Origin of the sequence: Blastococcus sp. VKM Ac-2987 (assembly GCF_026967805.1) — a bacterium.
Lineage (GTDB): Bacteria > Actinomycetota > Actinomycetes > Mycobacteriales > Geodermatophilaceae > Blastococcus.
In genome coordinates this window covers 555306-611863 of sequence record NZ_JAPVBG010000001.1, presented here as the reverse complement: position 1 = coordinate 611863, position 56558 = coordinate 555306, and the positions used below count along the sequence as shown (strand labels likewise).

Annotated in this window: 54 protein-coding genes and 1 tRNA gene (2 of these 55 cut by a window edge); 30 read left to right on the top strand and 25 right to left on the bottom strand. The window is 71.3% G+C overall.

Translation table 11 applies throughout. The features are described 5' to 3' along the window. Window positions 1-1641, bottom strand: partial view of a heavy metal translocating P-type ATPase gene (locus tag O2W17_RS02960; protein WP_269190901.1) — the 5' portion only. Its footprint begins 693 nt before the window's first position; only the first 1641 of its 2334 coding nucleotides appear in the window; its start codon is at window positions 1639-1641; its stop codon lies off the left edge, out of view. Window positions 1642-1809: 168 nt separating this feature from the next. Further along, window positions 1810-2139: an MFS transporter gene (locus tag O2W17_RS02955; RefSeq protein WP_269190900.1), complete on the bottom strand. Its 330-nt coding sequence runs from the start codon at window positions 2137-2139 to the stop codon at window positions 1810-1812. A 202-nt stretch (window positions 2140-2341) separates the two neighbouring features. On the opposite strand from O2W17_RS02955, the gene O2W17_RS02950 reads away from it, so the two are divergent. Continuing rightward, a complete protein-coding gene (locus tag O2W17_RS02950) occupies window positions 2342-3706 on the top strand; it encodes an MBL fold metallo-hydrolase (RefSeq protein ID WP_269190899.1) in 1365 nt (454 codons plus the stop codon). 12 nt (window positions 3707-3718) lie between these two features. Here the strand turns inward: O2W17_RS02950 and O2W17_RS02945 are convergent, their stop codons facing one another. The 6 genes from O2W17_RS02945 to O2W17_RS02920 form a co-directional block, all read right to left on the bottom strand. Next, window positions 3719-3985 carry a metal-sensitive transcriptional regulator gene (locus O2W17_RS02945; RefSeq protein WP_269190898.1) on the bottom strand — a complete coding sequence of 89 codons (267 nt, stop codon included), beginning with the start codon at window positions 3983-3985 and terminating at the stop codon, window positions 3719-3721. Between the two features lie 104 nt (window positions 3986-4089). Beyond that, the gene (locus O2W17_RS02940; protein ID WP_269190897.1) at window positions 4090-4971 is read right to left on the bottom strand and encodes a sulfite exporter TauE/SafE family protein; all 882 of its coding nucleotides are present in this window, start codon (window positions 4969-4971) and stop codon (window positions 4090-4092) included. 4 nt (window positions 4972-4975) lie between these two features. Continuing rightward, entirely contained in the window at window positions 4976-5554 is a 579-nt protein-coding gene (locus O2W17_RS02935; protein WP_269190896.1) for a rhodanese-like domain-containing protein, read from the bottom strand. Continuing rightward, entirely contained in the window at window positions 5551-6936 is a 1386-nt protein-coding gene (locus O2W17_RS02930; protein WP_269190895.1) for an MBL fold metallo-hydrolase, read from the bottom strand. The genes O2W17_RS02935 and O2W17_RS02930 overlap by 4 nt, the downstream gene beginning before the upstream one ends. 32 nt (window positions 6937-6968) lie before the next feature. Then, on the bottom strand, window positions 6969-7283 hold the full coding sequence (locus O2W17_RS02925; RefSeq protein WP_269190894.1) for a rhodanese-like domain-containing protein: 315 nt from the start codon (window positions 7281-7283) through the stop codon (window positions 6969-6971). Between the two features lie 631 nt (window positions 7284-7914). After that, complete coding sequence (locus O2W17_RS02920) at window positions 7915-8049, bottom strand: hypothetical protein (protein WP_269190893.1); 135 nt, start codon at window positions 8047-8049, stop codon at window positions 7915-7917. 236 nt (window positions 8050-8285) lie between these two features. Here O2W17_RS02920 and O2W17_RS02915 point away from each other — a divergent pair, with 236 nt between their 5' ends. The 5 genes from O2W17_RS02915 to O2W17_RS02895 all read left to right on the top strand — a co-directional run bounded on the left by O2W17_RS02915 (window position 8286) and on the right by O2W17_RS02895 (window position 12790). Further along, window positions 8286-8639, top strand: a complete 354-nt coding sequence (locus O2W17_RS02915; RefSeq protein WP_269190892.1) for an SHOCT domain-containing protein — start codon at window positions 8286-8288, stop codon at window positions 8637-8639. A 65-nt stretch (window positions 8640-8704) separates the two neighbouring features. Next, a complete protein-coding gene (locus tag O2W17_RS02910; protein WP_269190891.1) occupies window positions 8705-9994 on the top strand; it encodes a multicopper oxidase family protein in 1290 nt (429 codons plus the stop codon). A 63-nt stretch (window positions 9995-10057) separates the two neighbouring features. Beyond that, window positions 10058-10936 carry an alpha/beta fold hydrolase gene (locus tag O2W17_RS02905; protein ID WP_269190890.1) on the top strand — a complete coding sequence of 293 codons (879 nt, stop codon included), beginning with the start codon at window positions 10058-10060 and terminating at the stop codon, window positions 10934-10936. A 386-nt stretch (window positions 10937-11322) separates the two neighbouring features. Beyond that, on the top strand, window positions 11323-11652 hold the full coding sequence (locus tag O2W17_RS02900; protein ID WP_269190889.1) for a hypothetical protein: 330 nt from the start codon (window positions 11323-11325) through the stop codon (window positions 11650-11652). A gap of 133 nt (window positions 11653-11785) precedes the next feature. Further along, window positions 11786-12790: an MBL fold metallo-hydrolase gene (locus O2W17_RS02895; protein WP_269190888.1), complete on the top strand. Its 1005-nt coding sequence runs from the start codon at window positions 11786-11788 to the stop codon at window positions 12788-12790. Window positions 12791-12971: 181 nt separating this feature from the next. On the opposite strand, the gene O2W17_RS02890 is transcribed toward O2W17_RS02895, so the two are convergent. Next, window positions 12972-13895 (bottom strand): alpha/beta fold hydrolase, encoded by a 924-nt coding sequence (locus O2W17_RS02890; RefSeq protein ID WP_269190887.1) that lies wholly within the window; start codon window positions 13893-13895, stop codon window positions 12972-12974. Between the two features lie 366 nt (window positions 13896-14261). Between O2W17_RS02890 and O2W17_RS02885 the strand changes: the two genes are divergently transcribed. Next, a complete protein-coding gene (locus tag O2W17_RS02885; RefSeq protein ID WP_269190886.1) occupies window positions 14262-15161 on the top strand; it encodes an alpha/beta hydrolase in 900 nt (299 codons plus the stop codon). Between the two features lie 418 nt (window positions 15162-15579). Here O2W17_RS02885 and O2W17_RS02880 read toward each other — a convergent pair whose 3' ends face one another. Further along, on the bottom strand, window positions 15580-15711 hold the full coding sequence (locus O2W17_RS02880; protein WP_269190885.1) for a hypothetical protein: 132 nt from the start codon (window positions 15709-15711) through the stop codon (window positions 15580-15582). A 1386-nt stretch (window positions 15712-17097) separates the two neighbouring features. Here O2W17_RS02880 and O2W17_RS02875 point away from each other — a divergent pair. Continuing rightward, window positions 17098-19647, top strand: a complete 2550-nt coding sequence (locus O2W17_RS02875) for a LuxR C-terminal-related transcriptional regulator (protein ID WP_269190884.1) — start codon at window positions 17098-17100, stop codon at window positions 19645-19647. Window positions 19648-19712: 65 nt separating this feature from the next. After that, window positions 19713-20159 (top strand): cupin domain-containing protein, encoded by a 447-nt coding sequence (locus tag O2W17_RS02870; protein ID WP_269190883.1) that lies wholly within the window; start codon window positions 19713-19715, stop codon window positions 20157-20159. 835 nt (window positions 20160-20994) lie between these two features. On the opposite strand, the gene O2W17_RS02865 is transcribed toward O2W17_RS02870, so the two are convergent. Next, window positions 20995-24363 carry an AfsR/SARP family transcriptional regulator gene (locus tag O2W17_RS02865; RefSeq protein WP_269190882.1) on the bottom strand — a complete coding sequence of 1123 codons (3369 nt, stop codon included), beginning with the start codon at window positions 24361-24363 and terminating at the stop codon, window positions 20995-20997. Window positions 24364-24500: 137 nt separating this feature from the next. On the opposite strand from O2W17_RS02865, the gene O2W17_RS02860 reads away from it, so the two are divergent. The 4 genes from O2W17_RS02860 (at window position 24501) to O2W17_RS02845 (ending at window position 28292) form a co-directional block, all read left to right on the top strand. Then, on the top strand, window positions 24501-25526 hold the full coding sequence (locus tag O2W17_RS02860) for an NAD(P)-dependent alcohol dehydrogenase (RefSeq protein WP_269190881.1): 1026 nt from the start codon (window positions 24501-24503) through the stop codon (window positions 25524-25526). A 39-nt stretch (window positions 25527-25565) separates the two neighbouring features. Next, complete coding sequence (locus O2W17_RS02855) at window positions 25566-26276, top strand: DUF4386 domain-containing protein (protein WP_269190880.1); 711 nt, start codon at window positions 25566-25568, stop codon at window positions 26274-26276. 110 nt (window positions 26277-26386) lie between these two features. Then, window positions 26387-27043: a DUF4386 domain-containing protein gene (locus tag O2W17_RS02850; protein WP_269190879.1), complete on the top strand. Its 657-nt coding sequence runs from the start codon at window positions 26387-26389 to the stop codon at window positions 27041-27043. A 469-nt stretch (window positions 27044-27512) separates the two neighbouring features. Continuing rightward, the gene (locus tag O2W17_RS02845; protein ID WP_269190878.1) at window positions 27513-28292 is read left to right on the top strand and encodes a hypothetical protein; all 780 of its coding nucleotides are present in this window, start codon (window positions 27513-27515) and stop codon (window positions 28290-28292) included. 327 nt (window positions 28293-28619) lie between these two features. Here O2W17_RS02845 and O2W17_RS02840 read toward each other — a convergent pair whose 3' ends face one another. From O2W17_RS02840 to O2W17_RS02810, 7 genes are all read right to left on the bottom strand, one after another. Continuing rightward, complete coding sequence (locus O2W17_RS02840) at window positions 28620-29435, bottom strand: ABC transporter permease (RefSeq protein ID WP_269190877.1); 816 nt, start codon at window positions 29433-29435, stop codon at window positions 28620-28622. Beyond that, complete coding sequence (locus tag O2W17_RS02835; protein ID WP_269190876.1) at window positions 29432-30331, bottom strand: ABC transporter ATP-binding protein; 900 nt, start codon at window positions 30329-30331, stop codon at window positions 29432-29434. The genes O2W17_RS02840 and O2W17_RS02835 overlap by 4 nt, the downstream gene beginning before the upstream one ends. Before the next feature lie 343 nt (window positions 30332-30674). After that, entirely contained in the window at window positions 30675-31010 is a 336-nt protein-coding gene (locus O2W17_RS02830; protein WP_269190875.1) for a hypothetical protein, read from the bottom strand. A gap of 135 nt (window positions 31011-31145) precedes the next feature. After that, complete coding sequence (locus tag O2W17_RS02825; RefSeq protein WP_269190874.1) at window positions 31146-31328, bottom strand: hypothetical protein; 183 nt, start codon at window positions 31326-31328, stop codon at window positions 31146-31148. Window positions 31329-31371: 43 nt separating this feature from the next. Then, window positions 31372-31521: a hypothetical protein gene (locus tag O2W17_RS02820; RefSeq protein WP_269190873.1), complete on the bottom strand. Its 150-nt coding sequence runs from the start codon at window positions 31519-31521 to the stop codon at window positions 31372-31374. Further along, on the bottom strand, window positions 31514-31744 hold the full coding sequence (locus tag O2W17_RS02815; RefSeq protein WP_269190872.1) for a hypothetical protein: 231 nt from the start codon (window positions 31742-31744) through the stop codon (window positions 31514-31516). The genes O2W17_RS02820 and O2W17_RS02815 overlap by 8 nt, the downstream gene beginning before the upstream one ends. A 168-nt stretch (window positions 31745-31912) precedes the next feature. Continuing rightward, window positions 31913-32389: a DUF6326 family protein gene (locus O2W17_RS02810; RefSeq protein WP_269190871.1), complete on the bottom strand. Its 477-nt coding sequence runs from the start codon at window positions 32387-32389 to the stop codon at window positions 31913-31915. Window positions 32390-32589: 200 nt separating this feature from the next. On the opposite strand from O2W17_RS02810, the gene O2W17_RS02805 reads away from it, so the two are divergent. From O2W17_RS02805 to O2W17_RS02740, 14 genes are all read left to right on the top strand, one after another. Beyond that, window positions 32590-33711, top strand: a complete 1122-nt coding sequence (locus O2W17_RS02805; RefSeq protein WP_269190870.1) for a sensor histidine kinase — start codon at window positions 32590-32592, stop codon at window positions 33709-33711. Further along, window positions 33708-34364 (top strand): response regulator, encoded by a 657-nt coding sequence (locus tag O2W17_RS02800; protein ID WP_269190869.1) that lies wholly within the window; start codon window positions 33708-33710, stop codon window positions 34362-34364. The genes O2W17_RS02805 and O2W17_RS02800 overlap by 4 nt, the downstream gene beginning before the upstream one ends. A 192-nt stretch (window positions 34365-34556) precedes the next feature. Then, on the top strand, window positions 34557-35753 hold the full coding sequence (locus tag O2W17_RS02795; protein WP_269190868.1) for a sensor histidine kinase: 1197 nt from the start codon (window positions 34557-34559) through the stop codon (window positions 35751-35753). Beyond that, window positions 35750-36442, top strand: coding sequence for a response regulator (locus O2W17_RS02790; RefSeq protein ID WP_269190867.1), 693 nt, complete (start codon window positions 35750-35752; stop codon window positions 36440-36442). The genes O2W17_RS02795 and O2W17_RS02790 overlap by 4 nt, the downstream gene beginning before the upstream one ends. Window positions 36443-36526: 84 nt before the next feature. After that, window positions 36527-37291, top strand: a complete 765-nt coding sequence (locus O2W17_RS02785; protein WP_269190866.1) for an ABC transporter ATP-binding protein — start codon at window positions 36527-36529, stop codon at window positions 37289-37291. After that, entirely contained in the window at window positions 37288-39642 is a 2355-nt protein-coding gene (locus O2W17_RS02780) for an FtsX-like permease family protein (RefSeq protein WP_269190865.1), read from the top strand. The genes O2W17_RS02785 and O2W17_RS02780 overlap by 4 nt, the downstream gene beginning before the upstream one ends. Window positions 39643-39800: 158 nt before the next feature. After that, complete coding sequence (locus O2W17_RS02775) at window positions 39801-40772, top strand: ABC transporter ATP-binding protein (protein WP_269190864.1); 972 nt, start codon at window positions 39801-39803, stop codon at window positions 40770-40772. Further along, window positions 40769-41620 (top strand): hypothetical protein, encoded by an 852-nt coding sequence (locus O2W17_RS02770; RefSeq protein ID WP_269190863.1) that lies wholly within the window; start codon window positions 40769-40771, stop codon window positions 41618-41620. The genes O2W17_RS02775 and O2W17_RS02770 overlap by 4 nt, the downstream gene beginning before the upstream one ends. Before the next feature lie 90 nt (window positions 41621-41710). Then, window positions 41711-42535 carry a hypothetical protein gene (locus O2W17_RS02765; RefSeq protein WP_269190862.1) on the top strand — a complete coding sequence of 275 codons (825 nt, stop codon included), beginning with the start codon at window positions 41711-41713 and terminating at the stop codon, window positions 42533-42535. Between the two features lie 46 nt (window positions 42536-42581). Further along, window positions 42582-43559 carry a CPBP family intramembrane glutamic endopeptidase gene (locus O2W17_RS02760; protein WP_269190861.1) on the top strand — a complete coding sequence of 326 codons (978 nt, stop codon included), beginning with the start codon at window positions 42582-42584 and terminating at the stop codon, window positions 43557-43559. A gap of 335 nt (window positions 43560-43894) precedes the next feature. Further along, entirely contained in the window at window positions 43895-44467 is a 573-nt protein-coding gene (locus O2W17_RS02755) for a CPBP family intramembrane glutamic endopeptidase (protein ID WP_269190860.1), read from the top strand. Window positions 44468-44710: 243 nt separating this feature from the next. Beyond that, window positions 44711-45679: a CPBP family intramembrane glutamic endopeptidase gene (locus O2W17_RS02750; protein ID WP_269190859.1), complete on the top strand. Its 969-nt coding sequence runs from the start codon at window positions 44711-44713 to the stop codon at window positions 45677-45679. A 107-nt stretch (window positions 45680-45786) separates the two neighbouring features. Beyond that, window positions 45787-46023 carry a hypothetical protein gene (locus O2W17_RS02745; RefSeq protein ID WP_269190858.1) on the top strand — a complete coding sequence of 79 codons (237 nt, stop codon included), beginning with the start codon at window positions 45787-45789 and terminating at the stop codon, window positions 46021-46023. Between the two features lie 341 nt (window positions 46024-46364). Further along, entirely contained in the window at window positions 46365-46622 is a 258-nt protein-coding gene (locus O2W17_RS02740) for a nickel-binding protein (RefSeq protein WP_269190857.1), read from the top strand. Window positions 46623-46655: 33 nt separating this feature from the next. On the opposite strand, the gene O2W17_RS02735 is transcribed toward O2W17_RS02740, so the two are convergent. Then, entirely contained in the window at window positions 46656-49547 is a 2892-nt protein-coding gene (locus O2W17_RS02735; RefSeq protein WP_269190856.1) for an AAA family ATPase, read from the bottom strand. A 162-nt stretch (window positions 49548-49709) separates the two neighbouring features. On the opposite strand from O2W17_RS02735, the gene O2W17_RS02730 reads away from it, so the two are divergent. The 3 genes from O2W17_RS02730 to O2W17_RS02720 all read left to right on the top strand — a co-directional run bounded on the left by O2W17_RS02730 (window position 49710) and on the right by O2W17_RS02720 (window position 52514). Continuing rightward, window positions 49710-51080, top strand: coding sequence for an FAD-binding oxidoreductase (locus O2W17_RS02730; protein ID WP_269190855.1), 1371 nt, complete (start codon window positions 49710-49712; stop codon window positions 51078-51080). Between the two features lie 37 nt (window positions 51081-51117). Continuing rightward, window positions 51118-51480 carry a hypothetical protein gene (locus O2W17_RS02725; RefSeq protein WP_269190854.1) on the top strand — a complete coding sequence of 121 codons (363 nt, stop codon included), beginning with the start codon at window positions 51118-51120 and terminating at the stop codon, window positions 51478-51480. Window positions 51481-51686: 206 nt separating this feature from the next. Further along, a complete protein-coding gene (locus O2W17_RS02720; RefSeq protein ID WP_269190853.1) occupies window positions 51687-52514 on the top strand; it encodes an alpha/beta fold hydrolase in 828 nt (275 codons plus the stop codon). Window positions 52515-53028: 514 nt separating this feature from the next. Here the strand turns inward: O2W17_RS02720 and O2W17_RS02715 are convergent. The 6 genes from O2W17_RS02715 to O2W17_RS02690 form a co-directional block, all read right to left on the bottom strand. Then, a tRNA-Gly gene (locus O2W17_RS02715) sits at window positions 53029-53102 on the bottom strand. A gap of 36 nt (window positions 53103-53138) precedes the next feature. After that, on the bottom strand, window positions 53139-54227 hold the full coding sequence (locus O2W17_RS02710; protein ID WP_269190852.1) for a site-specific integrase: 1089 nt from the start codon (window positions 54225-54227) through the stop codon (window positions 53139-53141). Further along, complete coding sequence (locus tag O2W17_RS02705; RefSeq protein WP_269190851.1) at window positions 54227-54475, bottom strand: helix-turn-helix domain-containing protein; 249 nt, start codon at window positions 54473-54475, stop codon at window positions 54227-54229. Before O2W17_RS02705 ends, O2W17_RS02710 begins: the two co-directional genes overlap by 1 nt. After that, window positions 54405-54683: a hypothetical protein gene (locus O2W17_RS02700; protein WP_269192059.1), complete on the bottom strand. Its 279-nt coding sequence runs from the start codon at window positions 54681-54683 to the stop codon at window positions 54405-54407. The genes O2W17_RS02705 and O2W17_RS02700 overlap by 71 nt, the downstream gene beginning before the upstream one ends. A 32-nt stretch (window positions 54684-54715) precedes the next feature. Continuing rightward, window positions 54716-55399, bottom strand: a complete 684-nt coding sequence (locus O2W17_RS02695; RefSeq protein ID WP_269190850.1) for an RDD family protein — start codon at window positions 55397-55399, stop codon at window positions 54716-54718. Further along, a protein-coding gene (locus tag O2W17_RS02690; RefSeq protein ID WP_269190849.1) for a type IV secretory system conjugative DNA transfer family protein crosses the window boundary here: on the bottom strand, window positions 55396-56558 show its 3' portion. Its footprint extends 535 nt past the window's final position; 1163 of the gene's 1698 nt are visible here — the last part of the coding sequence; its start codon lies beyond the right edge, outside the window — the gene reads right to left on this strand; the stop codon is at window positions 55396-55398. The genes O2W17_RS02695 and O2W17_RS02690 overlap by 4 nt, the downstream gene beginning before the upstream one ends.

Here is a 56558-nt window from a genome sequence, read left to right as displayed (position 1 = left end):
CTCGGAGGAGGCGGTCGCCCCGCGGGCACCCATCGCGACACCGACGGTCGCGGCGGCCAGCGCGGGGGCGTCGTTCAGCCCGTCGCCGACCATCACGGTCACCGCCCGTTGCTGCTCGGCGCGAACCGCGGCGACCTTGCTCGCCGGCGTCTGCTGCGCCCGCACCTCGTCGAGGCCGAGCACCGCGCCGACCTCCCGCGCCGGCTCCGGCCGGTCACCGGTCAGCATCACCAGCCGCTGGATGCCTGCGGCGCGCAACCGCTGCAGCGTTCGGCTGGCGTCGGGCCGCAGCGGGTCCTTCAGCAGCACCGCGCCGACCGGCGTGTCGTCCACCTCCACCCACACCAGCGCGCAGTTGTCGAGCCGGGCGCGGGCGAGCGCCGCCAGGCCCCAGGCGGTGTCCGGCTCCACCTCTCGCTTGCCGATCCGAACGCGTCGTCCGTCGACGGTCGCTACGACACCGCGACCCGCCTCCTCGTCGACGTCCTCGGGCAGGGACAGCGTCAGGCCGCGGGCCCGGGCCTCGGCCACCACCGCCTCGGCGAGCACGTGCGGGGACAGCTGGTCGGCCGACGCCGCCAGTCGCAGCGCTTCCGTCGGCGGCCATCCCGGCGCGGTCAGCACCTCGGTCACCGCCGGGCGGCCGGCGCTGAGCGTGCCGGTCTTGTCGAGCAGCATCGTCTGCGCCCGCCCCAGGCTCTCCAACGCCCCGCCACTGCGGACCACGACACCGAGCCGGGAGGTCCGGGACAGGCCGGAGACGATGGCGACCGGTGCGGCCAGCAGCAGCGGACAGGGCGTCGCCACGACCAGTACCGCCACGGCGCGCTCCATCGAGGCGCTCACCAGCCAAGCCACCCCGGCCACGGCGAGCGACAGCGGCAGGAACCAGGCCGCGAAACGGTCGGCCAGCCGCACGACCGGGGCGTTCTCCGCACCGGCCTGCTGGACCAGGGCGACGATGCCGGCGTAGGTGCTCTGCGCCGCCGGCACCGTGCAGCGGATCTCGAATGCGCCGCCGCCGTTGAGCGTGCCGCTGCGCACGGTGTCGCCGGCGGCCCGTTCCACCAGCTCGGGTTCCCCGGTCAGCGCCGACTCGTCCAGCACCGCCAGGCCGCCCTCCACCAACCCGTCGACGGGGAGCACCTCCCCGGGCCCGACCACGACCAGGTCGCCGACGGCGACGTCGTCGACCGGTACCTCGGCGACGGTGTCACCGACCCGGCGGCGCGCGGTTCGCGGCGCCCGCTCCAGCAGCGCCCGCAGGTCTCGGGTCGCCCGCCGCTGCGCGGCCGCGTCCAGCGCCCGCCCGGTGGCCAGCATCACCCCGATCAGCGCGCCCGCCAGGTACTCGCCGACCAGCAGGGTGCCGAGCAGCGCGAGCAGCGCGATCAGGTCGACCCCCAGCCTCCGCCGCAGCAGCGCAGCCAGCATCCAGCCGGCCGCCGGGACCACCGCGATGATCGTGGCGGCCGCCCACAGGACGTCGTCCCACCGGTCGGCCCCGACGACCCAGGCCAGCCCGCCGGCCGCCAGCAGCCCCAGCGTGACCACCAGCAGCGCAGGCTCCAGCCACCGTCGCAGCCCGGGCTCCGGCCCGGACGAGTCAGGGTGACGTGGCGGTGACTCGACGACGGACACGCGCGTCTCCTCCCGATGACGGTCGTCCCACGCCGACCGACATCCGACCCTCCCTGTCCCAGGATGGGAGCACCATCGACGCCGGACCCGGACCACGAGGGTCGAACGGCTCTGACTGAGCCGCACTGCGGTTCGGTCCCGACAGGGGCTGTGGCTTCGCACACCGGCTCAGCGGCGTGCGTCGGCTTCCGGGCGGCCGATCGAGCCCGTGTTGGACGGCTTCATCAACGGCTGCCGGTGCGTCTCGTACATGCGGACGGCGGCCAGCAGACCGGAGGCGGCGGTGAGCCCGGCGACGACCCAGACGGCTGTGCGGATGCCGAACAGGTCGGCGAGAACGCCGGAGAGCAGCGCGCCGACGGCGAAGCCGCCGTCCCGCCACAGCCGGTTGATGCCCACGGACCGCGCTCGCCAGGCCGGGTGCGCCACGTCGCCGATCGCGGCCAGCAGGGTGGGGTGGACCATCGCGGTCCCGGCGCCGAGCAGGATCGCGGCCACGGTCCACACGGGGCGAGGGGCAGGGCAACGCCGCAGGTCAGACCGGGGTCGTCGCCCCGCGTCGCGTACAGCCGTGATCGGCGGTACGAACGACACGGCGGGGTGCCGGCCGGAGGCCCGCCGGGATGCGGCGCCGGCGTCGCTCAGGAGCCGTGCGGCACAGTGGCGCTGGTACCCCACCGGGTAGGGGAAGGGGACCGGCATGTTCGACGTGCAGACGATCGAGACCGCCAGCCTCGGGGACCGGAGCTACCTCATCGACGACGGCGAGGTGGCCGTGGTCGTCGACCCGCAGCGGGACATCGACCGGGTGCTGGACCTGGTCGAGCGGCGGCGCGTGCGGATCACCCACGTCGTCGAGACGCACGTCCACAACGACTACGTCACCGGCGGCCCGGAGCTCGCTCGGCATGCGGGGGCGGCCTACGTCCTCCCGAGCGGGAGCGACGCGGAGGTCGACCACGTGGCGGTGTCCGACGGCGATGTCCTCGACGCCGGCCGGATGCGTCTCGCAGTGCTGCACACCCCCGGGCACACCCATCACCACGTCTGCCACGCCCTGGCGGCCGATGGCGGCGAGGTCCAGGCCGTGTTCACCGGCGGCTCCATGCTGTACGGCGCCACGGGCCGCACCGACCTGGTGAGCCCGGCAGCCACCGACGAGCTGACCCACGCCCAGTACCACTCGGTGCGGCGGCTGGCCCGGGAGCTGCCGGCCGAGGCGCAGGTGTTCCCGACCCACGGCTTCGGCAGCTTCTGCTCGGCCACCCCGACCAGCGGGACGTCGTCGACCATCGGCGAGCAGCAGCGGGTCAACCCCGCCCTGACGCAGGCCGAGCAGGAGTACGTCGACACCCTGCTCGCCGGGCTGGACGCCTACCCGGCCTACTACTCGCGCATGGCCCCGATCAACCGGCGGGGGCCGGCGCCGGTCGATCTCTCCGTCCCGGAACGCGTCGACCCGGCCGAGTTGCGCCGGCGGATCGAGGCGGGGGAGTGGGTGGTCGACCTGCGCGAGCGCACGGCATTCGCGGCGGGCCACCTCGCCGACTCGATGAACGTCGAGCTCGGCACGAACTTCGTGACCTATCTCGGGTGGCTGTACCGCTACGGAGCGCCGCTGACGCTCATCGGCGAGAGCGAGGAGCAGGTGGCCGAGGCCCGCCGCGAGCTGGTGCGGATCGGCGTCGACGAGCTGGCCGGGGCCGCGATCGGGGACGTCGGGTCCCTCGCCGACGGGCGGCCGTTGCGGTCCTACCCGGTCAGCGACTTCGCCGGCCTGGCCGAGGCGATGGAGTGCGGGCCGGTGCAGGTCCTCGACGCCCGGCGCAACGACGAGCGGGCCGACGGCTTCGTCCGGGGCTCGCAGCACATCCCGCTGCACGAGCTCGCGGACCGGCTCGACGACGTCCCGCAGGGCGAGGTGTGGGTCTACTGCGGTTCCGGCTACCGGGCGTCGATCGCCGCCTCGGTGCTGGACCGGCCCGGTCGCTCCGTGGTGCTCGTGAACGACGACTACGGAGCGGCCGGGGAGGCCGGGCTGGAGGTGCGGCCGGCCGGGGCCTGAGTTCCGTCCGGCTCAGGCCAGGGAGAGGAACAGCTTCTCGAGCCGGGCGCGGTCGAGGGCGTCGCCGTCCTCGCCGGCGGTGATGCACTGCTCGAGGCCGGTGGCGATGATGGCGAACCCGGCCTTGTCCAGCGCCCGGGAGACGGCGGCCAGCTGGGTGACGACGTCCTCGCAGTCGCGGCCGGCCTCCAGCATGCGGATGACGCCCGCGAGCTGGCCCTCAGCGCGCCGAAGCCGCTTGACGACGTCACCGACGACCTGGGTGTTTTCGAGCTGCATGTCCTTCATCCTCTCCCGCCCGCCGGGCGTGATACCCGGGCGGGTACTGCTGGGTGGAGCGCCGCGCGGCAGGGAGGCATTCCCGGTGCCCTCCCGCTGCGGCGTCAGGCCGAGGCCGCGGCGTGAGGGCCGCCTACCCCGGCGTGCCGCAGGGGGCAGCGAGGTACGAACGCCGAGCAGGTCCCCATCGCCGTGGCCACACCGAGGAGCGCGATGAGCGCGGGGATGCGCGCCCCGTCCGGCGCCTCCTGGACGAGCACGAAGGCGCCCATGGCCAGGACGAACCAGCCGAAGGCCCGGCGCAGCGCGTCGGCCGGGATCCGGTCGACGAGCCGGGCGCCGACGAGGCTGCCGGCGACCGCGGCGACGGTGATCGCGGCCACGAGCGCCCAGTCGAGGGAGACGGTGGTGAGGTAGCCGCTCAGCCCGGCGAAGGACTTCATGGCGATGACGAGCAGCGACGTGCCCACGGCCACGCCCATGGGCAGCCCGCCGAGCAGGGCCAGCGCCGGCACGACCAGGAAGCCGCCACCGGCGCCGACCAGCCCGGTGACCAGGCCGACGACGACGCCGTCCAGCAGCACCCGGCCCACGGGCAGCTCGGTGTGCGCTTTCGCGGGGTCGACGTCCTTGCGGCCGCGGAGCATGGCCACCGCGGTGGCGACCATCATGAGGGCGAAGCCGACCATCAGCAGCTGCCCCGGGAGGTGACCACCGGCGAACCCGCCGGCGAACGCGCCGGCCATCCCTGCCACCCCGAACAGCAGTCCGGTGCGCCAGCGGACGCGACCGGCGCGGGCGTGGCCGACCACGCTCACCGCCGCGGTGACGCCGACGACGACCAGCGAGGCGGCGATCGCCTCCTTGGCGTCCATGCCGGCGACGTAGACCAGCAGGGGGACCATCAGGATCGATCCACCTCCGCCGAGCAGCCCCAGGGTGACCCCGACGACGACGGCGAGCGCGACGGTGAGCGTGATCAGCACCGGGTCACCTCGTCGCGGTCAGCTGGTCCAGCGCCGAGCCGGTGGAGCGGGCGCCCCGCTTGTTCCACGGCATCTTCGCCAGCGCCATGCCCATTGCGCAGGTGTTGGAGGCGGCGGCGAACACCAGGCCGCCGCCGACGAACGCCGACAGCCACTTGGCGCGCGGGGCGACGGTGCTGGCCGCGATGCCGGTGAGCACGAGCGAGCCGGCGGCCAGCCGCACCTGTCGCTCCAGCTCCCAGGCCTGCCGGCCGCGGTTCAGGTCCCCGCCGGTGGCCTGCCAGTCGACGATGCCGCCGGAGAGGACGCGGCTGCTGCCGAGCCCGGCCCGGTGCAGCGCCTCCTGCGCCTGGCCGGCGCGCTGGCCGGACCGGCAGACCAGGACGACGTCGTGGTGGTCGTCCAGCACCGTGCAGAGCTGGTCGAGGGAGCCCTTGAGCTCGTCGAGCGGGATGTTGACCGCGCCCGGGATGTGCCCGGCCTCGAACTCGACCGGTGTGCGGACGTCGATCAGGGTCGGGTCGGGGTGGTCGGTGCTCCCGAGGCGCTCGGCGAGGGCGGGGGCGTCGACGGTGCGGGTCATGCGGAGATCTCCTGGAGGGTCGCGGTGGTGAGGGGGAGGCCGGCGGGGCCGGCGTTGTCGAAGGAGTCGTCGATCGCCACGACGTCGACGCCGTGGGCATCCAGGAGGGCCGCGACGACGCCGGCGCGGTAGCCGCCGGCGCAGTGCACCCAGACCTCTCCGGACGGGACCTCGTCGAGGCGGCCGAGCACCTCGTGGATGGGGATGTGGGCCGAGCCGGCGATGTGGCTCTCGGCGCGTTCCTGGTTGCGGCGCACGTCGAGGACGGCGGTCGCCGGGTTCCGCGCGAGCTGCGTGGCCAGGTCGGCGAAGGTGGCGGTCCGGTAGCTGCGCAGCGGCTCGCCGCCGGCCCACTCCGCGGGCGTGCCGGTGGCCATGGCGGCCGGCCGGTCGATGCCGACGCGGACCAGTTCGCGCTGCGCCTCGGCGACGTCCTCGGCGGTGTCGCCCAGCAGCGTCACCGACGTCCCCCACGGCATCAGCCAGGCGAGGTAGGTGACGAACTGACCGTCCAGGCCGAAGTTGAGGGTGCCGCGGACGTGCCCGGCGGCGAAGGCGGTGCGGTTGCGCAGGTCGACGACCCACTCGCCGGCCTCGATGCGCCGGCGGAGTTCGGCCGGGTCGGCCTGCTCCGGGAGCGACAGGTCGGGGCCGCCCGGGCCGGCGGAGTTGGCCGGGCCCATGTGCGCGTAGTAGGCCGGGTAGGCGTCCAGGCCGGCGAGGAGGTCCTCGACGTAGCGGGCCTCGTCGGTGGTCAGCGCCGGGTTGGCCAGCTTCTCCTGCCCGATGGTGCTGGCCGTGCCGCCGGACTGGGTGGCCGAGCAGAAGCTGCCGAAGCCGTGCGTCGGGTAGACGGCCGCCTCGTCGGGCAGTTCGGCGGCCAGCCGCCGGGCCGAGTGCCATTGCGCGTGGGCCAGGGTGTCGGTGTGGTCGGGGCCGAGCAGGTCCGGGCGGCCGGTGGAGCCGTACAGCAGCGAGCCGCCGGTGAACACCGCGACCGGCCGGCCGTCGGCCTCGAGGGCGAAGGAGAGGTGGGTGTGGGTGTGTCCCGGGGTGAGGAGCACCTTCACCCGCATCCGGTCGCCGACCTCGACGACGTCGCCGTCGGAGACGCCGGTGCGCTCGAAGGAGACCTGGTCGTCGGCGTTCAGCAGGTACCGGGCGCCGACCTCGCGAGCCAGTTCCAGCCCGCCGGTCACGTAGTCGTTGTGGATGTGCGACTCGAAGACGTGGGTGATGCGGACGCCGGCCGCCTCGGCGAGGCCGAGCACGCGGTCGTAGTCGCGCTGGGGGTCGACCACGAGGGCGACCGCGCCGTCGTGGGCCACGTAGGTGCGGTCGCCGAGTCCGGGGGTGTCCAGGGGCAGGACGGTGATCGTCATCGGACGGTCCTCTCGGGAGGGTCGGGGGGTGATCAGGCGGAGGTCGCGACCGGACGGCCGGCCTCGATCCACGCGCCGGTGCCACCGCTGACGCTGGTGGCGTCGATGCCCACGGCGCGCATGAGTTCCGTGGCCTGCGCGCTGCGTCCGCCGGCCTGGCAGATGACGAGGACCTGGCGGTCCTTCGGCACCTCGGGCAGCCGCACGGGCAGCAGGCTCAGCGGGAGGTTGACGGCGCCGGGGACGTGGCCCGGGCGGTACTCGCGCGACTCGCGGACGTCGACGACGAGCGCGTCGCCCTCGGCGAGTCGGGCGGCGAAGGCGTTCTGGTCCATCTCGGGGATCACGTCAGCTCCTTGACGACTGGGACATATACCCGGGGGGGTATGTGTGCCTCAACCGTAGCACCGCCGTCGCCATTCCCCCGGGGGTATGTTCGGAGCGGTTGTCGACCAAGCCGGCGCCACCGCGACGGACGTGGCGAAAGCGCCGTTGCGAGACCGGCATCTGCCCGCGCGGCGGCCCTCGGAGCGAAGGAGAAGGACGGATGTGTCGAGCGGTGTCCTGCAAGACCTGCGGCAAGACCACGTGGGCCGGCTGCGGCCAGCACGTGGATCAGGTGATGGGAGGCGTCCCTGCCGCGGAGCGCTGCCCGGGGCACGATCGCGAGGCCGGGCGCGCCGGTGGTGGCTTCTTCGCAAGGTTCCGGCGATCCCGGTAGCCAGCTCGCCGGGATGCGTGCCCGAGCTGCGAGATGTCGCCCCGAGCGACCTGCCGAGTCCGTTGCCGACGCAGCCCCGACCTGGTAGCCGGCCGCCGATGCCGGCGCTGCCCCGCACCCGGCGGTCGCGGCCCCGTGGGCGGCGCGGTCCGGACAGCCGTCGTCAGCGGTGCAGGCTTGGCCGGAGTCGCTCGACAGCGGGGGCACGTTCACGACGCCGTGGGCCCCCAGGAGCCCACCGGCACGTCGTCAGCGCGTCAGCGCGCCGAGACGAGCAGCTCGCAGAAGGCGGTCTCGTGCCGGGGCAGCTTCCACCGGTCCGGTGACGGCGGATGGACGTCGACCACCGGCCGTTCGCCCGTCGGGAGGTCGTCGAACCGCGCTGGCTCCACGGTACCCCCGGGGGTACCGTGAGGGTGCTGGCGCGGTCGGAGAACACGGGCGGACACGCGCAACCACGCTGTCGAACCAGCCCGGCGTAGAGGCCCCGCGAGGGTCCCACGGTCGATTCAGAAGGCACGGGAAGCGCAGGTGACCGGATGGCAGGACGTGCTCGCAGGTCCCGGGCGTCCGGTGGCAGCGTCGTCGTCCGCGTCGACCTGACGGACGAGACGAGGGGTAGGAGAACGTGGGATTCGACATGGGCATGGGCTGGATGTGGCTGTTCTGGCTGCTGCTGATCATCGGGGCGGTGCTGCTGGCCGTGGTCACCGCCCGGGCGCTCGGCGGCGGTGTCGCTCGGGGCGACGGCGGGGAGGGCGGCGTGCCGCGGGAGCAGAGCCGTGCGCGGCAGGTCCTCGACGAGCGCTACGCGCGGGGTGAGATCAGCACGGAGGAGTACGCGGAGCGGCTGCGGGTGCTGGGTGGCGGCGCCTACTGCGGCCGATCACCCGGCGCAGGGCGCTCCAGCTGGGTGGCCTGGGACTGCTCAGCGCCGCGGTCGGCGGCACCGGCTTGGTGCTCGGAGGCAGGTCGCGGCTGAATCCCGAAGTTGGTCCAGAGCTGACCGAACCGGAGACGCTGCGCAGCGAGGACGGCGCCCTGCAGGTGCGGCTCGAGGCGGTCGCGGGCCGGCTGCGCATCGCGGGTCGCGAGGCGACTGCCTACGGCTACAACGGTGGGGTCCCTGGTCCCACGCTCCGGCTGCGCCCCGGTGACCGGCTGCAGATCCAGCTGGTCAACCGGCTGGACGCCCCGACCAACCTGCACGTCCACGGCCTGCACGTCTCCCCGGAGGGCAATGGGGACAACGTCTTCATCACCGTGGCGCCGGGGGAGTCCTTCGACTACGACTACCGGTTGCCCGAGGATCACCCGCCCGGGGTGTTCTGGTACCACCCGCACCACCACGGGACGGTCGCCGACCAGCTCTTCGGCGGCCTCTACGGCGCCATCGTGGTCGAGGACGTCGACGCACTACCGGTGGCGCGGGAACGGGTGCTGGTGGTCTCGGACATCAGCCTCGACGCTGCTGGCCGGCTGCGGCAGCCGTCGACGATGGAGCGGATGATGGGCCGCGAGGGCGAGCTGGTCCTGCTCAACGGCCAGGTCCGGCCCATCCTGACCGCCCGTCCGGGGGAGCGGGAGCGGTGGCGGGTGGTCAACGCGTGCACCTCGCGCTACGTGCGGTTGCGCCTGGACGGCCAGCAGCTGGACCTGCTCGGCATCGACTCCGGTCGCCACGCCCAACCGCGCCGCGTGGAGGAGATCGTGCTGGCCGCGGGTAACCGTGCCGACCTGCTGGTGACCACGGCCGCCGGTACCGGCACGCTGCAGGCGCTGGGGGTCGACCGCGGCGGCATGGGCGGCATGATGGGCGGTTCGGTGTCCGGGGACGTCGGACCGCTGGCCACCCTGGAAGTCGCCGGCGCCGAGGCGGCCGCACCGGGCCCGGTCCCCCAGCAGCGGCTCCGCGACCTGCGCGGAGTCGAGGTGGCCGAGCGACGTCGGCTCACGTTCGACATGGGCATGGGTGGCGGGATGGGCGGGGGCATGGGACCCGGGGGGATGAGTTTCACCATCGACGGCCGGGAGTTCGACCCTCACCGGGTCGACCAGGCGGTGCTCGTCGGGGCGGTGGAGGAGTGGGTGATCGCCAACACCTCGCCGATGGCCCACCCGATGCACCTGCACGTGTGGCCCATGCAGATCGTCGCCGAAGGCGGCAGGCTGCTGGACGACGTCCGGTGGCAGGACGTCGTCAACATCCCCGCCGGCGGCGAGGTCACGGTCCGGGTCGCCTTCGACGACTTCAGCGGCCGGACCGTCTACCACTGCCACATCCTCGATCACGAGGACAACGGCATGATGGGCATCGTCGAGGCCGGCCGGCAGTGAGGATGATGTGACCCCCGCGGGCCGGACACCTTGGTGTGTGTGCGATCGAGGGCCGGGTGCCGTATGACCACGCTTGACCAGCAAGTCAGGTTGCCCGACGGCCGGCTGCTCGGATACGACGAGTACGGGGTGCCTGGCGGCAGTCCACTGCTCTATCTCCACGGCACTCCGGGAGCCCGGCGGGAGTGGCGGCTATTCGGAGGGGAGCAGGCCGCTCGGAGCCTGGACCTCCGGATCATCGCGGTGGACCGCCCGGGCATGGGGTTGTCGGACTTCCAGCCGGGGCGCCGGGTCACGGACTGGCCCGGTGACGTTCTCGCCCTGGCCGATCGGCTGAGGATCGGAGCGTTCGCCGTCCTGGGCTGCTCCGGTGGCGGGCCCTACGCGGCGGCCTGCGGCGCGCTCCTGAAGGATCGGGTGACCGCGGTCGGCATGGTGGCTGGGCTGGCCCCGTTCGAGGACGGGATCCTCGCCGGCGAGGTCGGTGGGCGAGCGCGCCGATTCCTCCAGCTGGCCCGCGACCGACCAGCGGTGTGCCGGGCGCTGTTGCGACTCATGGGCGTGGTCGCGAGCCGGTATCCCCGAATGCTGACCCGGCGCACGAGGGCGGCCCCGGACCGTGTGCTCATGGCCGACCCGGAGGTGCAGCAGGCATTCCTGGCCGAGGTGCGAGAGGCGCTGCGTACCGGCGCACGGGGGGCCCAGCACGACGCCGCTCTTCTGGCCCGCCCGTGGGGATTCCGGCTCGAGGACATCCGGGCGCCGGTGTACATCTGGCACGGGGAGCAGGACCGCAACGTGCCGCCGCAGACGAGTCGCCGGTTGGCCGCCGCGATTCCGTCCAGCCGGACACGCTTCTATCCCGACGAGGCACATCTGTCACTGATGCGACACCACGCCGGGGAAATTCTCGCCCAATTGATAAGCGGACCGCCGAGCTGAGCGGGCCGCTGCGGCTACCCGCCCCCGGGCCTGGCCGCAGGGAGCGCATCGATCTCTCCGTGGCCGTCCGCTGCCCGCGCAGGGCGGCGTCTCACGCAGGGCCAGCTGCTCGGGGGCGACGCTGCGGACTCCGCGGCGGCGGATGATCGCATCGTCGGGAGAAGCGGACCCACCTGGTGTCCGGGGCGCCGCTGCCGGTCAACGCGAGTTCGGCCAGCAGTGCATCACCGAGCGCCGCGTCCTCGGATCTCCGATCGGCACGTGCGTCCTTCCTATGCCGTCCCGGGCAGCCGGACCACGGCAGAGGCGCAGGCCGCCGTGCGCGGGGACCTTCGGGCCTGGAGAGCAGCGCCTGCCGCCCCGTTGGCTGGGCACCGGAGGCGCCCATGACCCGATCGCGCGGCCGGCTGGCCGCTCTGCTCGTCCTCGTGGTCTGGGTGGCCGTCGGCTGCGCAGCCGGGCCCAATGTGGCCGCCGGTCCGGCACCGGAGGCCGGCTTCTGGCTCGGCCTGTGGCACGGGATCATCGTCCCGATCACGTTCGTGGTCTCGCTGTTCACCGACGACGTGAACATCTACGAGGTCGTCAACGATGGGAACTGGTACGACTTCGGCTTCGTGTTCGGACTGTCGGTGTCCTTCGGCGGCCCGGCCCGGTCGGGCAGCGCGGTCCGCCGCCGCCGCCGATCCGCCGCGTCCCCGCGCAGGCGCCGGTGACCTGCCACGGACCGGTGCCGAGCGACGGGATCGACAGCCTGACCGGCGTCCCGCCGACCAGGGACGTCGGTCCCTCCTGTCGGGTGCGCGGCTGGGCCGAGACTCGGTCGCAGACCACGGCTGGGAGGCCGCCATGACCCACGAGGGACGACCGGGCGCGACAGTTCCCCGCGCCGCCGGCACGCTGGCCGTCGCTGGGCTGGCCGGGCTCGCCGCCCGCTTCACGCGGGCCAGGGCGGCCGCCGATCGGGACTGGGCGGGGCGTGTCGAATCCCGACTCACCGGCATCGGCGAGGTGGCGGAGGTCACGATCCTGCCGCTGGTGGAGCGCCTCACCATCGGCGAGGCCGGGCACTCCCGGCTCCGCGGGGAGGCGGGCCTCTCCTACCTGGTGAAGGCCGGCGAGACGTCGATCCTGTTCGACACCGGACTCAACCTGCGGGGGGACGAGCGGTCCCCCCTCGTCGAGAACGCTGACGTCCTCCGCGTCGATCTGACGGCCCTCGACGGCGTGGTCGTCTCGCACCTGCACCCCGACCACGTCGGCGGGCTGCGGATGGCCCGCCGCCGCACCTTCGGCCTCTCCCCGGCGCCGCTGGAGCCGCGCGGGCTGCCCGCCTACGTGCCCACCGAGATGACGCACGATCGCGCCGACGTCGTGCCCATCAGCGGTCCCCGGGTGATCGCCCCCGGCGTCGCCGTTCTGCCGCCGCTGCCCGCGGTGGTGTTCCTGGGACCTGTGGCCGAGCAGGCGATGGTCGTCAACGTGCGCGGCTTCGGTTTGGTCGTGCTGACCGGCTGCGGGCACCCACCGATGGAGCGCATCCTCGGCGTCACCGAGCAGGTGCTCGACGTTCCCATCCGCGCCGTCGTGGGCGGGCTGCACCTGCCCGTCCACCCATGGGGCACGCCGTTCGTTCCCCAGGCCGTGCTGGGCAACCCCCACTGGCCGTGGCAGCCCATCGGCGAGCGCGACGCGGCCGACGTGATCGAGCAGATCGGGGCACGAGGCCCTCGCGTGGTCGCCCTGTCCGGCCACGACAGCACGCCTTGGACCTTCGACGCCTTCCGGCAGGCGTTCGGGGACGGGTACCGCACCATGCGGGTGGGTTCCGAGCTGCGCATCTCCGCCGCGTGACCGGCCAGGCCTCCGCGAGACGGCCGTGCCCTTGCGCACCACAGGCGAGCGGTCATGCGGGGACCAGGCGACCCGTCGCCCATGCGTGCTCCATCGCGGTTGCCGGCCGGACCACGTCTGAAGCCCCCGTCGGTGCCGTCGACCGGCCGTGCCTGGTTGTGTCCTCGATGGTGGGTCACCGTCAGGCCGTCGGGTCTGCCGAGGACTGCCGCAGCAGCCGGTCCAGCAGGGGTGCCAGGACAACGTCGAGGTCCTCGTTGAACAGCAGGTGCGCGTCGGAGTCGACGACGAGCAGCTCCTTGGCCGGCGCGACGATGCGCCCGTAGACCTGCTGGGTGTAGGTCAGCGGGAAGAGCGGGTCGCCGCGGCCGGCGACGACGGTGACCGGGCAGTGGATGCTGCCGTCGGTCATTCCCGACAGGTCCGCGGTGAACAGACTCGCCATGAACCCCAGCGGGTAGGCCCGCAGCCCGAGCGGGTCGGTGTAAAAGTATTCGGCGTCTGCCGGGTCGCGGGCCACGCGGGCCATGTCGAGGTAGGCGTCGAACGGGACGGGAACGCGGGGCAGCAGCCGCCCACCGACCCGGAACGCCGCGGTCAGCGCCGGGTACACCCGAGACACCCACCCGGGGAACCGGGTGATCCCGACCGACGACGGCAGCGTCGGGTCGAGGACGTTGTGCGCGAACACGGCGTCGAGCCGTTCCCCGCAGCCGGCCAGCGCCATCGCCACGACGCCGCCCTGGCTGGAGCCGAGCACGGCGACCAGTCGGCCGGGGAACTCGGCGCGGGTCCAGGCGACGGCGTCGCGGGCGTTGGTCACGAGCGTGGAGAAGACGAGCGGCCGGTGCACACGTGGACTCTTGCCGTGGCCCTGCGAGTGGACGCCGACAGCGGTGACTCCGGCGCGGTTGAGTGCGTCGAGGAAGTCCTCGTAGAACAGCGGATGGGTCATCGTGCCCGGCAGGAACACGACCGCGGGCCGATCGGGCTCCCCATCCCACACCGACAGCACGATCGGTGCACCCGCCGACGGGATGAGGACCTCCCGGTAGGCGTCAGGCCGCTGGATGGCGTTGAGCTGCTTCTCGGTGGTAGTGCGCATACGGGTTCCTCCTCGTCGCCCCAGTCGCCGCTGCAGCAGCGCGGCCACGACCCACCACGCCGACGGCAGCACCGCGACGAGCGTGGCCGTGGCCCACAGCATGTCGTCGTCGCATCGTCCGGGCCGTGCTCCCGGTCGCGAGCAGGCCCACCGTTCCCACCAGCGGCGCCGGCTCCAGCCACCGCCCCACGAGGTCACCGGCTCGACGCGCGGTTCGCGCCCGGACATCACCGATCGCGTCCGGCGTGGCCGTCTTCCCGCGGAGGAAGCGAGGCGTCCGGGTTGCTGGGAGCGCGGACAGCGCAACCACGTCCGCCATCTGGACTGGCAGGCTGGCGGACACCGGACGAGGGGAGGAGCGAGCTGATGCGCAGTTCCGCGACGCAGGAGGTGGTCATGGCGGATGGCCGGGTGCTCGAGGTGCTGACCACCGGGCCGGAGGACGGTCTTCCTCTGGTGTTCCACCACGGGACACCGCAGGCCGCCGTCCCGTACGGGATCCTGGAGCGACCGGCGTCGGCCCGGGGGTTGCGGACCATCGCCTATTCCCGGCCTGGCTACGGGGGCTCGACGCCTCGGGCCGACGCGGAGACCACGGCGACCGTCGCCGACGATGCTGTCGACGTCGCGAGGATCCTGGACCACTTCGGCGCGGGTGAGTTCGTCACGTTGGGCTGGTCGGGTGGCGGTCCGCGGGCGTTGGCCTGCGCGGCGGTGCTGCCAGAGCGCTGCCGTGCGGCGACGTGCGGGGTCGGCATCGCGCCACCTGATGCCGTCGGGCTGGACCGCCTCGCCGGGATGGCCCCGGAGAACGTGGCCGAGTACACCGCCGTCGCGCAGGGCCCGGCCGCGCTCACTGCGTTTCTCGAGGAGCACGGCACGCCGATGTTCTCGGTGACCGCCGACCTGATCGTCCTGGGCCTGGGCGCGCTGCTGCCGGATGTCGACAAGGCCGCGCTGACCGGGGAACTGGCGGAGTATCTGGCTGCCTCGACGCGTCACGCCGGTGCGCAGGGCATTGTGGGCTGGCGCGACGACGACCTGACGCACACCCGGCCGTGGGGGTTCGACCTCGGGGAGATCGTCGTGCCGGTGTCGATCTGGCAGGGCACCGAGGACCGCATGGTGCCGTTCGCGCACGCGGTCTGGTTGACCCAGCACGTCGCCGGCGCGCGAGCCCACCTGGTCGAGGGGGAGGGGCACGTGTCCCTGGTCATGCAGATGGACCGGGTCCTCGACGACCTCCTCGACCAAGCCGGCCGGTAGGCGGAACCCAGGTCCCTGCCTCCAGCAGCCGGGACGACCGTCGTCCCGGCTCCGGTTCCGTGCGGTCACTCGCTCGCGCCGTCGTCGACGTCGACCAGCCACCCGTCGGTCATGCTCGTCACCGTGACGGGCAGCGGGCGTGCCGGATCGCGTTCGAGGCGAGTACTTCGTTTGCCGGCAGCAGCACGTGCGACATCGGCATGGTAGATGCCGGGGGGGCACCGCCGTCGCGATGCCTCGCATGACGACCTCGCGGAGGTCCGGACGGGCGATCGTCCGGGGGACGCCGAGGTGTAGCACCTTCAGGTAATCGGGATGACCAGTGCGTTGCCGACTCGCACCGTTCTTGGCGGTACGCCGAGTGGTGCAGCCCGGAGGGGTCCACCAGAAGTCTGGTGTGGCATGTCTGTCGATCCGATCAACCGCTGTTGTCCGAGCCCTGTGCCGAGCTGGCCGGGCTGCTGCTGAGCAGCGAGACGTTCGACGACTTCTCCCAGCGGGTCGCCGAACTGGCCGCGCGCACGGTGCCGGTGGCCGCCACCTGCGCCATCACCCTCGCCGTGGACGGTCGGGTCGTGACCGTCGCAGGGCCGACCCGATCGGGCGGCTGCTCGACGAGCAGCAGTACGACCTCGACGAGGGACCTTGCCTGGAGATCGTCCGGACCGGCCGGGTCGCCAGCGCGCCCGACGTCGCCACCGAGAGTCGGTGGAGCGGCTACCCGGCCACCGTGCTCGGGCACGGATCGGGTCGATCCACTCCGAACCACTCCTGGTCAACGGGCACACCATGGGCGCCTTGAACAGGTACGCCCTGGCCCCGGGCGCCTTCACCCCGGAGGTCCAGGGCCTCGTGCGCGCCCTGGCGACCTGGCCGCGGCGGGCATGGCCGGTGCGCTGAAGAACGTCGATGAGATCACCCTCACCGAGCGTCTCCACCGGGCGCTGAGCACCCGCGGGGTGATCGAGATCGACCAGGCCGTGGGCATCATCATCGCCCACGAGCACATCACGCCGAGGACGCGTTCGGGCTCCTGCGGCGCATCTCCCAGACCCGCTACGTCCGCCGGCACGAGGTCGCCCGCGAACTCGTCACGCGCGCCGGCAGCGGTCCAGCACCAGGCCCCGCCCCCGGCGTGACCGGTTCATGACCTCCCCATCGGAGAGCGTGGGTCCCGCAGGGGGCCGACGGGGTCCTTCAGAGGGTCCTCGAGGACTCCTGCACCAGGCCGGACAGGCCGACTGGCCTGCGGTGCCACGTGGCGGGTGACCGGGATCGAAGCGGCACGGCCAGGTGGCTGAGCTCTTCGGGCGGTGGTGGGCGCGGGTCGAGCACGGCCGGCGGACGAACTTCAACGGAACCTGGACGAATTCCAGTGCTCAAGGCCCGTCGGCAGGGACGTACGTCCGTGGGCGCGGGTCACGGGGCGGGGGAGTCTGGCTCGGGAGGCACTCCGGTCCGACGACGGGTGACCTGAGCACTGCACGACATCGGCTGGGAGAACGAAGGTCCATGAGTACGGAGTCCGTCCCCTTCTCCAGGAGCTCGCCGAGCCGGAATGCCGGCAGCTGCTGGGGAACGGTGCCGATCGGGCGGATCGGCTCGAGTGAGGCAGCGCTGCCGACGATCCAGCCGGTGCGCTTCGCCGTCCGCGGCGCAGAGGTCGTGACCGCGTCGTGCAACTGGACGATGCCGCGGACGACGGCCAACCCCAGTCCCAGGCCGCTCGGCGCCCCGGATCCGCTCGGCGGTGGAAGCGTTCGAACAGGCGTTCGGCGGCAGAGGGATCGAATCCGGGTCCGTCGTCGCGCACCCGTAACTCCGCGTATCCGTCGCCGTCGCTCAGCCCGACGCTGATGGCGGCCGACCCTCGCGTGAGCTGGGGCGAGGGCTGTGAGTAGTGCGGTACTCGACTGAGGCTCGCTAGCCTGACGCCATGGAGCGGCCGTGGCCGCTTACCGGGCGGGACGCGGAGCTGCGCAGGGTCGCAGCGGCGATCCGGCCCGGTGCGGTGGGGATCGTCGTGGCAGGCCCGGCCGGGGTGGGCAAGACCCGGCTGGCTCGCGAGGCGCTGGCGCTTCCTGGGCGCCGGGGAGCGACCGTCGTCTGGGCCCACGGCAGCACGGCCGCTCGGCCGTTTCCCCTCGGTGCGTTCGCCGGCCTGCTCGACGTCCCGGCCGGCGACGCCGTCGAGACCATCGGCCGGGCGCTGGACGCACTCGCCCGGCAGCAGCCGCTGGTGCTGGCCGTCGACGACGCACACCTGCTCGACGAGCACTCCGCGATCGTGCTGCACCGCGTGGTGGTGCGGCGGCTGGCACCGGTCGTGGTCACCCTCCGGACCGGGGAGCCCGCCCCGGAAACGGTGACGTCCCTGTGGAAGGGCGACCACCTCCCGCGCCTGGACCTGGCGCCGTTGGACGTAGCCCGGACCAGCGGCTTGGTCGCCCGGGTCCTCGGCGGTCCGGTCGAGTCCGCCTCCGCGCGTCGGTTGTGGACACTGACCGAGGGCAGCCCGCTGTTCCTGCGGCACCTGCTGGCCGGGGAGGTGTCGGCGGGCCGCTTCACTCCGGCGTCCGGGATCTGGCGGTGGACCAGCGAGCCGGCGATCTCCCCGGAGCTGGTAGACCTCCTCGAGCAGCAGATCGGCGACCTCGGGCCCGGGGTGCAGGACGTCGTCGACCTGGTGGCGTTGGCCGAGCCGGTGGCGGTCCCGACGCTGTCCGCGCTGACCTCGCCGGCGGACCTGGAGGCGGCCGAGGAGCGAGACCTGGTGCGCACCGACGGGCTGGTCGCCAGGCTGGCGCACCCGCTCTACGGGGAGGCTCGCCGCGTCGCCATGGGCACCCTGCGGGCGCGTCGCCTGCGCGGCCGGGTCGCGCAGACCTTGGACGCGGCGCCGGACCCGATCCACCGGGCGGTGCTCACCCTCGACTCCGACCTGCCCCCGGACTCCGCGCTGTTCCTGAGGGCCGCTGAGGCTGCGACCCGGATGTACGACCTGCCGCTGGCCGAGCGGCTGGCCCGCGCGGCCGCCGCGACCGGCGACCCCGCAGCCCGGCTGGTGCACGCGGCAGCCCTGTCCTGGCTCAGCCGCGGCGACGAGGCCGAGGCGATCCTCGCCCACCTCGCCGAGCAGGCACCGGACAGCGCGACGCGCGCGCGGGCCCAGCTCCACCGTGCCGGCAATCTGCTCTGGACGTTGGCCCGGCCCGACGAGGCCCGCCAGGCCTTGGCCGCGGCCGAGGCCACCGGATCGGCCCCGCTCCACGTCGCCGGCATGTCCCTCGCCCTGGCCGCCGCGGGCGGGGAGTTCTCACCTGTACTCCTCCGCGGTCGGGAGCTGTTGCACGAGGATCTGCCCGATGACCTGGCTCGCATCCTGGTCGCCTCAGCGGTGTCCGCGGCGGCCGCCGTCACCGGGGAGTCCGGGCTGCTCGACGAGGCTGCGGTGGTGGGTGGGCTCACCGCCGACCGGGTGCCCACCGTCATTCCCGGGTTCGGGCTCGCGGACCTGCAGGTGCTCGGGCACCGCCTCGCCGGGGCACCGGACCGGGCTGTGGACCAGGCCCGGCGGATGCAGGCCGCGTCGGCCGACCTTCCGGGCCCGGCCAGGTTGATGGGGCTGGTCGTCGCTGGGCATGCCGGCCTCGCGGGAGGCCGGGTCGGCGACGCGCTGCTCCTGCTGCGCGAGGCGTGGGCCGGGCTGGCGGACTCGGGGCACGAGTTCCGGTTCCGCTGTCGCACGCTGCTGGCGGCGGCCCTGGCGCAGGCCGGCCAGGCGGAGCAGGCCGCTCCGCTCCTGGCCGGCATCGCCGCCGGGCGGCATCCCGCCTACCGGCTGTACGCGCCCGACGACCTCCTTGCGCTGGCGTGGGGAGCAGCCGCCGAGGGATCGACGACCGAGTCGCTGGGCCGCGCCGTCGCCGCAGCCGAGCTCGCTCGCGAGACGGGCGCCCCTGCCTACGAGGTGCTCGCCTGGCAGACCGCCGTCCAACTCGGCGACGCGGATGCGGCGCTGCCCCGGCTCACAGCACTGCTCGAGCGCGGCCCTCGCGCCGTGGTGGCCCACGCCCATGCCCGGTCCTGGGCGGACCAGGACGGCGAGAGGCTGCTCTCGGCCGCCGATTCCTGGGCCCGGCTCGGTGACCTCGTCGCCGCCGGCGACGCCGCGGCCCAGGCAGCCGACGTGCACCGCCGGCAGGGAGGGCGGGGATCGGCGCTCTCCGCCGCAGCCTTCGCCGAGAAGCTGGCCGGCCGCTCCGGCGCCCGGACCCCGGCCCTGGCGGTCGCAGTCCGCCCGCTGCCACTGACCACCCGGGAGCGCGAGATAGCCGCGCTGGCCGCCCGAGGGCTGTCCAACAAGGACATCGCCGCGCGGCTGACCGTGTCGGTGCGCACCGTCGAGGGTCATCTCTACCGCGCCGGCCTCAAGCTCGGCGTCTCCGAGCGCACGGCGCTGGCGGACGTCCTCGGAGTCGGGTAGCGCACTACTCGCACTCCTGCCGCTCCGCCGCCGGAGGCTCTTCGCACTCACCCAGAGGAGGAGTCATGAGCGCCATCTACGTCCGGCCCGGAGAAGGACAGCACCACCGCATGATCGACGGCGACCACATCGCGAAGGCCGCGGTCCGGGACGCCAGCGGGGCCTTCGAGGTCTTCGAGGTGATCGCATCCGCCGCGCCGATGGCGCCCCCGCACATCTCGCCCTGGGCCGGCGTGCTGTTCCTGCTGGAGGGCCGCATCACCGCGCTCGTCGACGGCACTTCCTACGACGTGGAGCCTGGCGGGCTGGTCGTCGTGCCGGCCGGTACGCCGACCACCTTCGGAGTCGTCGGCGAGTCCGCCCGGCTCTTGGTGACCACCTCCGGCGACGGCGCTGGGCGGTTCTTCGCCGACTTCGCCAGTTCCGTTCCGGTGGACCGGCCGGTCGAGGACTCGATGGCGGCGATCCGATCGGTGACCAGGCGCCACGGCGTCGCGCTCGCGGGGGCGTGAGCCGCACTGTTCCGAGCCGCGATGGCCGGATGCGCCCAGTGACGCCGACGGACGCGGACGTTGGGGACGTGCCTCGACCGACGGCAGGGTTAGCACCGTTCTGACCTGGTGGATCGGGCATACGAGCTGGTCAGTGCGTGGAGCGGGTGACCGGGATCGAACCGGCATGGCCAGCTTGGAAGGCTTGGGACTCCCGGCGCCATCCAGCTGCTCAGGGCCGAGTCAGGGGGATGCCGTGCCTTCAGGTGCCTTAGCGCCACGCTTCCGCTCGGCGCGTTGCCAGCCGAGTGCCGCAGTTGGCCTGATGCAAGTGCGCCCCGCCGGGCGGCCGGGCCCAGCCTCCGCCGCGGGTACTGCGCTTGGCCCGCGCGCCCTCCTTCTGCAGCAGTTGGGTGAGCCGACGGGTCTGCCGATCATGATTCGCCAGCGCATCGTGCAGGGGGTGGGGCCACCGGCACGACCTGACGGCTCAAGACCGGGTATCCCCCGCGTTCTCGGCGTCCCTGGCGGCGACCCGATGAGCGCGTGACGGTCAGTGCGGCCGCCTGACCGCGCCCGGTCGGGGGCTGCTCGTGGCGCTGGCGGTGCACAGAGCACACCGCTCCCCGCCGTCGAGCGGTATTGCTGCCCCCGGCATTGCACCGTCGACGCCTCCGGGGCCGACGAGCCCGACGGGTCCGAACGCGGAGAGCCGCGGCCACGGAGGCCCCCGATGACCGCCGAGAGCAGGGCACCGGGCGCAAGGCCTGCCGGCATGTCGAGGGCTACGAGATCGCGGTGAGCGATCCTGGCCCGCGCGCGCTGCCGCCATCGACGGGATCCGGCGCAGGCGGCCTCACGGGTCGGTGCTGGTGAGGACTTCGTCGAGCACGGCGCGCATGAAGGCCAGGGCGCGGCGGGCGTCCGGGTCCCCACGGGGGTGGTCGGCGAGGTCGGGGTCGGCCTCGATGCGGCGCACGGGGTCGGCGATGAGTCTCTCCCGCGCCAGGTGGGCGAAGTCGCCGGTCGTGTCGAGGTAGGGCAGCACACGAGCGGCATCGGTGAGGCGGTCGATGGCCGCCATCATGGTGATGAACTCGATGGCGACCATGCGGGTCACGTCGGTGTAGTCCCTGTCCAGCAGCGTGCCGATGTTGTCGCGCAGGAGCCGGTATGCCCGGTGGTGATCGCCGGCGTCGAAGACGAGTCGTGCCTGCGCGGTCTGCAGCACGCGGTAGGTCCCGGCCGGGAGCTCCATCTGCTCGGCCTGCGAGAAGAAGCAGACCGCGTCATCGTGCCGGCCCTGGTACTCGGCGGCGTAGCCGCGCATCCCCAGAGCGAAGTAGAGCAGCGTGGGCGGGCCGCGGAGGCGGTGCCGCTGCTCCATGGCTGCGGCCAGGGCGTCGAGTTCGTCGAGACGCTGCGACACCATCAGGGATGCTGCGAGGCCCGACACCTCGAGCATGTCCCCCGCGTGGTTCTCGCCGCGCCCGCGCAGCCACGCCACCGCGGCCGCGGAGACGGCGTGAGCGTCGGGTTCCATGTCGGACAGGTAGTTGTCGTTGAACCGGATCACGGGATGGTCGCGGTGGCCATGGCGTCGAACGAGCCCGTCGAGCGCCGCGCGGTCGCCGGCCTGCGCGCGACGGTGCCCGGCCCACAGCAGCCAGTAGACGAGCCGGGGCTCGTCGTCGCGTGGCGTCAGCTCGAGGATCCGTTCGGCCCAGTCCCCGATCTCGGCCTGCCGGCGCAGGCTGACCTCGGAGGCGACGGGGCGGACCAGGGCGTCGGCGAGGTCGAGGTCCTCGGCGGTGCAGGCCCAGTCGAACGCGGCGCGCAGATCCGGCCACAGCTCGGTGAGTCGGGCGACACCCTCGACCTCGCCGTGCCCGGTCAGCAGGCGGCCGATGTCGGTGGTTCGGGCGGCGCACCATCGGGCGTGGCGTGCGGCGAGGACCTGCCGGTTGCCGTGGGCGGTGAGTCGGTCGAGTGCGAACTGCCGCAGGGTCTCCAGCAGGCGGAACCGCCTGCCGAAGCGGCCCGGTTCCACACCGAGGATCGAGCGTTCCACGAGGTCGCCGAGCAACCGGTCGGTCTCCACGGCGTCCAGCTCCTCACCGGCCGCGACGGTCTCGGCGGCGGACAGGTCGAAGGGGCCGGCGAATACCGCGAGCCGTTCGAACAGCAACTGCTGGGGATGCGACAGCAGGTCGTAGGACCACTGGACGGTGGCGTGCAGCGAGCGGTGCCGATCCGCGCTGCCCCGTCGGCTGCCGCCGAGGAGGCGGAGCCGGTCGTCGAGCCGCTCGAGCAGCTGGCTCGGTGTCAAGCTGGCGGTCCGTGCAGCGGCGAGCTCGATCGCCAGCGGCAGGCCGTCCAGCCGGCGGCAGATCTCCGCGACCTCCGCTCGCACGTCATCGAGCTCGAACGTGCCGCCGGCCGCGCGGGCTCGCTCCGCGAACAGCTCCACCGCGGGGCCGGTGACATCGAGCGGGCTCACCCGCAGCACCCGTTCGTCCGGGATACCGAGCGGTTCCCGCGAGGTGGCCAGGACCCGCGTGTCCCCGCCGGCGGATGCGATGGCCTCGGTCAGTGCCGCGGCGCCCCGCACGACGTGTTCGCAGTTGTCCAGGACCAGAAGCGTCGGACGTGCGCGCAGGGCTGCCGCGACCGAGTCACTCAACGACCGGCCGCCGCCGCCGGTGACGCCGAGGAACTCCGCCACCGAGTGCGGCACGGCGTCGTCGTCCGTGATCTGGGCCAATTCGGCGAGGCGGACCCGCCAGCGGCGCCCGGTCCGGGCGCGATGCGCGGCCGCCAGGGCGAGGCTGGTCTTGCCGACGCCGCCAGGCCCGACGAGGGTGACGACCGGCGACTCCTCGAGCGCGTCGGCGATGTCTGCGAGATCGCCGTCGCGGCCGAGCAGCCTCCGCGTACGGCCGGGCAGGTTCCCCCGCCCGGCGGAGGTGGTCTGCGGCGGGGGGTGGTTGCCGGCGTCGAGCTGGAGCAGTGCCCTCTCACCGGCCATCCCGTCGAGCCGGTGCGAGCCCAGGTCGCGGAGGTCGTCGCGTTCCAGCAGCGCGGCGGTCACGTCCGACACCAGGATCTGGCCGCCGTGGGCGGCAGCGGCCAACCGTGCGGCGGTGTGCACCGCCGGCCCGAAGTAGCCGCCGTCGTGCTCATCCGTCTCGCCGGTGTGCAGGGCCACCTGCAGACGCAGCTCGATGCCGCCGGACCAGGGCTCGACGTCCACCGCGAGCTGCAGCTCGGTCGCCCATGCGGCCGCGTCGTCGGCGCGGTGGAACGCCACGCCGACCGCCTCACCGCCGGATACGACCCTGGTGCCGCCGTGCCGCGCGGTGACGTCTTCGACGACGGAGTCGAGCCGGGCCATCGCTAGAGCCATCTTGCGCCGGTGCTCGGCCCACAGCTGCGTGGCGGCGGCGACCTCGGCGAAGCCGAACGTCACGGTCCCGGTCGGCCGGGTTCCGGCAGGGGACGCCGGCGACGCGCCCACGGCGGTGCGCTGCAGGTCCCCGTCATGGGCGAGGATCTGCACCTCGAGCTCCTGCAGGCGCGGGCCCGGCTCGATCCCCAGCTCGTCGATCAGGTGCTGCCGGGCGCGCTGGAAGGAGGTCAGCGCGTCGGCCTGCCGTCCTGCCCGGTACAGCGCGGTCATCAGCAGCGCCCACAGCTGCTCCCGGAAGGGATGCTCCGCGGTCAGCTCGGTGAGGGCAGCGATGGCGGCCGCCGGGTCGGTGGCCACCTGTCGACGGAGCCGGTCCTCCGTGGCATTCAGCCACCGGTCCACCAGCGCATCCGCCGCCGCCTGCAGTCCGGGCGCCTCCAGCCCGGCCAGCGGGCTGCCGGTCCAGGTGTCCAGCGCTCCATCGACGTCCCCGGTGGCCAGGAGCCGACGGAACCGGACCACGTCGACCTGGTCGGGTTCCAGCGTGAGCCGGTAGGCCGCGCCGGTCCGTGCGATCGCGGCGGCCCCGAGCGCGCGGCGCAGGTCCGCCACGTAGCCCTGCAGTGTCTTGTCCGCGGTGCGTGGCGGGTCGTCGGGCCACACCAGGTCGATCAGGCGGGTCACCGGTACCGGCTCGCCGACCGCCAGGGCCAGCGCAGCCAGCACCACCCGGCACTTCGGCGACCCCAGGGTCAGCGGGGCCCCGTTCCCGTCAACGGCGGTCACACCGCCGAGGAGCCGGACCTCCACCACCACGCCAGCCTCTCCGCTGCACTGCTACGGGCCGCCCCAGGCTCTACCCGGCCTCCACCGGACTCCCACCGGAGCTCCACCAGCGCTTGCCACTGTCGGTCTACCAGTTCCAGCCCTGCCACCGACGAAAGGCCGCCGTCATGCCCACGACCACCACCACCCGCTCCACCACCATGCGAGCGGTCGTGCAGGACGAGTACGGGGGAGCGGAGGTCCTGCGACTGCGCGACATGCCGATTCCGTCCGTCGCCGACGACGAGGTCCTCGTCCGCGCCCGGGCCGCCGGCGTGGACCGGGGCGTCGTCCACCTCATGACCGGGCTGCCCTACCCGGTACGCCTCGCCGGCTACGGCGTCCGCGTCCCGAAGAACCCCGTTCCCGGCGGGGACGTCGCCGGCGTCGTGGAAGCCGTCGGTACCGCAGTGACCCGCTTCCGCCCCGGTGACGCGGTCCTGGGGATCGGCACCGGCGCGTTCGCCGAGTACGTCCGGGCACCGGAGGCCAAACTCGTGCACAAACCGGCCGCGCTCACCTTCGTCCAGGCCGCCGCCCTTCCCGTCTCCGGCCTGACGGCCCTGCAGGCCGTGCGCGACCACGCGAACATCCAACCCGGCCAGCACGTCCTGGTCCTCGGCGCGTCCGGCGGCGTCGGGACCTACGCCGTGCAGCTGGCCAAGGCCCGCGCTGCCACCGTCACCGGGGTCTGTCGCACCGCGAAGACGGATCTCGTGCGTGCCCTCGGCGCCGACCACGTCGTCGACTACACCCGCACGAACCCCACCGACGGCAGCCGTCGCTACGACCAGATCCTCGACATCGGGGGCAACACCCCGCTGCGCAGCCTGCGGCGTGCCCTCACGCCGACCGGGCGGCTGACGATCATCGGCGGCGAGACCGGCGGGCGGTGGCTCGGCGGCTTCGAACGGGCGCTGCGGGCGCCGCTGGTGTCGCTGTTCGTCAGACAGGACCTCGGCAAGCCGTGGGTCTGCTCCGAGAAGCACGCCGACCTCGCCGTGCTGGTCGAGCACGTCGCCGCCGGTCATGTTGCCCCGGCCGTCGACCGCACCTTTCCGCTGCACGAGGCCGCCACCGCCGTTCGGCACCTGATCGACGGGCGGGCCGCCGGAAAGGTCGTCATCACCATCGACCCCGCCGTCCACGCCTGACGGGCCGCCCACCACAGCTACCAGTGCTGGAGGCCTCTCATGAACCGTCGCACCCTGCTCGACGACACCGCCCGCACTCCCGGCTCAGCGTGGGTCCGTGCACGCGCCGGCCGCCAGCCCGGACGACCGTCACGACAGGCCTGCCTGATCGCGGGCATCGGTCTGCTGCTCATGTCGGTGCTGGCCGGCTTCGGCAACTTCGTCGCTATCGACGGACTGGTCACCCCGGGCGACGCCACCGCGACGGCCAGCGACATCATGGCCTCCGCCGGCCTGTTCCGGCTCGGTATCCTCAGCCTGTTCGCCGTCATCGCGCTCGACGTCGTCGTCGCCTGGGCGCTGTACCGGATCTTCCTGCCGGTGCACCCGACTTGGTCCATGGCCGCCGCGGTCGTCCGCGTCCTCTACGCGGGCGTGTTCGCGGTCGCGGTCGCACAACTCGTCGGGGCGCTGGGTCTCCTGGACTCCGACACAGCCACCGCCGGCGACGCCGGCGAGTTGCAGGCGCGGGCACTGGCCAGGACCGACGCCTTCCACACCATCTGGGACGTCGGGCTGATCCTCTTCGGGATCCACCTGCTCGTCACCGCGTTCCTCGCATCTGCTCCGGTCCCGGAGGTCTCGACCGTCACCTTCGTCGGCGAGTTCCTCCTCGCCCTCTGGCTGACGATCGGCAGCCGGCGCATCTCCACACCGGAGAGGCCCATCCAGCCGGGGATTCTGCCGACCCCCGATCCCCGGCGCAGCTGACCCCGGCGACGTCCGCTCTCGCCGCGACCGACCCTCCTAGTCCGCCAACTCCGACAGTCGGCAGGTCACCACCCGACCGACACCCCAATCCGACTTCACAGGAGCTCGTCATGACTGCTGTGTCCATCACCGCATCCGACCTTCGCTACGACCCGACCAGCCGGAAGGCCGCCATCGTCGCGGGACTGCTGTTCCTCACCGCGACCGTGACCTTCATGCTCGGCGACTCGCTCATCACGGGCTTCTTCGCCGGCCACACGGGCACGAGCAGCCTGACCATCGGCGTCGCGCTGCAGGCGGTCTGCGCCCTGGCCGGCGTTGGCATCGGCCTCGCCCTGCTGGGGGTGCTGAGCCGCCACAGCAAGGCGTTGGCCAGGGGCTATCTGGCATTCCGCAGCCTGGAGGGTGTCGCCATCCTGGCCATCGGCGTCTACATCCTCGCCACCACCAGCCTGGTGGCCCACTACGAGATCCTGATCTACGGCTTCACCGGCACCGCCGGCCTGATGCTCTCCTACATCCTGCACCGGGCTCGCCTGGTGCCCAGGTGGCTCTCGTGGCTCGGGATCGTCGGCTACGTCGCGATCCTGCTGGCCATCCCTGGCACGCTGCTCGACGTCGCCACCCTCGACTCCGGTCCCGGCATGCTCCTCTACGTGCCCGGCGGCCTGTTCGAGCTGATCCTGCCCGTCCTGCTGATCGCACGTGGCTTCCGTCGGATCCCGACGCAGGAGTCGACTCCCGCGCCGGTCCTGCTGTCGGCGTAGAGCCCCCGGCCGGGCAGTCGCGGCTGGCAGACACAGTCGTGGATGCGGGCTGTCGGCGCACCACTTACGACCCCGATCAGGGCCGCCCGGTGACGTCACCGGGCGGCCCGGCCCAACGCGCTGGCGAACGCAATCCCGCAGGTGACGCGCGCGGTATCGGGTCGGGTTCAGTGGCGTGTCAGAGTCGTGGCAGAGCGACTTCCTCGACGTGGATGCCGCCCGAGAGCTTTGCGGTTCGGTGAACCTCTTCGCAACGTCTTGTCCTCCGGGCGCGGCTCGCGCACGGTGGTGATGCGGGGCGCCCAGATCTGAACTGGGAAGAAGGTGCTCACCCATACCGGGGCACTCCGCTGCCGGCCACCTCTGCTCAGGTGGCATCAGCCTGGCGTGACGACATTCCACCATTTCGTTGCCGTGGAGTTCACCGTCGATGAGGTGACGGCACGTCATCAGTCTCGGGAGGAGCGTCATGGCTCCCAATGAAAGGCACTTCTGCAGGGTCGGAGCCATTGCAGCGGCCCTGGGCATCGTCATCTACGTGGTATCAGCCCTGCTTCACCCATGGACGCCACCGCACGAAACGGAGACGGCCTTCGCCGACTACGCCAGCGAAGGTGGCTGGGCGCTGTACCACCTGGGTGAGTTCCTCGGGATCCTATTCATGTCCGGTGCCGTCCTGGCCCTGGCGTATCGCCTCCGGCGTGGGGTTCCGGGAGTGTGGGCGTTCCTGGGTGCTGCAGCGATGCTGCTCTGCGCCGGGGTGTACGCGGTCTTCGCCGCCGTTGACGGTGTAGCCCTGGGCGTGATGGTGCGTCGTTGGGCCGAAGCCGGACCCGACGAACGCGGACTGCTCTACGAGACGGCGTTCGCAGTTCGACAGGTCGAAGGCGGGCTGTTCAGCCTTCAGTGGCTGCTGTTCGGCATCGCTGCGGGCCTGCTCGCCGTCGCCTTCTTCACCACCGCAAGAGGAGTCCTGCGAGGGGGATGGTCGGGCACCATGGCCTGGCTGAGCGTCGTAGCAAGCTTCGGAGCCCTGTCATTCGCCATCACCCAAGCCCAGACCGGCTACTCCGACCTGTCGATGACCATGCAACTCGGGCTCTATCTCGGCTTCGCCTGGATCGCGGCAGTGGGCCTGTACCTGTTCCTCGTGCCCGAGCAACCAGAATCCGACCCCACGGCGAACGGCGACCGCGCGCACCAGGACCCAGAGATGCGAGGACGCGCTGATGCTCCTGGACGGCGGTGAGCGTGGCTCGCACTCCACGAAGCCACGTGAACCATCCCGGAATCTGGCCGAGCAGCTGTTTTCGTGAGGAGAAAGGCACGGTGCCGGCATCCCGCAATTACGACGAGGATCTAGACCGGTCGTCTCGCTGAGTGGGGATGGTCGGCGGGGTTGGGCTCACGGTCGCCAGGTCTTGTCGCGCTCATTGCGCCGGCAATGGGCAGTCACAGCGGGACACCGACCACGATGATGCCGGTGACCGTGAGGCCGGACATGACGACCGAGCCGGCAACCGGCGGTATCCGGAACGCACAGATTAGTTCCGGATACCGCCGCCCGTGTGTGTGACTACTTGACCTCGGAGCGGCGCAGGGAGAGCAGCCCGACGACGAGGGGAATGACGATCCAGATCATCGTGGTCGAGGCGAGCATCGCCCACTCCTCACCGGTGTTCGTGGCGCCCTCGAGGAGCGCCACCTGCGTTTCGTTCCAGTCGATCCACGGCTGCAGGTCCTCGAACCACGAGCGCACCTGGGCCAGGAGGACGAGGATGCCCGGCAGGACCAGGGAGACGACGAAGTAGCCCACGATCGCTGCCGCGGAGTTGCGCAGCACGACACCGAGGGTGAAGCCGATGGCCATGCCGACCAGGTTGAAGAGCACCATCTGGGGCGCCATGGACATCGAAATGTCCCACACGGTGTCGACGCCGGCGAGTGCGGATCCGGCCACGTTTCCGAGGGCGCCCACAGCGAAGGCAACGGCCACGGAGCCGAGGCCCACCAGGAGGGTCGCGATCGCCTTGGCGCCGATCACGCGTCCGCGGCTCGGCACCAGCGTGAATGTCGTGAGCCCACTGCGCTGGCTCCACTCACTTGTGACGGCCAGGATCGCGATCATCGGCAAGATCACCGACATCGGGAACCCGCTCGCCCTCGCGAAGCTCTCGTAGGTGACGTCGCTGTCGGGAGCGAAGATGATGACCGACCCGGTCGCGATGGGCGACAGGACGCCGATGCTGATGAGCATCCAGAGTCCCGAGCGGGTGGTGAACATCTTGCGCAGCTCGACCGTGACGAGCCGGGTGGTCGGGATGGGACGGGCGGCCCGGCGGACCGGTGCGGCCTCCGGGGTGGTGGCCGTAGAAATGATCGTGGCGGTCATGCCGCAACTCCTTCGCGTTGGGTGTCGGCAGTGAGCGACAGGAACATGTCTTCGAGCCCGGCGCTCTCGGCGGACCGGAGCTCGGTGAGGGCGATGCCCGCTGTCAGGGCCACGGCCCCGACCCGAGCGGGGTCGGCGTCCGTGCGGACCGAGCCGTCCCCTGCGAGGGTGCTGGGGACCCCGGCCAGCTCGAGGGCGTGCACGAGGTCGCGCGGTGACGTCGACCGGACGAGCGTCCCCGCTGCGGCCAGCAGCTCTTCCTTGCTGCCGGACGCGACGATCTTGCCGTTCCCGATCACGACCAGGTCGTCGGCGATGACCTCGATCTCGTGCAGCAGGTGCGAGGACAACAGGACGGTGCCGCCCTGGCTGGCGAAGCCCGTCAGCAGGTCGCGCATCCACCGGATCCCGGCAGGGTCGAGCCCGTTGGCCGGTTCGTCGAGGATCAACACCCGGGGGTCGCCGAGCAGCGCGGTGCCGATGCCCAGTCGCTGACGCATGCCGAGGGAGTAGTTGCGCACGCGGCGCTTGGCCTCCGATGACGTCAGGCTGACGAGCTCGAGCATCTCGTCGACGCGGCGGCGGGGCAGACCCATGGTGTCGGCGGCGAGCGTGAGGATCTCGCGTCCGGTGCGACCGGCGTGCTGGGCGGAGGCGTCCAGGAGGACGCCCACCTCGAGGCCGGGGTTGGGGAGGTCGGCGAACCGTTCTCCGTTGATGGTCGCGGTGCCGGACGTCGGGACGGTCAGGCCGACCATCACGCGCATCGTGGTGGACTTGCCGGCGCCGTTCGGGCCGAGGAAGCCGGTGACGCGACCGGGCAGGGCGGTGAAGGAGACGTTGTCGACGGCGGTGAAGCCGGCGTACCTCCGGGTCAGTGACTCAACAGTGATCATGTGACAACCCTCGCCGCGTCGCGGCGTGCGCACATCGGTGTGATGGCCAGTCCTGACCTAGCCGAAAGCATGGGCGCGGGACCATGCCTGGGGCCGATCTCAGGAACCTGGTCAGGCGCACCGCCGGTTACCGCATCGGACGAGGCGGGCCATGAGCGAGCAGCGAGCCGCGTCCCCTCGGTCGACACCAGCGCACGGCAGCTGGCAACGAGCTTGCGCCGGGTGCGTGCGCCCTCCGCCGGCCGCGCACGTCGGAGGCGAGACGAGGCCGGACGACCGCCATGACCGGTCATCGAGATCTGCTTCCCCCACGCGGGTTCGACCCCGCCGTGCCCCGATGCGATCACAGTCCACAGCGCGGAAGCCGGGCTGTCGCGTAGCCAGAGGGCAACCTGGGCAGGCTCGGCCACAGCAGTCGAAGCCACGTCCCGGCGACGTTCGCGAGGACGCCCGCACCGAGCAGGACCGGCACGAGCAAGACAGTTCCGAACAGGAACATCCCTGTCTGGTCACGACCGGCGGCGTGGGCGGACCACACGGCCGCGAACCCGATGGCCATTCCCATAGTCACCAGCAGCGGCCTCAGCTTCCAGGACATCAGCACCGCGACCAGGAGGTAGGTCAGGGCGCAGCCGACGACCTGCGCCGTGCGGTAGGGGCTTTGGAAGGACTGGGACACCTCGTCCCAGTGGTACTCGCTGTCCCACAGCCAGACCCCCAGGTGACGAGACCCGCAACGCACCCGAGCAGCAGGGTGAGCGCTGCGGTCGTCGCTCGCCTCATGCGCGGACGGGAAGGGCTGCGCAACGTCCGGTCAAGGCGGTGTCGGGTCGGGCGACTGGCGCAGTGCGTCCGCCGCCAGCTCGATATGGCCTAGGTGCTGGAACAGCTCCTTCAGCACGTAGAGCACCACGCCGAGGCCGGAACGATCAGTTCCTGGCAGGAACTCGCGTGCGCCGTTCGCGCCGCCGCCAAGAGCAAGAGACGTCTTCGACATCAGTGCATGTCCGTACGAGGCGCATCGTTCTCGCGACGGCGGCTCACAGCGCGGCCACGGCATTCGCGGTTGAGCGCTCACGGCGGGCGGCACTGCGGCGCAGCAGGATCACCGCGACGGTCAGCGGGGCTGCCACACTGCCGACGAGAATCGGGAGCCCGAGCGACAGCGGCAGCGTGGCGCTGCTACACACCTCTGCTCCCGGCTGTCTGCTCGCACACGGCGGCGCCGGTCGTGAGCAGCAGGAAGACCGGGGTCATGCTGCCGGGCCACACCCCGGTGGCCACGCACTTCTCCGCGGTGGTCCACGACGTCGACGACCACAAAAGAGCCAGGCCGGCGACGCACCCGAGACTGATCCCGACGCCCCACCCGAACGTCCCCCCGACGAGGCTCAGCGCGAAGCCCGGCAGCACGGGAGCGAACAGCAGCCCAGAGCCAGCAGTTCCCGTGCGGACGGGGGCTGCTTGCCCTCGTGAGCACTGCCCCTCCGCGAGACGGTCACCGGCTCGACCACGGGAACCCCAGTCGCTGCTTCCCGGAGTCGCTGTCACCGACGACGGGCACCGGGCCTGCCTCGAGTCTCACACCCGGGCCTGGGCGAGGTCGCGGCCGGCGGTGGCTCGAGTGGTCCGCGGCCAGGTCCAGGCGGCGCGCAGGATGAAGGCCAGGAGCAGCACCTCGAGTCCGATGGAGAGGCCGTAGAAGTAGGAGTACGCCCAGGACTCCCCGTCCGCGTTGTACAGCGAGGCAGGGATGTAGAGCGTTGCCACGACGAGGTTGGTGGCGCGGTTGACACGGGCGGGCAGTGTCGTGGAGAGCAAGATCATGAGGCTCGGGATGGCCATGAGCGTGAGCGCAAGGGCGACGAAGGTCGGGCCGGTGTCGAACTCGTGGACGACGCCGACCAGGATGTCGTCGATGCTCCCGGGCTTGTACAGGGCGAGGTAGTCGACGTAGATGTAGAGGAACATGACGCTGGTCCAGGCCGCTGCGAGCTTCGCTTGAACCGGGAGTCGCGCTTCCTGGAGTGCGCCGGCGGTTGCGCTGCTTCTGGTCATCACTTCTCCTGTGTGCTGGCGAGCTGGCCAGGTCGGCTCAGTCGATGTCGTCACCATGACGAGCGTTGACAGGCGACACATCCGCCTGCGGGCTCCAGCCGTCCTGGCCGCAGGGACGGGACATCCGCAGTACTTTCGGCTGATCCGCCCGAGCGGCGGCCCCTCTACGTTGGCCGGGAGGGGGAAGCATGCTTGCTGGAGTGTGGGCCGAGCCGCGCCCCGCGTGCCCGCCGGCGCGGGTCGGGCGGGACTGGGCGCTGTCCTCGGGTCTTGTCGCGATCTCGCTCGTCGAGATGCTGCTGCGCGACGACAGAGCATGGGCGCCACTCCTGATCGGTGTCAGCGTCGTGGTCGCGGCGTGCCTGCTGTGGCGACGCACGCAGCCGCTGGCCGCGGTCGCCGTGGCCTTCGGAGCCGTCCTTGCCTTCGACATCGCGAGGATCGTGGCTGTCGATACCACCGGTCTGCTGGGCATCGCCGGGTTGCTCGTGCTGCCCTACGCCCTGCTGCGCTGGGGGGCAGGTCGCGAGGCTGCCCTCGGACTCGGCATCATCCTCATCTGGTTGCCCGTAACCTTCGCCGCGGTCCCGACCTCACCCGCGGAGATCGTCGGCGGCTACGGCTTGTTCCTGTTCTCGGCCGCGCTGGGCGCGGCAGTGCGCTACCGCACCAGAAGCCACGACCGCGAGATCGAGCAGGTGCGGCTGCGCCAGCGCAACGAACTCGCCCGCGAGCTGCACGACACGGTCGGCCACCGCGTCTCGGCCATCGCCGTCCAGGCACAGGCAGGTCGCGCGCTGTCGGCCGTCAATCCTGAGCGCGCGCTGGCTACCCTGAGCACCATCGAAGAAGAGGCGTCCCGGACGCTCAAGGAGATGCGGGCGCTGGTGGGTGTGCTGCGCGACGGAACGGACGCCGATCTCGCCCCCCGCCGGGGCGTAGCGGACATCGAGCGGCTCGCTCGCCCCGGCGGCGAGGTGCTGGGCATCCGGGTGCAGGTCTCCGGTGACGTCGATGCTGTAGACCCGGCAGTCAGCACCGCCCTCTACCTGATCGCCGCCGAGGCGGTCACCAACGCGACCCGGCACGCATCCGGGGCTACCCAGGTCACCGTCGACGTCGCCGCGTCCCGCGGCCAGGTGTGCCTGCGAGTTCATGACGACGGCGCGGCAAGGACGGCCGGATCTGCTCCGGCCGGCTTCGGGCTCCGCGGCATGGCGGAACGGGCGAGCCTGCTCGGAGGCACCCTGCAGGCGGGACCTGACCCGGACGGCGGCTGGAGCGTTGACGCCTCGCTGCCTCACACCGTGCGGGCGTCATGACCATCCGCGTGCTCGTCGCCGACGATCAGGACATCGTCAGGGCGGGGCTGTGCATGATCTTGGACGCCCAGCCAGGCATCACGGTCGTGGGCGAGGCCGCTGACGGCCGACGGGCGATCGCGATGGCGCGTTCGCTGCGTCCCGATGTGTGCCTGCTGGACATCCGCATGCCGGACGTCGACGGGATCGAGGCCACCCGGCAGCTCGCCGGGCCCGATGTCGTCGATCCTCTGGCCGTCGTCGTCATCACCACCTTCGACCTCGACGAGTACGTCTACGGCGCGCTGAAGGCAGGGGCCCGCGGGTTCCTGCTCAAGGACGCCGGCGCCGAACTGCTCACCCAGGCCGTGCATGCCGCCGCCCGTGGCGACGCCCTGATCGCACCCAACATCACCGCCAGGCTCCTGGCCTCCTTCGCCGACAACCGCTCGCGCCCGATGCCACCCGAGCCCGTCGAGCCGCTGACCGCTCGCGAGGAACAGGTCCTGCTCGCTGCCGCTCGGGGGAGGACCAACAGCGAGATTGGTACTGAGCTGTCGATCAGCCTCAGCACCGTCAAGACCCACATCGCCGCCCTGATGCGCAAGCTGAACGCCCGCAACCGCGTCGAGATCGCCATGTGGGCCTACGAGACGCACCGCGTCGACACCTGATCGGCTCGCAAGCCGCGAGGCCACAGCCGGGTCGACGGGACGCTGGAGCCGTGGGCTGTCCACAGCGACGTCCACCGCGAGCGCGGGCGGGCGCCGGGACTCGCGGCCCGGCCCACATGACTCGCAGCGCCGCCCTGAAGCGCCCTAGCTAGGGAGGTTCCGTCGCGCCTCCGACGGGGTTACGTTCGAGCGGTGACGTGGTGGCGTGCTCTACCTGAGCTGCTACGTGATGCTGTCGGGGCTCTGGCGATCATCCTCATCTTCGTCATCGCCCAGCAGATCTACGGTGACGGGGGATCGCTTCCTAGAGCGGTCGCGATCGTGGTCGTCATGGGCGTCGCTCTGACTGTTCGGCGCCGCTGGCCCGCGGCCAGTTACGCCGCTGGTCTGCTCACCGTCGTCTTCGCCACGACCGGTATGGAGTTCCTGGCCGTCGTCAGCTACACCCTCGTGGCCTACCGGGAGCGGGTCCGACCGGCGCCCGTAGCTGGCATCTCCGCTCTCGCGCTCGTCATCGGGCACCTGGACTACTGGCCGGAGCTCGTCGTGGACCAAGTCGCCGGCGATCTCATCCTGATCGCCGGGATCTCGGTGCTGCCGGTCGTGCTCGGCCAGGCCGTGCGCAACGCGCGTCGCACCACCACCGAGCTCACCAGGCGCAACGCCGAACTCGTGGTCCTGCGGCAGCAGGCCGCCGACCACGCCGTCGAGACGGAGCGATTCCGCATCGCCCGGGAGCTACACGATGTCGTTGCGCACCACGTCAGCGCCATGACGGTTCGCGCTCGGGCCGGCCACCATGTCGCCGAGCGCGACCCGCAAGCGGCTGTCGACGCCCTCGGCTACGTCGCCGAAGCGGGCTCGGAGGCCCTGACGGCGATGGGCAGCTTCGTCGGGACACTCCGAGGTGAGGTCGCCGCCGGTGGTCGGGACGAGCTGGTTCCTCAGCCGACTCTCGAGGACCTGCCGGACCTGCTCGAGTCCTTCCGCCGCACCGGGCTGGTCGTGCACGAGGACCTCCACACGAGCGGTGTCTCGGTCGCTCGCGCGCTGGGGCTCAACGCGTACCGGATCGTGGAGGAGGCGCTCACCAACGCCATCCGGCATGGTGCTGCCGAGCGGGTGTGGGTACAGATGTGGTTCGACGGCGAGGACCTGCATCTGCAGGTCGATGACAACGGGCGCGGCCTGGATGGGGGCTGCACGCCGACCGGGCACGGGCTGGTCGGCATGGCCGAGCGCGCCGAACTGCATGGGGGTGCGATGGTCTTCGGCCCCAGCCCGCGGGGCGGCTGCCGGGTCGAGGCCACGCTGCCCACCGGCCACGCGGGCAGTCAGGCGCCGCCAAGTCAGGTTCCGGCCGGCGGCCCGGCCTCGGTGGTGACGTGATCCGGGTTCTGCTCGCCGATGACCAGCAGGTCGTGCGGTTGGGATTCCGCATGGTGCTGGACGGCGAGGACGACATCGAGGTCGTCGGCGAGGTCGGCGACGGCACCGCCGCGATAGCTGTCGCGGAGGAGCTTCGTCCGGACGTGGTGTTGATGGACGTTCGGATGCCGATCATGGACGGCATCGCGGCGACTTCAGTAGTCGCTCAGCGTTGCCCGGAGGTCCGTGTCGTCGTCATCACCACCTTCGAGCTCGACGAATACGTCGTGGGCGCGCTCCGGGCGGGTGCGGCCGGCTTTCTGCTCAAGAACATCGAGCCGTCCGCGCTGATCGAGGCGGTGCGCACGGTGGTGCGCGGTGACGCGCTGGTCGATCCGGCGATGACCCGGTCGCTGATCGACTACGCGATGCGGCAGCGGGACGAGCCTGCCGGCGCCGTCGACCCGCAACTGCTGGAGCAGCTGAGCAGCCGGGAACGCGAGGTGCTCACGATGCTCTCGCGAGGGATGTCGAACGCCCAGGTGGCGGCGGCCCTGTTCCTGGGCGAGGCGACCGTGAAGTCCCACGTGAGCAACATGCTGGTCAAGTTGCACCTGCGCAGCCGGGTCCAGGCCGTCGTCCTGGCCTACGAGACCGGTCTCGTCCAGCCGGGCACCGTGGGCTACGCGGACCTGCTCAAGGACGTGTGAGGGCCTCGGCTCCTCCTTTCGGCGGGGACGCACCCCTTCTCCGGGCGGTTCTGACTCCGGTCGCCGCTGCCTAGCGTCGCCGGCATGCGTCGCAACTCGACGTCGTGGTCTGCTCCGCCGTTACAGGCGCGGGACCTGGCGACGAAGGCTGTTGAGGGTGCGGCGCTGATCTCGCTGAGCGCCGTCTCCAAGACGTACACCACTGGTTCGGTGAGCTTCACCGCACTGGACCGCGTCGATCTGAGCGTCCGGGCGGGCGAATACGTCGGTGTCGTGGGCCCGTCCGGCTCCGGCAAGTCGACTCTGCTGAATCTGGTCACCGCGATCGACCGGCCCACCGCCGGCCGGGTGGAGGTCGACGGCGTCCTGATCTCTATCTTGAGCGCGGACGATGCGGCACGGTGGCGGGGACGCAACGTCGGTGTGGTCTTCCAGTTCTTCCAGTTGCTGCCGACGCTCAGCCTGGCGGACAACGTGGCGCTGCCGATGGACTTGTGCGGCGTGCACGGCCGGGATGAGCGCGCGGAGATCGCGCGTGACCTGCTGGCTCGGGTCGGGCTCGCCGGGCACGTCGACAAGCTGCCGTCCCAGGTCTCCGGCGGCCAGCAGCAGCGCGCCGCGATCGCCCGGGCCCTGGCCAACGACCCGCCGGTGCTCGTGGCCGACGAGCCGACCGGCAACCTCGACTCCGCCTCCGCCGCGTCGATGCTCGCCTTGTTCGACGGGCTCGTCGAGAGCGGCCGCACCGTGCTCCTGGCGACCCACGACGCCACGCTGGCCGAACGGTCCGGCCGGACTGTCCGGCTTCGGGACGGCACCGTGACCGAGGACGCGACGGGCGCGCGATGACCGGCGCGCGCGGCCGGAAGATCTTCGCCGACCTGCTTACCGACAAGCTCAGGTCGATGCTGGTGATCATCTCCCTGGCCGTCGGCGCGGCGGCGGTCGCGGCGATGTTCCTCTCCGCCACGACGGTCGAGGCTTCCTTGGCCGCCAATCTGCGGGCGGCGAACCAGCCGGCAGCCGTGCTCAGCACCGGGCCGTTCCCGGCCGGTCTCGTCCAGCAGGTGGCCGACCACCCGCTGGTGGGCCAGGCCGAAGGACGGCGGCTGCACCGGGCCCGGGTGTCGAACGGCTCCGGTGAGCGGTCGAGCGTGCAGCTGGTCGCGATGACCGCCTTCGCGCAGAACCGGATCGGACGCATCGCCGCCGCCGCCGAGGGGCAGTGGCCGCCGCGTCCGGGGTCGATCGTCATGGAGCGCGCTTCGCTCGGCGCGCTTGGTGTGACCCTGGGTGACCCGCTCGAGGTCGACGTCCCGGGTCGACCCCCGATGGAGATGGTCGTCGCCGGGACGGCGTTCGACGCCTCGGAGGTGGCGCCGACGCTGGGCGGGTCGCTGCGCGCGTACGTCGCGATGGACACGATCGTGGAGCTGACCGGCTCGGACCACCTCGACGTGCTGTACCTGCGTACCACCGATACTCCGGTCAGCCGTGGTGATGTGGTCGAGATGACCGCCGCGGTCCGAGAGGACGTGCTGTCCCCGGCAGGCGTTCCCGTCGTCGCCACGCTGATCGGCGACCCGGGCCGGCACCCGGCGCAGAACGCCGTGTCATTCCTGGCGCTGGCCATGCAGCTCCTGTCGCTGCTCGTGCTCGCGGTCGCCGTTGCGCTTGTCGTCAGTACCGTCGCTGTTGGCCTCGCCCAGCAGCGCACACAGCTCGGCGTCATGAAGTCGATCGGCGCGACCACCCGGCAGCTGACCGCCCAGTACCTGGCGTACGTGGTGCTCCTGTCAGCGATCGCAGTCGCCTTGGCGATCCCGCTCTCGATCGCTACGGCCCGGGCGGTCAGCGGCTACATCGCCTGGCTCGCCAACATCGAGCTCGAGCCGATCGGCATTCCCCTCGCGGCTATCGCCCTGCACCTGGTAGTCGGCGTACTGCTGCCCGTACTCCCCGTGGTGTGGACGGTGCGCCGAGCCAGCCGCAGGACAGTGCTCGACGCCATCGCCGACCGCGGACCGGCCGGCAGCGACTGCACCCGCGCCGGCAGCTCGCAGCTCGGCCGTCCGACGGTGCTCGCCTACCGCAACGCGTGCCGACGCCGCCTGCGGCTGGGGCTCGGGATGGGGGCGGTGAGCCTGTGCGTGGCGGTCGGCGTCGGTGCCCTGAACACCGGGAGCGCCTTGGGCCAGCTCGCCGATCGGGTGGCCGGCTACGCCGCCCAGGACGTGGCACTGGCCGCGACCGAACCGGTCGACGTGGAAGAGGCGAGGAGCGTACTGGGAGTCGCCCCCGCAGTGGACTCGATCGAGGGTTGGCTGGCCAGGGAGGCTCTCCGGTTGCGTCCGGACGGGACCCGCTTCGACCTGACCGGCGTCCCGGCCGACTCCGAGTTGATCGCACCGACGCTGTTGGCAGGGCGCTGGTTCGACGTCGGGGACGAGCACGCCATCGTCATCAACTCTCACCTCGCGCAGGACGAGCCGGAGCTGACCGTCGGAAGCGAGTTGCTGCTCGAGGTCGAAGGCCGGCGTCAGCAGTGGCGCGTCGTCGGCATCGCCACCACGACCCTGGTCGGCCCGGTCGGCTACGTCCCGGCCGAGGACCTGGCGGCCCTGCTGGGTGTCCCCGGCACAGCCGACGTGCTCGCCATCGATGTCCGCAGCGGGGCCGACCACGCCGCCACCGCAGAGGAGCTCGCCACCCGCGCCCTGGACGCCGGACTACCCGTCGCGGAGACCGTGACGAACGCCGAGCTCAGGAACGGCGTCGACAGCATGGTCGACATCGTGGTGGCCTTGCTGCTCGTCCTGGGTGGCGTCCTCGGCATCGTGGCCGTGGTCGCGGTGGCCGGCACCTTGGCGCTCGGCGTCGTCGAGGAGACCCGGGAGATCGCCGTCCTGCGCACCATCGGCGCCACCTACTGGGCGGTGCGCCGGCTGTTGCTGACTCAAGGGCTCCTCGTCGCCGCCGCGGGGGCCGTTCTGGGTGTGCTGCTGTCCGTCCCGGTGACTCTGCTGCTCGGCGCCGCGATCGGCGGCTCCCTGATCTCAGCCGCGGTGCCGTTCGCGTTCTCCGATGCCGGCGTCGCGATCTGGACCGCCGTCGCACTGGCCATCGGCACTCTCGGCGCCATCCCACCGGCCCGCATGGCAGCGCGGCTTCCCGTCGGGGATGCCCTCGCCTACGAGTGAGGGGCGCACCGCCCTCACGCACCGCTGCTCTGCGGTCCATGGAGCGGTCCATCGAAAGGTGGAGCCCCGTCGGTCATTACGACGGTTCTGGCCGGCCGGCGTCGCGACAAGTGTGAGGGCGTGCCGCAGTTGCGGTCCGACCGATCCAGGAGAGGCCGATGATCGAGGCCCGAGCACTGACCAAGACGTACGGCAGCAAGACCGCCGTGGACGACGTCACCTTCACCGTCCAGCCCGGCACCGTCACCGGTTTTCTGGGGCCCAACGGCGCCGGGAAGTCCACCACGATGCGGATGATCGTCGGCCTCGACCGGCCCACCGCCGGCGCGGTGACCGTGAACGGCAAGCCCTACGCGCAGCACCACGCCCCCCTGCGGGAAGTCGGCACGCTGCTGGACGCCAAGGCCGTCCACACCGGCCGCAGCGCCCGCAACCATCTATTGGCTATGGGCGCCACCCACGGCATCGGTAAAGCCAGGGTGCGGCAGGTGATCGAACTGACCGGCCTGGAGCCGGTGGCCGGCAAGCGGGTCGGCGGATTCTCCCTCGGCATGGGCCAGCGGCTGGGCATCGCCGCGGCGCTGCTGGGCGACCCCCGGACGCTGATCCTCGACGAGCCGGTCAACGGCCTGGACCCCGAGGGCGTGCGCTGGGTGCGTCACCTGGTCCGCGACCTGGCCGCTGAGGGCCGGACCGTGTTCCTGTCCTCGCACCTCATGACCGAGATGGCGCTCACGGCCGACCACATCATCGTCATCGGACGCGGCCGGATCGTCGCCGACGCCCCGGTCGCGGACATCATCGCCCGCGCCGCCGGAACCACGGTGCGGGTCCGGACACCCGACGCGACCGCACTGGCCGACCTGTTGCGCGGGCCGGACATCTCGATCGCGTCGGTGGAGCCGGACTTGATGGAGGTCACCGGCGGGACCGCCCCAGCCATCGGCGCCGCGGCCGCCAGCGCAGGAATCGTCCTGCACGAACTCACCCCGCTGCGCGGCTCCCTCGAGGACGCCTACATGCAACTGACCGCCGATCAGGTCGAGTACTCCTCGACGCCGCTGCCGGCTTCCGAAGGTTCCGATCCTGCCGGCGCCACGGCGCCGCTCGACGAGGTGGCACGGTCATGACGACACCGAGCAGCCGCACCGCGGTCCTCGACCGCCCCGATGCACCGACGAGCGGCGACCTATCCTTTCCTCGGATCGTCGCCTCGGAGTGGATTCGCTTCCGCAGCCTGCGCTCCAACCTCTGGGTCCTGCTGATCACCGTCGCCACCATGGTCTTCGTCAGCGTGCTGATCGGCTGGGCCGCAACGACGGAGGACGCGGGGGAGCAGCCGACCGGCACGGCGGCCTCGCTGGTGACCTCCGGCATCTCCCTCGGACAGCTGACCGTCGCGGTCCTGGGCGTGCTCACGATCACCGGCGAGTACACCACCGGGATGATCCGTTCCACGATGACGGCCGTTCCGCGGCGCCTACCAGTGCTCTGGGCCCGAGTGGTCGTGCTCGCGGCCGTGGTAGCGGTCGTCTCGGCGATCGGTGTCGCGCTGTCCCACCTGGCCACGCTCCCGTTCCAGTCGGAGGTCGGCGTGACGCTCGACCTGTCGGACGGGGAGACCCTGCGCATCCTGCTCGGCACCTCGCTGTTCCTGGCGACGATCGCCGTCTTCGCGCTGGCGATCGGATCGCTGGTCCGGAACTCGGCCGGTGGGCTGGCCATCGTCCTGGGGATCCTGCTGGTGATCGAGAACATCTTCGCCGTCATCCCCATGACCTTCTTCCAGAACGTCGGCGCGTTCCTGCCGGCGACGGCGGGCGGCCGCCTGCTGATGGAGTCGGAGACGTTGGCGATGGTCGCGGAGACGTCCACCACGCCGCAGCTCACGCCCTGGCAGGGCTACGCGGTGATGCTCGCCTGGGTCGTGCTGGCCCTGGCAGCAGCCGCCGCGCTGCTGCGCCGGCGTGACGTCTGAGCCGTCCTCCGCGATACCGAGGACGCGCCGCCCACTCCCCGAACGTCCTGACCGGCTGCCTCGGCAGTGCATCGAAGGGAACGAACGACGATGGCCGAAGTCCTGCACGGATCTCCTGCGCGACCGCTGTCCGGGGCCGCCGGGGGAACCCCCGGCCCGCGGCGGCGTGGCTGGACGACCGGACCGGTCGCTGCGCTCATCTCCGGCGTCGTCCTCCTCCTCGTCGCCACGGGGTGTCTCGTAGGCGCCGCCGCGCTGCTCTGGGCCGACCAGACGCAGCGCGACAGCGACGGATACCTGTGGACCGCGGACACGGAACTGGTCACCAGCCGGTACGCCGTCACGACCGAGGTCATCCCCCTGGACAGCGGCGGCGCTCAGTGGGCCGTGGACGGCGTGCTGGGCGCCACGCGACTCGAGGCCGTGCCGACGACCGCGGACGGCGACCTGTTCATCGGCGTCGCGGACGCCGATGACGTGGCGGAGTACCTGCGGGGCGTCGGGCACGTAGAGGTCAGCGAGCTCGGTTCGACCCGTCCCTGGGCGTGGGCCTGGATGATGCGGCCCGCGATGACCGATCGGGCCGGAGACGCCCCGGCGGCGGCGCCCGATGAGCTGGACTTCTGGGTGGCGCAGGCCAGCGGCCCCGGCCCGCTGACGCTGGAGTGGCAGCCGGTCGATGGGAACTGGCAGATGGTCCTCATGCGCGCCGACGGAGGCGCGGGGGTCGCCGCGGACGTGCGCATCGCTGCCGGCTCACCCGGCCTGGCCGTGCTCGCCGGCGGGCTGGTCGTCGCCGGCCTCGCCGTCCTCGTCGTCGGTGTGCTGTTGGTCGTCCTCGCGGTGCGGAAGGCCCGGACGCCGCTGACCCTCGGCACCTCCACGACTCCGAGCGCGACGGGGTCGAGCTCGTGACCCGCCGCGCAAGGAACCGTCGCGCCACCACGGCGAACGTGACGTCGTGATCCCGTGGATTCCGCTCGGAACGGGCCGAGACCATTCCCACGGCGATACCGACCTGGCTGAAGGAGAACAGGACATGGATGAATTCCGTGGTGCAGCCACATCGCCTGCGGTTGATCGCCCGACAGGCATGACGTTCAGGTCGGTGTGGGCGTTCTTCGCCCTCACGTTCGCACTCTCCTGGGGAATCGTTGCACTCCTGATCGCCTTTCCCGATCGCATCGAGGCGATGTTCGGGGAAATGGGTTACACCAATCCCGTGTTCATCCTGGCGGTGTACGCCCCGGGCATCGTCGTCCTTCTCATGGTGTGGAAGCACTACGGGCTCACAGGGCTCGGGAGCTTCTTCCGTCGCCTGACGCTCTGGCGCATGTCGCTCGCGTGGTGGCTCGTGCTGCTGGTCGGGATGCCGGCGGTGTTCTACGCGGGCGCCGCCATCAGTGGCAGCCTGACCGACCCCTTCCCGTACTCGCCGTGGTACGGGGTGCTGCCGGCGCTGGCGATCGCTCTGTTCATCGGTCCGGTCGAGGAACTCGGCTGGCGCGGCGTGGCCCTACCGCTCCTCCAGCGCCGCTGGACGCCCTTGGTGTCCGCGTTGATGCTCGGCGCTGTCGCCGCGGTGTGGCACCTGCCGGCGTTCATGCTCAGTGGCACGAGGCAGAGCGCTTGGGCGGTCGGCCCCTTTCTCCTCGGAGTCGTGGCGATCTCCGTGATTCTCACGCCGATGTTCAACGCGGCCCGCGGCAGCCTGCTCGTCGCGGTCCTCTTCCACTTCCAGATGAACGGGCCGGCGTGGCCGGACGCCCAGCCCTGGGACATGTTCCTGTTCGCTGCCGTCGCCGTCCTCGTCGTGCTGGTGAATCGGAGAACCATGCTGAGCCGCAGCGGCGCAGCCACCGAAGTCCTGATGCCAGGAGAGGAGCGGTCCGGTGACCGAGCAACCTCTGCAATGCCCCGCGACGCCCGAGTTGACTGACGTCCCGCGCAGCGGATGAGCAGGCAATTCCTCCATGGCCGACATGGGCGATCACTGATCGACCGGGGTGGTGACCTGAACCTGTGACCAGGACCGAGCGAACGGGTCGCCAGTACCTTTCCCTCGCATCCGACGCCGGGCGGTTCTTCGCCTTGGCCTTCGGAATCAGCTGGGCGTTGTGGGCACCACTACTGGCCTTCGGTCGATTCCCCGGTGGGCAACTGCTCGGCGTTGCGGGCGCCTTCGGGCCGTTCGTGGCCGCGGGGATGTCGATCCGACGGCGACACGGCAGCCTCGAGCCTCTGTGGCGGCCGCTCGTGCGCTGGCGGGTGTGAGTGCGCTGGTATCTCGTCGTCCTCGTCGGTCCGGTGCTGGCCATCGTCGCCGCGACTGCCGTCGCCAACGCTGTCGGGACCGGAGCCGGGCAGCAACCGATGGGATGGGCGGCATTTCCCGCCGCACTTGCGTTCAGCATCGTGCTGGGCGGGGGCCAGGAGGAGCCAGGATGGCGAGGCTATGCCCAGCCCGCCCTCCAAGGCCGCTTCTCCGCACTGTCGAGCAGCCTCATCGTCGGAGTGCTGTGGGCCGTCTGGCATCTGCCGCTGTTCGCCGTTCCCGGCGCGACTCAATCCGGAACCGGGCTCAACTTCGGCGTCCTGTTGCTGTACGCCCCTGGCATGGCGGTGCTGCTGGCCTGGATCTACAACTCCACCGGGGGCAGCGTCCTTCTCTGCGTCCTCGCCCACGGTGCGGCCAACGCGGCCACCGTCGCGGCCTATCCCATCGCTGGGACGACCTCCCAGCTCGTCCTCGCCGCAACGGTCTGGGCATTGGCGTTGACGGTGATCGTGATATCCGGTGCCCGCACACTCGGGGGCGACGGTGCGGGGGTCCGAGGATCGCAATAGTCATCCGGAGACAGGAAGTTGCTTCCGCGGCTCTTCTGCCGGCCCCCTCCTTTCTGTGGGGCCACGTTGGTCCGTCCGGCGGTTCTCGGTCCCGCCGTCCCGACCTAGCGTCGTCACAGCGGAACTTCCCAGGAGTTCCGGCCCCCGCCCCGATTCATGCGGCACTGGCGGGCGAGCCCAGGCGACGACTTCGGCGAGCGGCCGACTCGCACGTGAAGTCCAGATGCACCAGGAAAGGCGATCATGTCCACTCGCTGGGCACGCAGCATCTTCTGGAACGGCGAGAAACGGCGGGCGCGAATTCCGTGGTTGATCGCGCTACCGCTCGTCGGTGCATACGCATCCATCATCGTGGCGGGCGAGGTCGTCGACGGTGCGCTTCCCGCGCCGGCGCAACAGCTGGTGGTCAGCGGTGCCCCGGCGATCGTGGCCGTCGCACTCATCCTCTTGAGCCGGCGATTCCTCGGCGCTCGCCGCGGGCTTGCCGACTACGGGCTCCGGGTCGATCGGCGCTGGGTGGTCGACCTGTTGGCCGGGCTCGGCATCGGGGTCGTCGGCGTCTCCATCCCGTTCCTGATCGGCATCGGCATGGGATGGCTGGACGTCGTGGCAGTGTTCCACCGCGGCGAACTCGCGCTCTGGTCGGGGATCGGGCTGTACGGCCTCGCGATGCTGTGCACGGGGCTGTGGGAGGAGCTCGTCCTCCGTGGGGTGTTCGTGTGCAATGCAGCTGACGGACTTCGGCGATGGCTGTCTCCCCGCCGTGCCGTCGCCGGAGGCGTGGCGGTCAGCTCGATCGTGTTCGGACTGGGCCACCTCGGGCAGCCAGAGATCCCGGCGTTCATCCTGACCTGGATCCTGGCCGGCGTGGTCTTCGGCGTCATCTACGTGTACAGCGGCAATCTGGCTCTCGCGATCGGTGCGCACGCCACGTACAACATCACCTACAACGCCGGCTTCTCCCGCACGGACATCGCCGGCAGCGAGGACTTGTCGGCGATCACTCGCATTTCCCCCGACCCGTTCCTGACCGACATCGGGCCGGGAGGGCCGATCGAGATCGCGGCCTTTCTCTCGGTCGGCGTGCTCGCCCTCGGATGGCTGAGCCTGACGCGGGGCTCCCTCACCGTCCAGTCTGCCGCCCTTGGGCTGGACACGAGCTCACAGACACGGGAGCCCAGACCTACTCCCGTGTCGAACGGCCGATCGTAGGGCGGCCTCGCGCGCTGTCGGTGGCGGTGGAGCCACTGCGGGGCTCCGGCCCGTCAGGGCTTGACCGACCCAGTGGGCCCGAGCTCGAACCAGGCCCGTTTGCCGCCGTGGTGATCGTCGCTGCCCCAGCGGTCGGCGATCGTCTGGACCATTCGGAGTCCACGACCGCGCGGCTTTCCGGTGTCGAGCTCTCGAACGACTGGGCGTATGGACGAACCGTCCACCACGGCGATGCGCAGCAGGTCTCCGGACATCGAACCTTCGACGGTCAACGCAGCCTCGCCGCCGACGTGGTCGACGACGTTGGTGACGGGTCGGTGACCAACAGTTCGACGTCTTCTTGATCCTGTGATGCGTTCCAGGCCGCCAAGAGCTCGGTCACAACGTGGCGGGCTGCCGGGACGTTGCGCGGCACCGGGGGAAAGTCGAGCGTTGCGTGCAAGGTGGACATGGGGGCGGCTTCCGCTCTGCTTGGAGTGGCTACCGCGGCGACGGGTGCATAGCTGTGGTGCCAGGGTCCCCCGCTGTGCAGGCCCTGATCACCACGCTACCCGTGCCGAGGGCCATCGAACGTCGACCGAAATGCCGTACGTCAACGGGCTCGTCGCAGCCCGTGCCCCGGTCCGCGCCCATGGTGCGCGGGTACGGTCGGGATCCCGTCGAAAGGCCTGCCGTGCCCGTCTTCATGATCGAACGCCGCTACGCCGACGACCTGGAACTCACCGCGGACGACGCGAACGGTGTCAACCGGATCAACTCGGAGGAGGGCGTCGAGTGGCTGTACTCGTTCCTCTCCGCCGACAAGCGCAAGACGTACTGCCTCTACGAAGCTCCCTCGGCCGAGGCGATCAGAGGCGCCGCCGCACGCGCCGGGCTGCCGGCTGACGTCGTCGTCGAGATGAGGGCGATGGTGCGGCCGGACGGCTCCTCGGAGCCGCTCTGACCGAAGGCGGTCCCGATCGAGGCACGCCGGTCGCTAGTCGAGCAGTCCGTGGGCCGCAGCGAACATCGCCGCCTGCGTCCGGTTCCCTGAGCCGGTCTTCAGCAGGATGCTGCGCACGTGGTTGGCGGCGGTGTTCTCACTGATCACCAGACGCTCGGCGATCTCCCGGTTGAGCAGGCCCTGGCCGAGCAGTTGCAGCACCTCGGTCTCGCGGCAGGTGAGGTCACCCGGACGCCGGAGGGGGGCCCGGCCCGGCGCGGTCGCGTCGAGCAGTCGCAGCACCCGCCGCAGCCCCCGTGGTTCGGCCAGCCGACGGGCCCGGCCGCCCAGCTCGTCCAGGGCCCGGGCGTCGACCCCGTGCCGCCGGCCGTGCGCGACCTGCGCAGCGAGGGTGTGTGCCTGGTGCAGCGCCGCCCCCATCCTGGTGTCCAGCTCCCACGCGGCGGCGAGCTCGGCGTCGGCCGTCGCTGCGCCCAGGAGCGAATCGAGGGCACCCAGGTACCGGTCCGCGCTGCCGAACACGGCGACGAACTGGCCGGCGACGAGGTTCGTGCCCGCGTACTCGGCGATCAGCGGCCGGAGCGTCCGTGCGGCCGGCTCGTCCTCCAGGAACAGCGCCGCCTCGACGGCGTAGACCAGAACGCAGGGCCACTGCGCCGAGTCCTGGTGGCGGGCCAGCCGCCCGTCGAGCAGCCACGCCAGCAGGCGTGCAGCCGGGCCGGCCAGGTGCAGCTCGGTGTAGAGGGCGAGCAGGCCGGGCGCCCAGTGGTCCTCCGGCCGCTCGTCGCCGGTGATCAGCGACCGGACCTGCTCGACCGCGCCGGTCTCGCGCCGGATCATGTAGCTCTGGACGGCACACGGGCCCTCGGTGTCGTCGCTGCCGAAGGAGGTGCCCAGCTCCAGCAGCGCATCGCAGGTGCTCTGAGCCGCGGCGAGGTCCCCGACGAGGAACTGCCGGGCGTAGCTCACGCAGCCGGCCATGTAGTCGAAGAAGCCCTGCCCCGTGACCCGTGCCATCCGGACCAGGTCGTCATGGGCCTGTCCGAGGGATTCCGGCTCACCCTGCAGGTACGAGATGACGCCCCGGTAGTAGGCCGCCGGGCCCAGGTGGCCCAATGCGCCGGTCCGGTCGGCGAGTCGGGAGAGCTCTCCCGCGCGGGCGAACTTGTCGGGTGCGTCCTTCGGGCGCAGACCGTTCCACAGACTGGCCTGCAGGGCGTGGGCGAGCAGGTCGTCATCCCCGAGCGTCCGGGCCAGTTCGATCGCCTGACGGCCTAGATCACCGGCCTGCTCGGTGTCGCCGGTGAAGGCCAGCGCCCGTCCCAGGCTGGCCACGCCGCGGACGTAGGCGGGCTCGGCGGCATCATGCTCGATCTTCGCCAGGGCGTCGACGAGCAGCTGCACCGCGCGGTGGCCGGGCAGTCCGGGACGCCAGGAGGCATCCTCGTAGGACACCGCCCCTGCCAGCCGTTGCTCTGCGTCGGTCGCGCCGAGGGCGACGTGCTCGGCGAGCGCGCGGGCGCGGGCGAAGTCGCCGGCCAGGAGGTGGCTGTCGGCAGCGGCGAGTACCAGCCGGCCGCGTTCCGTTCCGGCGTCGACGAGCGCGGCGGCCTCCTCGAACCACTCCGCGGCGTCCTCGTGGGCGAGGCTGCGCGCCGCGGAGCGGGCGGCCTCGGTGAGATACCGGACCGCATCGCCGGCGTGGCCCAGTGCCTGCGCCTGCGCGAAGTGGAAGGCCAGCTGCTGGGTCCGCCGCTCCGAGGCAGGGATCGTGGACTCGACCGCGCGCGCGACCTGGGCGTGCTGGTTCAGGCGACGTGAGGGCGGCATCAGGTCCAGCACCGCCTGGCGGGACAGGGCGTGGGGGAACCGCAGTACGCCGTCGGTCGGGGGCACGGGCTCGAGCAGCCCGAAGGCGACGGCCTCGTCCAGGCCGGCCAGGGTCGTCTCCCTGCCCCACTCCGCCGCGACGAGCACTGTGGCGACCTCGACGTCCTCCCCGATGACGGCGGCCAGCTCCAAGGTCTGGCGCCCGGGCAGCGTGAGGCGTTCCAGCCGGTCGAGGATCGTGTCGCGGACCGAGGCCGGTGCGTGCCGCGGGGCCATGCTGCGACCCGGCGGCCTGCCGTGGATGGCGTCGTCTCGCCACAGCTCCCGGAGGAAGAACGGGTTGCCGCCGGTTTGGTCCCGCAGCGCCGTGGCGGCGCTGCGCGCCTCGTGGGCGGAGAGCTTGCCGACCTGGATGAGGTACTGAGCGATGTCGTCGGCGGTCAGGCCCGCCAGGTCGAGGCGGCGCACGCCATCGAGCCGGTGCAGCCGCGCGATGGTGCGGACCAGCGCGGGCGATCGGTCCGGCGCGGTCGTCCGGTGGGTGCCCAGAACAAGTATCGGGCAGTCCGGAGTTCGTTCCGCGATGTGGGCGAGCAGCTGCAATGACGACGGTCCGGCCCAGTGCAGGTCCTCCAGGGCGAGGACCAGTGGTTGCCGGGCGGCGACGTCGCAGATCGCCTCGACCGCCGCGTCGTACAGCACCCGCCGGTGTTCGTGCGACGGAGCGTCGGTGCCCTCGGGAGGGCTTCGTCCTGCGAGCATCGACAGCCGCTCGTCGTGGCGGGGATCCGCTCGGATGCCGAGCAGGGCGTCGAGCGGCTGCCCGAAAGGCTGGTACGGGGGACCGAACTCCGCAGCGCAGCTGCCGACGAGGACCGCCGCACCGTGTCCGTGCAGCGTCGAAGCGACCTCGGCCACCAGGCGGGACTTGCCGGCCCCCGGTTCGCCGCCCACGAAGACGACCTGCCGGCTCCCGGTCAGCACCGCTGACCAGACCTCCTCCAGCGTGGCGAGTTCTGCCCACCGGCCCACGAAGGCCTGGCGCGCCGGCGAGGACCAGCGCGCCGGCAGCGGCGGTGGCGTCCAGCCGGACATGCGTCCGACGCTAGACCTCCCTGGAGACATGCGTCGATGACCAGATCTGGCTATGGGCGGTCGCCGGGACGATTCCGCACTTCTGGTCATGTGCCGGCCGCCTAGGCGTCCCTAGCGTCGGAGGAACACGCCCGAGCGGCGGACCGATCCCGAGGAGCAGCCATGGTCATGTCAGCACTCGACACCCTCGCCGAACGGGTGAGCGGGCCCCTGGTCCGCCCGGGCGATGAGGCCTACGAGGACGCCCGGCACGTCTACAACGCCATGATCGACGCGCATCCGGCGGTGGTGGTCCGGTGCGCGAGCGCGGCCGACGTGGTCGCCACGGTGCGGTACGCCGCCGAGAGCGGCAGCCCGCTGGCCGTGCGGGGCGGGGGGCACAGCGTGCCCGGCTTCGGCACGGCGGACGACGCGGTCGTGGCGGACCTGTCGGACATGCAGGCGGTGGACGTCGACGACGAGAGCCGTACCGCCACCGCCGGGGGCGGCACCACCTGGGGCCGCTTCAACGACGTCACCGCCGCCCACGGCCTCGCGACGACCGGCGGCATCATCTCCACCACCGGCGTCGGCGGCCTGACCCTGGGGGGCGGCATCGGCTACCTCAGCCGCGGCTACGGGCTCTCCTGCGACAACCTGCTCTCGGCCGAGGTGGTGACCGCCGACGGGTCCGTCGTCACCGCGAGCGAGTCCGAGCACCCCGACCTGTTCTGGGCGCTGCGCGGCGGGGGCGGCAACTTCGGCGTGGTGACCCGGTTCACCTTCCGGCTGCACCCGGTGACCACCGTCTTCGGCGGACCGATGTTCTTCGAGCTGTCCGACGGCCCGGCGATCCTGAGGCACTTCCGGGAGTTCATCCGGGCGGCGCCGCGCGAGTACGGCGGCTTCCCCGCCTTCCAGATCGCGCCGCCGCTGCCCTTCGTCCCGGAGAACCGCGTCGGGGAGCCGTTCGTGGCGGTGGTGTCCTGCTGGACCGGCAGCCCGGCCGAGGGCGAGCGGATCCTCGACGGGTTCCGCCAGGTGGCCCGTCCGGTGGCCGAGCACATCGGCGAGATGCCCTACGCGGCGCTCAATAGCGCGTTCGACGGACTGGTGCCGCCGGGGCTGCAGCACTACTGGAAGGCCGCCTTCGTTCGCGAGCTGACCGACGACGCGATCGCCGCGCACATGGAGCACGGGCCGAAGGTGCCGACCGTGAACTCGACAGTGCACCTGTACCCGATCAACGGCGCCGTCCACGACGTGGCGGCCGACGCCACGGCATTCGGGCACCGCGACGCATCCTTCGCGCCCGTGATCGCCGGGATGTGGCCGGACCCGGCGGACAACGAGCGCAACACGGCATGGGTCCGCGACTACTACGCCGCGATCGCCCCGCACTCCGAGCCCGGCGGCTACGTCAACTTCGCCTCGGCCGACGACCAGTCGCGAGCCGGCGCCAACTACGGCACAAACCACGCCCGGCTGCGGGAGGTGAAGCGCCGCTACGACCCCGCCAACCTGTTCCACCTGAACCAGAACATCCAGCCCTGAACCGGTGCCCACGCGGCACCCGAACCGAGGAGACACCATGCGCGTCATCAACCGCACGGACCTGCCCATGATCATGGAGGGCGAAGGGCTCGAGTTCCGGGCCGGCCAGGCCGACGAGAACATCATCGCGTGGGTCCGTGTCCCCGCCGGCACCGACCTCCGGCCGGCTCTGGTGGGTCTGCCCGGTGACCTCTGCCCGTGCCCGCACTGGGGCTACATGGTGTCGGGCAGAGTGCTCATGCACACCAAGAACGGCGACTCCACATACGAGGCCGGGCAGGCCTTCTACTGGGCGCCGGGGCACGCGCCAGAGGCGCTCGAGGACTCGGAGTACCTCGACATCTCGCCGACGGCCGGGTTCGAGGCGGTCGTCCGCCACTTGCAAGGCGGCTCCGCTTAGCTCGTCTCCGCGCCCTGAAAGCGCCCGATACCGACGCGAGGACGACCTCAGGGTGCGGCGATGGGCCGGCCACGTACGCCGCATCGACGGGCAGGCGGCCCGCCGGGACCCGTAGCGCTCGGCGGGAGGACCCGGCCGGGTGACCTTCTCCGGCTTCCCCTGCGTCCGTGGTGCGTGGAACCGCACGAGACCCGGAGGAGATCGCCATGAGTACCGCGAGCACCCACTTCGTCACGACTCCCGACGGCGTCGTCATCGGCGGCACGGTGCACGGCCAGGGGCCGTCGCTGGTTCTCGTGCACGGAGCACTCGGCGACGGCGACATCGACTGGCAACCGCTGCTGCCGCACCTGGCCGGCCGGTTCACCTGCCACCTGCCGAGCCAGCGGGGCCGCGGCCGGAGCGGGGGCGCCCCCGACATCGGTCGCATGCTCGACGACGTCCTCACCTACGTCGACAGCATCGGAGGACCGACCGGGCTGGTGGGCTGGTCGGGCGGCGCCGCCTGGGGGCTGGCCGCGACGGCGCAGTCCGACGCGGTGGACGCGGTCGCCGCCGTGGAGCCCCCGATGGACGCCCTGCGTGACGAGCAGGAACAGGCGGCGATGGGGGCCGCCGTCACCCGCATGGGGCAGCTGGCCGCCGAAGGAAGGTCGACCGATGCCGTGCGCGCGCTGGCTGCCTGGCCGCTGACCGATCATGACCTGGCCGCGGCCGAGGCCGCCGGCTACATCGAGGCCGCCGGGCGCTACGTCCCGAACACCCTCGCCGTCTTCGGGCAGCTGATGCAGTACCAAGGTCCGCTGCCCGGCGATCCGGCCGTTCTCGGCGCCATATCGGTCCCCACGTTGATGCTGCACGGGTCGGACACCAAGCCCTTCTTCGCCCGTAGCGCCCGATACGTGGCAGATCACGTACCTGGCGCACGGCTGCACGAGATCCCCGGCGCCGGACACGCCATCCCCCTGACTCATCCCGAGGAGCTCGCCGAGGTCCTCACCGACTTCTTCGCACCAGCCCGGAACCTGGCGTGACCCGCCGGCTGGTTGCGACGTCACGAGAACGGCATGTTCGAGGGCTTGATCCGGACGGGCCGAGGGACGAGCGTCGGACGCGGAAGGTCGGCCACGGACCTGTGTCCGGCCCTCCGCCGGGGCGGTCAGCAGCGCCGCCCCGTCCAGGCCGCTGACCAGCGGCTCCGCTGTCGAACTCCGCACAGCCGAAGGCCACGGCCGCCGGCACGATCGGCTACCGCCTCGGGTCTCCGGAAGCCGTCGGTGGCAGGCAGTGCGACCGTGACAGGGCCCGGCAGCCGGCCACAGACGGTCCGGTCGCAGACCGGTCCACCGGATGGCTCCCCGTCGCCGCCGGCTGGTCAGAGGAGGCAATTCCATGGCACCGACGATGGTCGACCCCGTCTCGCTCCAGGCTTAAGCACCGGCCAAAGCCGGTGGTCAGCGGTCAGGGGGGGTACCACCGTTGAGGCACGAGAGCGGCGCCAAGGCCGCGCTGAGCTGCGCCGAGGGGGAATACGAGCTGGTCAGTACATGGAGCGGGTGACCGGGATCGAACCGGCATGGCCAGCTTGGAAGGCTGGGGCTCTACCATTGAGCTACACCCGCGTGACCTGCAAGAACAGGCCGTGACGAACAGCTCTACTACGAGGCCGTGCCTACAGGCTGCCTAATCGCTTCGCTCATCGCCGCAGCTAGTGTCGCATCCCGGTCCTGCTCCGCTCGCTGGTACCTCAGTGCCATGGCCGGGGAGGCGTGCCCGAGACGGGCCTGTAGCTCCTTGGTTGTTGCGCCGGCACGAGCCGCCCAGGTGGCCCCGACTCCTCGAAGATCATGTAGGTGGCTGTGCTCGGGCAGCCCCACAGCATCACGGGCGGGCACCCAGACACGATTGGCGAAGTTGTTGCGCCGGATGGGTGCGCCCTTGGGGCCAACGAAGACGAGGCCGCGGGGCCCTGGTTCGGAGTAGCTCTCGACGTGCCTACAGAGTTCAGGCATGACGTGGGGAGGAACAGCCACAGTGCGCTTGCCGGCCTCGCTCTTGGCCTTCATGACGGTGACGGTGCCTGCCTTGAGGTCAACGTCGTCTCGCCTCAGTGCCGCCAGCTCGCCCAGGCGCAGACTCGTCCATGCCGCCATGAGGATCAGCGCCCGCCACCGCTCGTCAACCTCATCAGCCAGCGCTTGCACTTGAGCGAGGGTGAACATGGGCCGCTCGCTCGTGCGCTCCTGGCCCGCCCCCCGGATCGCGCAGGGGTTCCGCCCGATCATCTCGTCTTCCACGGCGGTCTGACAGACGGCACGGAGGAAGCGGTAGCTCTTGGCCGGGACGGTGGAGCCTTCGCCGATCTTCTTCGACAGTTCGGCATACCAGGATCGAACGGCCGAAGCTGTGAGCCCTCGCATCTCGTAGGTGCCCAGGACCGGGGCGATGTGCTTGTTCAGCAGCGAGCGATACAGCTCAGCCGTACGGGGTGCGAGGGGCTTGCCCTTGACCCGCCGCGTGGTGATCCACTGCTCGGCGTAGCCCTTGAGCATCACCTTGGACTCGCGGGTGTCGATCCACTCGCCCTTGTCCACCGCTGCCTGGTGATGAGCAAGCCAGCGGTTGGCGTCCGTCTTCGTTGCGAAGGTGCGCGGGGCAGGGTGCTGCTTACCTTCAGGACCGAACCAGCGCGCCTGGTAGCGCCCGGAGGCGAGGCGACGCACAGTGCCATAGATGCGCTTGCCCATCAGTCCTCCACGGGGTCAACCATCTGCGCAGCGATCCACGCCTCGACGTCTTCACGGCGGAACTTGACGTACTTCCCCACCTTTACGTAGCGCAGTCGCCTTTCAGCAACAAGACGCCTAACGAACCGCTCACCTGTCCCCAGGCGTTCGGCTACTTCTCCACAGCTAAGGAGTGGATCAGCAGAGGGCGTCGGCGAGGATGCGTGTCGCCCTGGCTTGTCCGGGCTCGGCAATGGCGACGAGGGCACGGATCACTTCGCCATGCTCGGACCAGTCGACTTCGCCGCTGGTGATTGCAATGAGCTGGAGAATGGTCGGGCAGTCATCCGGTTCAGTCTGGAAGCAAGGCCGGGTATCGTTGCCCTCGAACATGGCGAAGTGGTAGCCGCCCCACTCCGCGGAGTAGCCGACCTCAACAAGCTCGCCTCCGCGTCCTGTGGTCTTCAGTGGCTCCATGGCTTGATGCTCCCATAAGAATCGGCATCGGGCTATGCAATGCGCTTGAGAGGCCAGAAACCGTGCTCTCGCGCCTGGTCGAGAGTCATGATCCTGGCTTCGTCCCAGCCGTTGCCCATCATGGGAATGACGAGGGTACCCGTCACCCGGTCGGCAATGGATTGGCGGCGGTGACTGAAGGTGATGAGCACCAGGCCGATAAGCAACACCAGGTCGAAGACGTGCAGGAGTTGACGCACGAACAATCGCCCCATGCCAGGCTGAATAGTTACGCCGGTGTCGGGGGAGTGACGGTGCTCGTAGGCCACGATGAGCTGAGTGCCGTTGGCGTACTTGCCCAAGCTGCGCCCGGTCCGGGCCTGTAAGACGACGACGTTGGCAAAGAACAGCAGCCAAGCCATCCCACTAGGCAAGCCGATGATCGGAGCAATGAGGAAAACCGACCAGTCGATGAGCACAGAGCGCCCGCGGTTCCAGCCGTTAGCGAGCGTCATGCCCTTCCACATGCCCCATCCGTCAGGGTCGGAAGGGGGCCCGAAGCTTGTCTGCTCATGCCCGAGAGGTCCGAACTCGGTATAGCGGGTGGCTCCCGTGTTCTTCGGCTGCATGAAGTCATCGGGCAGCCAGTCGGGCCGGCCGATTTCTAGTGCGTCGGGGTCATTGCCTTGGGCAACCCATTCCCGCCGTAGCTCGTCGTCCCACTCGTCGCGGTTCATGACGCGATCTTCTTGGCCGTCGGCCATGCGCTCTTCGTCGGCCAGTAGAGCATCGCTGCCTCTCTGCTGATCTCTCGATGCAGCTGGCCGTCACGTTCGAGGGTGGGGAAGGGAAGGCTGAGGCGGTACGAGTCGCGCGCGGCAAGCACCTTGCGTGCCTCTGCGATGATGAGTTCCGGCCAAGGGGTCGCCATGTAATGAGGCGTGGCGTGCAGCCACTCATGACGTGAGGAGCCGTGAGGAAACAACAGCACGCCGTAGGGGTTGTCCTGGCGTCCCGATGCAATCACGTCAGGAGGGAGGCGGGAAACGCGGTCGAAGTGCTGACTCACTCCGCTGGTGGTGGAACCCGGCGACATGAACTGATTGGTCTTGCTATCGCTCTGCGTCCATCGCTCGCGGTCTAGCTCACCGGCGAGATAGGTCAGCAGTTCAATCGTCTCTTTGTCACGACTGCCGGGGTAGTAGGCAATGTTCTGGAACAGGCTGAGCATTCCCATGCCCAGCTCGTGACCCCACCGATCACGCGCCTGGCTCATGGTCTGGAAGATGCCGAGCGTAAGCGTGCCGACCCCGCCTTTGGCGAGCTGCGCCGGAAGGTCGGGGAGGTTCGCCATCGTGGCTAGCTCATCGAGAGCAAACAGAACGCGAGGCGGCTCAGTGTCGGGGTAGTCCTCCCTCGCCTCTTCGTACGCCTCGGCTGCCTTGATGCGAAGGAAAGTCAGGAAGCCGTTGACGATGGGGGCCACGACTTCTTGCTCACTGGCGGTCAAGTAGATCGTGTCGAAGCGACCGACCGGCTGGGAGGCAAGGTCGAACGTGGCTTCGATGTCAGGGGGCAGGATCAGGTTCTTGTTGTGCGCGAACGGCATGCCCTGAACGAAGGTGGCAGCGTGGAAGTTGTGGTCCTCGGTAGACGCCAGCACCGCCTCGGACTCATACGCCTTGAAAGCAGCAGCGAGGGTGCCGAAGATGCCAGAGCGCTGGCGGGCATCGGTGCCGACGACAGACAGCAGCATGTCAGCCTGGTGGGCGTGGCCCTTTTCCTTGAGCTGGACCATGAGCCGGCTCAGTGCCTCGGTGTCCTCCCGGCGCACCTGCTTGACCACCCAGGACTCGCGGCCCTTCTTCAGCACAAAGGCGGCATAGAAGAGCACTG

Coding starts and splice junctions, on each gene's coding strand:
- O2W17_RS02950 (WP_269190899.1), top strand. CDS start 2,342: ATGTTCGACGTGCAGACGATCGAGACCGCCAGCCTCGGGGACCGGAGC.
- O2W17_RS02945 (WP_269190898.1), bottom strand. CDS start 3,985: ATGCAGCTCGAAAACACCCAGGTCGTCGGTGACGTCGTCAAGCGGCTT.
- O2W17_RS02935 (WP_269190896.1), bottom strand. CDS start 5,554: ATGACCCGCACCGTCGACGCCCCCGCCCTCGCCGAGCGCCTCGGGAGC.
- O2W17_RS02930 (WP_269190895.1), bottom strand. CDS start 6,936: ATGACGATCACCGTCCTGCCCCTGGACACCCCCGGACTCGGCGACCGC.
- O2W17_RS02905 (WP_269190890.1), top strand. CDS start 10,058: ATGACCACGCTTGACCAGCAAGTCAGGTTGCCCGACGGCCGGCTGCTC.
- O2W17_RS02900 (WP_269190889.1), top strand. CDS start 11,323: ATGACCCGATCGCGCGGCCGGCTGGCCGCTCTGCTCGTCCTCGTGGTC.
- O2W17_RS02895 (WP_269190888.1), top strand. CDS start 11,786: ATGACCCACGAGGGACGACCGGGCGCGACAGTTCCCCGCGCCGCCGGC.
- O2W17_RS02890 (WP_269190887.1), bottom strand. CDS start 13,895: ATGCGCACTACCACCGAGAAGCAGCTCAACGCCATCCAGCGGCCTGAC.
- O2W17_RS02885 (WP_269190886.1), top strand. CDS start 14,262: ATGCGCAGTTCCGCGACGCAGGAGGTGGTCATGGCGGATGGCCGGGTG.
- O2W17_RS02880 (WP_269190885.1), bottom strand. CDS start 15,711: ATGGCGCAGGTGGCGGCCACCGGCACCGTGCGCGCGGCCAGTTCGGCG.
- O2W17_RS02875 (WP_269190884.1), top strand. CDS start 17,098: ATGGAGCGGCCGTGGCCGCTTACCGGGCGGGACGCGGAGCTGCGCAGG.
- O2W17_RS02870 (WP_269190883.1), top strand. CDS start 19,713: ATGAGCGCCATCTACGTCCGGCCCGGAGAAGGACAGCACCACCGCATG.
- O2W17_RS02860 (WP_269190881.1), top strand. CDS start 24,501: ATGCCCACGACCACCACCACCCGCTCCACCACCATGCGAGCGGTCGTG.
- O2W17_RS02855 (WP_269190880.1), top strand. CDS start 25,566: ATGAACCGTCGCACCCTGCTCGACGACACCGCCCGCACTCCCGGCTCA.
- O2W17_RS02850 (WP_269190879.1), top strand. CDS start 26,387: ATGACTGCTGTGTCCATCACCGCATCCGACCTTCGCTACGACCCGACC.
- O2W17_RS02845 (WP_269190878.1), top strand. CDS start 27,513: ATGGCTCCCAATGAAAGGCACTTCTGCAGGGTCGGAGCCATTGCAGCG.
- O2W17_RS02840 (WP_269190877.1), bottom strand. CDS start 29,435: ATGACCGCCACGATCATTTCTACGGCCACCACCCCGGAGGCCGCACCG.
- O2W17_RS02835 (WP_269190876.1), bottom strand. CDS start 30,331: ATGATCACTGTTGAGTCACTGACCCGGAGGTACGCCGGCTTCACCGCC.
- O2W17_RS02825 (WP_269190874.1), bottom strand. CDS start 31,328: ATGTCGAAGACGTCTCTTGCTCTTGGCGGCGGCGCGAACGGCGCACGC.
- O2W17_RS02810 (WP_269190871.1), bottom strand. CDS start 32,389: ATGACCAGAAGCAGCGCAACCGCCGGCGCACTCCAGGAAGCGCGACTC.
- O2W17_RS02800 (WP_269190869.1), top strand. CDS start 33,708: ATGACCATCCGCGTGCTCGTCGCCGACGATCAGGACATCGTCAGGGCG.
- O2W17_RS02785 (WP_269190866.1), top strand. CDS start 36,527: ATGCGTCGCAACTCGACGTCGTGGTCTGCTCCGCCGTTACAGGCGCGG.
- O2W17_RS02780 (WP_269190865.1), top strand. CDS start 37,288: ATGACCGGCGCGCGCGGCCGGAAGATCTTCGCCGACCTGCTTACCGAC.
- O2W17_RS02775 (WP_269190864.1), top strand. CDS start 39,801: ATGATCGAGGCCCGAGCACTGACCAAGACGTACGGCAGCAAGACCGCC.
- O2W17_RS02770 (WP_269190863.1), top strand. CDS start 40,769: ATGACGACACCGAGCAGCCGCACCGCGGTCCTCGACCGCCCCGATGCA.
- O2W17_RS02765 (WP_269190862.1), top strand. CDS start 41,711: ATGGCCGAAGTCCTGCACGGATCTCCTGCGCGACCGCTGTCCGGGGCC.
- O2W17_RS02750 (WP_269190859.1), top strand. CDS start 44,711: ATGTCCACTCGCTGGGCACGCAGCATCTTCTGGAACGGCGAGAAACGG.
- O2W17_RS02740 (WP_269190857.1), top strand. CDS start 46,365: ATGATCGAACGCCGCTACGCCGACGACCTGGAACTCACCGCGGACGAC.
- O2W17_RS02735 (WP_269190856.1), bottom strand. CDS start 49,547: ATGTCCGGCTGGACGCCACCGCCGCTGCCGGCGCGCTGGTCCTCGCCG.
- O2W17_RS02730 (WP_269190855.1), top strand. CDS start 49,710: ATGGTCATGTCAGCACTCGACACCCTCGCCGAACGGGTGAGCGGGCCC.
- O2W17_RS02725 (WP_269190854.1), top strand. CDS start 51,118: ATGCGCGTCATCAACCGCACGGACCTGCCCATGATCATGGAGGGCGAA.
- O2W17_RS02720 (WP_269190853.1), top strand. CDS start 51,687: ATGAGTACCGCGAGCACCCACTTCGTCACGACTCCCGACGGCGTCGTC.
- O2W17_RS02710 (WP_269190852.1), bottom strand. CDS start 54,227: ATGGGCAAGCGCATCTATGGCACTGTGCGTCGCCTCGCCTCCGGGCGC.
- O2W17_RS02700 (WP_269192059.1), bottom strand. CDS start 54,683: ATGGAGCCACTGAAGACCACAGGACGCGGAGGCGAGCTTGTTGAGGTC.
- O2W17_RS02695 (WP_269190850.1), bottom strand. CDS start 55,399: ATGAACCGCGACGAGTGGGACGACGAGCTACGGCGGGAATGGGTTGCC.